55 protein-coding genes and 3 pseudogenes (2 of these 58 running past the window's edge) are annotated in these 55,624 nt (G+C 69.9%); 38 read left to right on the top strand and 20 right to left on the bottom strand.

The window, feature by feature from the left end; all coding sequences use genetic code 11:
- The 4 genes from ACZ6MZ_RS12230 to ACZ6MZ_RS12215 all read left to right on the top strand — a co-directional run.
- Positions 1-762, top strand: partial view of an AEC family transporter gene (locus ACZ6MZ_RS12230; protein ID WP_389788135.1) — the 3' portion only. The gene continues 171 nt to the left of window position 1, outside the view; the window shows 762 of its 933 coding nt (coding positions 172-933); its start codon lies beyond the left edge, outside the window; its stop codon occupies positions 760-762.
- Positions 763-830: 68 nt separating this feature from the next.
- A complete protein-coding gene (locus tag ACZ6MZ_RS12225) occupies positions 831-1,799 on the top strand; it encodes a TauD/TfdA dioxygenase family protein (protein ID WP_469351418.1) in 969 nt (322 codons plus the stop codon).
- Between the two features lie 470 nt (positions 1,800-2,269).
- Positions 2,270-3,334 (top strand): right-handed parallel beta-helix repeat-containing protein, encoded by a 1,065-nt coding sequence (locus ACZ6MZ_RS12220; protein ID WP_469351417.1) that lies wholly within the window; start codon positions 2,270-2,272, stop codon positions 3,332-3,334.
- 35 nt (positions 3,335-3,369) lie between these two features.
- Positions 3,370-4,479 carry a methyltransferase gene (locus ACZ6MZ_RS12215; RefSeq protein WP_469351415.1) on the top strand — a complete coding sequence of 370 codons (1,110 nt, stop codon included), beginning with the start codon at positions 3,370-3,372 and terminating at the stop codon, positions 4,477-4,479.
- 63 nt (positions 4,480-4,542) lie between these two features.
- Here ACZ6MZ_RS12215 and ACZ6MZ_RS12210 read toward each other — a convergent pair whose 3' ends face one another.
- The 7 genes from ACZ6MZ_RS12210 to ACZ6MZ_RS12180 all read right to left on the bottom strand — a co-directional run bounded on the left by ACZ6MZ_RS12210 (position 4,543) and on the right by ACZ6MZ_RS12180 (position 9,802).
- A complete protein-coding gene (locus tag ACZ6MZ_RS12210) occupies positions 4,543-4,875 on the bottom strand; it encodes a TcmI family type II polyketide cyclase (RefSeq protein ID WP_384185722.1) in 333 nt (110 codons plus the stop codon).
- A 38-nt stretch (positions 4,876-4,913) separates the two neighbouring features.
- A complete protein-coding gene (locus ACZ6MZ_RS12205) occupies positions 4,914-5,393 on the bottom strand; it encodes an SRPBCC family protein (RefSeq protein ID WP_384185725.1) in 480 nt (159 codons plus the stop codon).
- 1 nt (position 5,394) lies between these two features.
- A complete protein-coding gene (locus ACZ6MZ_RS12200; protein ID WP_384185728.1) occupies positions 5,395-5,652 on the bottom strand; it encodes an acyl carrier protein in 258 nt (85 codons plus the stop codon).
- 16 nt (positions 5,653-5,668) lie between these two features.
- Positions 5,669-6,919: a ketosynthase chain-length factor gene (locus ACZ6MZ_RS12195; RefSeq protein ID WP_469351414.1), complete on the bottom strand. Its 1,251-nt coding sequence runs from the start codon at positions 6,917-6,919 to the stop codon at positions 5,669-5,671.
- Positions 6,916-8,184: a beta-ketoacyl-[acyl-carrier-protein] synthase family protein gene (locus ACZ6MZ_RS12190; protein ID WP_384185734.1), complete on the bottom strand. Its 1,269-nt coding sequence runs from the start codon at positions 8,182-8,184 to the stop codon at positions 6,916-6,918. Before ACZ6MZ_RS12190 ends, ACZ6MZ_RS12195 begins: the two co-directional genes overlap by 4 nt.
- A complete protein-coding gene (locus ACZ6MZ_RS12185) occupies positions 8,181-8,615 on the bottom strand; it encodes a cupin domain-containing protein (protein WP_469351411.1) in 435 nt (144 codons plus the stop codon). Before ACZ6MZ_RS12185 ends, ACZ6MZ_RS12190 begins: the two co-directional genes overlap by 4 nt.
- Before the next feature lie 68 nt (positions 8,616-8,683).
- Positions 8,684-9,802: a SchA/CurD-like domain-containing protein gene (locus ACZ6MZ_RS12180; protein ID WP_384334678.1), complete on the bottom strand. Its 1,119-nt coding sequence runs from the start codon at positions 9,800-9,802 to the stop codon at positions 8,684-8,686.
- 193 nt (positions 9,803-9,995) lie between these two features.
- On the opposite strand from ACZ6MZ_RS12180, the gene ACZ6MZ_RS12175 reads away from it, so the two are divergent.
- The 5 genes from ACZ6MZ_RS12175 (at position 9,996) to dhaK (ending at position 15,241) form a co-directional block, all read left to right on the top strand.
- The gene (locus tag ACZ6MZ_RS12175) at positions 9,996-11,708 is read left to right on the top strand and encodes an FAD-dependent oxidoreductase (protein WP_389788123.1); all 1,713 of its coding nucleotides are present in this window, start codon (positions 9,996-9,998) and stop codon (positions 11,706-11,708) included.
- 91 nt (positions 11,709-11,799) lie between these two features.
- On the top strand, positions 11,800-12,660 hold the full coding sequence (locus ACZ6MZ_RS12170; protein ID WP_389788122.1) for a class II fructose-bisphosphate aldolase: 861 nt from the start codon (positions 11,800-11,802) through the stop codon (positions 12,658-12,660).
- A gap of 4 nt (positions 12,661-12,664) precedes the next feature.
- Positions 12,665-13,456, top strand: coding sequence for an HAD-IA family hydrolase (locus ACZ6MZ_RS12165; RefSeq protein ID WP_469351409.1), 792 nt, complete (start codon positions 12,665-12,667; stop codon positions 13,454-13,456).
- A 36-nt stretch (positions 13,457-13,492) separates the two neighbouring features.
- Positions 13,493-14,149 carry a dihydroxyacetone kinase subunit DhaL gene (gene dhaL / locus ACZ6MZ_RS12160; protein WP_469351408.1) on the top strand — a complete coding sequence of 219 codons (657 nt, stop codon included), beginning with the start codon at positions 13,493-13,495 and terminating at the stop codon, positions 14,147-14,149.
- Positions 14,150-14,245: 96 nt separating this feature from the next.
- Positions 14,246-15,241 (top strand): dihydroxyacetone kinase subunit DhaK, encoded by a 996-nt coding sequence (gene dhaK / locus ACZ6MZ_RS12155; RefSeq protein WP_469351406.1) that lies wholly within the window; start codon positions 14,246-14,248, stop codon positions 15,239-15,241.
- 50 nt (positions 15,242-15,291) lie between these two features.
- Here dhaK and ACZ6MZ_RS12150 read toward each other — a convergent pair whose 3' ends face one another.
- The gene (locus ACZ6MZ_RS12150) at positions 15,292-16,137 is read right to left on the bottom strand and encodes a response regulator (RefSeq protein ID WP_469351404.1); all 846 of its coding nucleotides are present in this window, start codon (positions 16,135-16,137) and stop codon (positions 15,292-15,294) included.
- Positions 16,138-16,243: 106 nt separating this feature from the next.
- Between ACZ6MZ_RS12150 and ACZ6MZ_RS12145 the strand changes: the two genes are divergently transcribed.
- On the top strand, positions 16,244-17,896 hold the full coding sequence (locus tag ACZ6MZ_RS12145) for a sensor histidine kinase (protein ID WP_469351402.1): 1,653 nt from the start codon (positions 16,244-16,246) through the stop codon (positions 17,894-17,896).
- 16 nt (positions 17,897-17,912) lie between these two features.
- Here the strand turns inward: ACZ6MZ_RS12145 and ACZ6MZ_RS12140 are convergent, their stop codons facing one another.
- Together ACZ6MZ_RS12140 and ACZ6MZ_RS12135 are read right to left on the bottom strand one after the other, a co-directional pair.
- The gene (locus tag ACZ6MZ_RS12140; protein WP_389788108.1) at positions 17,913-18,974 is read right to left on the bottom strand and encodes a FecCD family ABC transporter permease; all 1,062 of its coding nucleotides are present in this window, start codon (positions 18,972-18,974) and stop codon (positions 17,913-17,915) included.
- Positions 18,971-20,086, bottom strand: a complete 1,116-nt coding sequence (locus ACZ6MZ_RS12135) for a FecCD family ABC transporter permease (protein WP_389788105.1) — start codon at positions 20,084-20,086, stop codon at positions 18,971-18,973. The genes ACZ6MZ_RS12140 and ACZ6MZ_RS12135 overlap by 4 nt, the downstream gene beginning before the upstream one ends.
- Before the next feature lie 25 nt (positions 20,087-20,111).
- Between ACZ6MZ_RS12135 and ACZ6MZ_RS12130 the strand changes: the two genes are divergently transcribed.
- Complete coding sequence (locus tag ACZ6MZ_RS12130; RefSeq protein ID WP_469351401.1) at positions 20,112-21,164, top strand: ABC transporter substrate-binding protein; 1,053 nt, start codon at positions 20,112-20,114, stop codon at positions 21,162-21,164.
- A gap of 57 nt (positions 21,165-21,221) precedes the next feature.
- Here ACZ6MZ_RS12130 and ACZ6MZ_RS12125 read toward each other — a convergent pair whose 3' ends face one another.
- Positions 21,222-21,806 (bottom strand): TMEM165/GDT1 family protein, encoded by a 585-nt coding sequence (locus ACZ6MZ_RS12125; protein ID WP_384185764.1) that lies wholly within the window; start codon positions 21,804-21,806, stop codon positions 21,222-21,224.
- Between the two features lie 390 nt (positions 21,807-22,196).
- On the opposite strand from ACZ6MZ_RS12125, the gene ACZ6MZ_RS12120 reads away from it, so the two are divergent.
- From ACZ6MZ_RS12120 to ACZ6MZ_RS12105, 4 genes and pseudogenes are all read left to right on the top strand, one after another.
- Complete coding sequence (locus ACZ6MZ_RS12120; protein WP_469351400.1) at positions 22,197-22,823, top strand: COG4315 family predicted lipoprotein; 627 nt, start codon at positions 22,197-22,199, stop codon at positions 22,821-22,823.
- Between the two features lie 38 nt (positions 22,824-22,861).
- The gene (locus tag ACZ6MZ_RS12115) at positions 22,862-23,248 is read left to right on the top strand and encodes a cupredoxin domain-containing protein (protein ID WP_389788103.1); all 387 of its coding nucleotides are present in this window, start codon (positions 22,862-22,864) and stop codon (positions 23,246-23,248) included.
- Positions 23,249-23,422: 174 nt separating this feature from the next.
- Positions 23,423-23,563: a nitric oxide synthase oxygenase gene (locus ACZ6MZ_RS12110; protein ID WP_469351398.1), complete on the top strand. Its 141-nt coding sequence runs from the start codon at positions 23,423-23,425 to the stop codon at positions 23,561-23,563.
- Positions 23,517-23,621, top strand: a pseudogene (locus ACZ6MZ_RS12105) (nitric oxide synthase oxygenase); the annotation flags it as partial. The gene ACZ6MZ_RS12110 and the pseudogene ACZ6MZ_RS12105, both read left to right, overlap by 47 nt.
- Positions 23,622-23,803: 182 nt before the next feature.
- Here the strand turns inward: ACZ6MZ_RS12105 and ACZ6MZ_RS12100 are convergent.
- Together ACZ6MZ_RS12100 and ACZ6MZ_RS12095 are read right to left on the bottom strand one after the other, a co-directional pair.
- Positions 23,804-24,121, bottom strand: a complete 318-nt coding sequence (locus tag ACZ6MZ_RS12100) for a hypothetical protein (RefSeq protein ID WP_386878127.1) — start codon at positions 24,119-24,121, stop codon at positions 23,804-23,806.
- 118 nt (positions 24,122-24,239) lie between these two features.
- Positions 24,240-25,232, bottom strand: a complete 993-nt coding sequence (locus tag ACZ6MZ_RS12095) for a DUF2382 domain-containing protein (RefSeq protein WP_469351396.1) — start codon at positions 25,230-25,232, stop codon at positions 24,240-24,242.
- Positions 25,233-25,593: 361 nt separating this feature from the next.
- On the opposite strand from ACZ6MZ_RS12095, the gene ACZ6MZ_RS12090 reads away from it, so the two are divergent.
- The 4 genes from ACZ6MZ_RS12090 to ACZ6MZ_RS12075 all read left to right on the top strand — a co-directional run bounded on the left by ACZ6MZ_RS12090 (position 25,594) and on the right by ACZ6MZ_RS12075 (position 28,717).
- Complete coding sequence (locus tag ACZ6MZ_RS12090; RefSeq protein WP_389788097.1) at positions 25,594-26,664, top strand: NAD(+)/NADH kinase; 1,071 nt, start codon at positions 25,594-25,596, stop codon at positions 26,662-26,664.
- 141 nt (positions 26,665-26,805) lie between these two features.
- A complete protein-coding gene (locus tag ACZ6MZ_RS12085; RefSeq protein ID WP_384334788.1) occupies positions 26,806-27,033 on the top strand; it encodes a DUF5133 domain-containing protein in 228 nt (75 codons plus the stop codon).
- A gap of 237 nt (positions 27,034-27,270) precedes the next feature.
- Positions 27,271-28,086, top strand: a complete 816-nt coding sequence (locus tag ACZ6MZ_RS12080; protein WP_469351393.1) for an alpha/beta fold hydrolase — start codon at positions 27,271-27,273, stop codon at positions 28,084-28,086.
- On the top strand, positions 28,079-28,717 hold the full coding sequence (locus ACZ6MZ_RS12075; RefSeq protein ID WP_469351392.1) for a hypothetical protein: 639 nt from the start codon (positions 28,079-28,081) through the stop codon (positions 28,715-28,717). Before ACZ6MZ_RS12080 ends, ACZ6MZ_RS12075 begins: the two co-directional genes overlap by 8 nt.
- Positions 28,718-29,112: 395 nt before the next feature.
- Here ACZ6MZ_RS12075 and ACZ6MZ_RS12070 read toward each other — a convergent pair whose 3' ends face one another.
- The gene (locus ACZ6MZ_RS12070) at positions 29,113-29,808 is read right to left on the bottom strand and encodes a type 1 glutamine amidotransferase domain-containing protein (RefSeq protein ID WP_469351390.1); all 696 of its coding nucleotides are present in this window, start codon (positions 29,806-29,808) and stop codon (positions 29,113-29,115) included.
- Positions 29,809-30,271: 463 nt separating this feature from the next.
- Here ACZ6MZ_RS12070 and ACZ6MZ_RS12065 point away from each other — a divergent pair.
- The 6 genes and pseudogenes from ACZ6MZ_RS12065 to ACZ6MZ_RS12040 all read left to right on the top strand — a co-directional run bounded on the left by ACZ6MZ_RS12065 (position 30,272) and on the right by ACZ6MZ_RS12040 (position 35,499).
- A pseudogene (locus tag ACZ6MZ_RS12065) lies at positions 30,272-31,329 on the top strand (NAD(P)H-dependent glycerol-3-phosphate dehydrogenase).
- Between the two features lie 262 nt (positions 31,330-31,591).
- Positions 31,592-32,143, top strand: a complete 552-nt coding sequence (locus ACZ6MZ_RS12060) for a hypothetical protein (RefSeq protein WP_469351387.1) — start codon at positions 31,592-31,594, stop codon at positions 32,141-32,143.
- Positions 32,053-32,292: pseudogene (locus ACZ6MZ_RS12055) on the top strand (ComEC/Rec2 family competence protein); the annotation flags it as partial. The gene ACZ6MZ_RS12060 and the pseudogene ACZ6MZ_RS12055, both read left to right, overlap by 91 nt.
- Before the next feature lie 175 nt (positions 32,293-32,467).
- Positions 32,468-33,313 carry a transposase family protein gene (locus ACZ6MZ_RS12050; RefSeq protein ID WP_469351385.1) on the top strand — a complete coding sequence of 282 codons (846 nt, stop codon included), beginning with the start codon at positions 32,468-32,470 and terminating at the stop codon, positions 33,311-33,313.
- Complete coding sequence (locus ACZ6MZ_RS12045; RefSeq protein WP_469351384.1) at positions 33,295-34,386, top strand: hypothetical protein; 1,092 nt, start codon at positions 33,295-33,297, stop codon at positions 34,384-34,386. The genes ACZ6MZ_RS12050 and ACZ6MZ_RS12045 overlap by 19 nt, the downstream gene beginning before the upstream one ends.
- 309 nt (positions 34,387-34,695) lie before the next feature.
- Positions 34,696-35,499, top strand: a complete 804-nt coding sequence (locus ACZ6MZ_RS12040) for an arylamine N-acetyltransferase family protein (RefSeq protein WP_389788084.1) — start codon at positions 34,696-34,698, stop codon at positions 35,497-35,499.
- Positions 35,500-35,663: 164 nt separating this feature from the next.
- On the opposite strand, the gene ACZ6MZ_RS12035 is transcribed toward ACZ6MZ_RS12040, so the two are convergent.
- Complete coding sequence (locus tag ACZ6MZ_RS12035) at positions 35,664-36,098, bottom strand: hypothetical protein (protein WP_469351383.1); 435 nt, start codon at positions 36,096-36,098, stop codon at positions 35,664-35,666.
- Between the two features lie 294 nt (positions 36,099-36,392).
- On the opposite strand from ACZ6MZ_RS12035, the gene ACZ6MZ_RS12030 reads away from it, so the two are divergent.
- From ACZ6MZ_RS12030 to ACZ6MZ_RS12015, 4 genes are all read left to right on the top strand, one after another.
- Positions 36,393-37,220, top strand: a complete 828-nt coding sequence (locus tag ACZ6MZ_RS12030) for an SDR family oxidoreductase (protein ID WP_389788079.1) — start codon at positions 36,393-36,395, stop codon at positions 37,218-37,220.
- A 233-nt stretch (positions 37,221-37,453) separates the two neighbouring features.
- Positions 37,454-38,110, top strand: coding sequence for an ArsR/SmtB family transcription factor (locus ACZ6MZ_RS12025; protein WP_384334633.1), 657 nt, complete (start codon positions 37,454-37,456; stop codon positions 38,108-38,110).
- A gap of 82 nt (positions 38,111-38,192) precedes the next feature.
- Positions 38,193-38,921 carry an SRPBCC family protein gene (locus ACZ6MZ_RS12020; RefSeq protein WP_469351380.1) on the top strand — a complete coding sequence of 243 codons (729 nt, stop codon included), beginning with the start codon at positions 38,193-38,195 and terminating at the stop codon, positions 38,919-38,921.
- A gap of 133 nt (positions 38,922-39,054) precedes the next feature.
- Positions 39,055-39,729 (top strand): HAD family hydrolase, encoded by a 675-nt coding sequence (locus ACZ6MZ_RS12015; RefSeq protein ID WP_384193796.1) that lies wholly within the window; start codon positions 39,055-39,057, stop codon positions 39,727-39,729.
- 69 nt (positions 39,730-39,798) lie between these two features.
- Here the strand turns inward: ACZ6MZ_RS12015 and ACZ6MZ_RS12010 are convergent, their stop codons facing one another.
- On the bottom strand, positions 39,799-40,869 hold the full coding sequence (locus tag ACZ6MZ_RS12010; RefSeq protein WP_469351378.1) for a PHP domain-containing protein: 1,071 nt from the start codon (positions 40,867-40,869) through the stop codon (positions 39,799-39,801).
- A 136-nt stretch (positions 40,870-41,005) separates the two neighbouring features.
- Between ACZ6MZ_RS12010 and ACZ6MZ_RS12005 the strand changes: the two genes are divergently transcribed.
- On the top strand, positions 41,006-41,530 hold the full coding sequence (locus tag ACZ6MZ_RS12005; protein WP_469351376.1) for a DUF6328 family protein: 525 nt from the start codon (positions 41,006-41,008) through the stop codon (positions 41,528-41,530).
- A 363-nt stretch (positions 41,531-41,893) separates the two neighbouring features.
- Here the strand turns inward: ACZ6MZ_RS12005 and ACZ6MZ_RS12000 are convergent, their stop codons facing one another.
- Positions 41,894-42,523, bottom strand: coding sequence for an LAETG motif-containing sortase-dependent surface protein (locus tag ACZ6MZ_RS12000; RefSeq protein WP_384193802.1), 630 nt, complete (start codon positions 42,521-42,523; stop codon positions 41,894-41,896).
- 416 nt (positions 42,524-42,939) lie between these two features.
- A complete protein-coding gene (locus ACZ6MZ_RS11995; protein WP_389788071.1) occupies positions 42,940-44,175 on the bottom strand; it encodes an FUSC family protein in 1,236 nt (411 codons plus the stop codon).
- Positions 44,176-44,401: 226 nt separating this feature from the next.
- On the opposite strand from ACZ6MZ_RS11995, the gene ACZ6MZ_RS11990 reads away from it, so the two are divergent.
- Positions 44,402-45,157 carry a uracil-DNA glycosylase gene (locus tag ACZ6MZ_RS11990; RefSeq protein WP_389788068.1) on the top strand — a complete coding sequence of 252 codons (756 nt, stop codon included), beginning with the start codon at positions 44,402-44,404 and terminating at the stop codon, positions 45,155-45,157.
- A gap of 192 nt (positions 45,158-45,349) precedes the next feature.
- On the opposite strand, the gene ACZ6MZ_RS11985 is transcribed toward ACZ6MZ_RS11990, so the two are convergent.
- A complete protein-coding gene (locus tag ACZ6MZ_RS11985; RefSeq protein ID WP_389675905.1) occupies positions 45,350-46,315 on the bottom strand; it encodes an LLM class F420-dependent oxidoreductase in 966 nt (321 codons plus the stop codon).
- Positions 46,316-46,473: 158 nt separating this feature from the next.
- Here ACZ6MZ_RS11985 and fdh point away from each other — a divergent pair, with 158 nt between their 5' ends.
- The 3 genes from fdh to nrfD are packed head-to-tail and all read left to right on the top strand — an operon-like array spanning position 46,474 to position 51,655.
- A complete protein-coding gene (gene fdh / locus ACZ6MZ_RS11980; RefSeq protein WP_469351372.1) occupies positions 46,474-49,746 on the top strand; it encodes a formate dehydrogenase in 3,273 nt (1,090 codons plus the stop codon).
- Positions 49,743-50,687, top strand: a complete 945-nt coding sequence (locus ACZ6MZ_RS11975; RefSeq protein WP_469351370.1) for a 4Fe-4S dicluster domain-containing protein — start codon at positions 49,743-49,745, stop codon at positions 50,685-50,687. The genes fdh and ACZ6MZ_RS11975 overlap by 4 nt, the downstream gene beginning before the upstream one ends.
- 56 nt (positions 50,688-50,743) lie before the next feature.
- Entirely contained in the window at positions 50,744-51,655 is a 912-nt protein-coding gene (nrfD, locus tag ACZ6MZ_RS11970; RefSeq protein ID WP_469351785.1) for an NrfD/PsrC family molybdoenzyme membrane anchor subunit, read from the top strand.
- A gap of 9 nt (positions 51,656-51,664) precedes the next feature.
- Here the strand turns inward: nrfD and ACZ6MZ_RS11965 are convergent, their stop codons facing one another.
- Positions 51,665-52,048 carry a DUF6479 family protein gene (locus tag ACZ6MZ_RS11965; RefSeq protein ID WP_469351368.1) on the bottom strand — a complete coding sequence of 128 codons (384 nt, stop codon included), beginning with the start codon at positions 52,046-52,048 and terminating at the stop codon, positions 51,665-51,667.
- A 297-nt stretch (positions 52,049-52,345) separates the two neighbouring features.
- Between ACZ6MZ_RS11965 and ACZ6MZ_RS11960 the strand changes: the two genes are divergently transcribed.
- From ACZ6MZ_RS11960 to ppk2, 4 genes are all read left to right on the top strand, one after another.
- Positions 52,346-53,221, top strand: a complete 876-nt coding sequence (locus ACZ6MZ_RS11960; protein ID WP_469351783.1) for a cation diffusion facilitator family transporter — start codon at positions 52,346-52,348, stop codon at positions 53,219-53,221.
- A 133-nt stretch (positions 53,222-53,354) separates the two neighbouring features.
- Positions 53,355-54,263 (top strand): SigB/SigF/SigG family RNA polymerase sigma factor, encoded by a 909-nt coding sequence (locus ACZ6MZ_RS11955; RefSeq protein WP_389788058.1) that lies wholly within the window; start codon positions 53,355-53,357, stop codon positions 54,261-54,263.
- A gap of 224 nt (positions 54,264-54,487) precedes the next feature.
- On the top strand, positions 54,488-54,676 hold the full coding sequence (locus tag ACZ6MZ_RS11950; RefSeq protein ID WP_384193590.1) for a hypothetical protein: 189 nt from the start codon (positions 54,488-54,490) through the stop codon (positions 54,674-54,676).
- Positions 54,677-54,687: 11 nt separating this feature from the next.
- Positions 54,688-55,624, top strand: the 5' portion of a protein-coding gene (gene ppk2, locus ACZ6MZ_RS11945) for a polyphosphate kinase 2 (RefSeq protein ID WP_384193592.1). Its footprint extends 20 nt past the window's final position; only the first 937 of its 957 coding nucleotides appear in the window; its start codon is at positions 54,688-54,690; the stop codon falls past the right edge of the window.

The raw sequence follows: 55,624 nt of genomic DNA, 5'->3' as shown, positions 1-55,624 counted from the left end.
GACTGGCGGGCGATTCTCGGCTACGCGGCGACAGCGGGCGTCGCGGTGCTCGTGGTCGGCGTGATCTCGGCCCTGTCCGGTGTGCGTGAGCCACGCGGCGTGGCGCTGCGCATCATGGCGGGCGTCCAGGTGAACACGGCGTACTTCGCCGTACCCGTGTTCATCACGCTCTTCGGAAACGCGGCGCCGATCTTCCCGGTGCTGCTCTTCCAGGTCTGCGTCCTCTCGCTGATCATCATCACGATCATGGAGCTGGGACGCCCCGACACCACCGGAAGCCCCAGGACCCGGCTCCTCCGGGCCGTCGGAGCCTCGCTCGTCACGCCGGTCGTGCTCGCCTGCAACGCCGGCATCCTGCTCAACCTGCTGTCGTTCCAGGTGCCGGAGCCGTTGCTGGACGGCTTCGCGTTCGTGGGGGACAGCGCCTCCCCGGTCGCGCTGTTCGCCCTCGGACTGCACCTCGGCGGCATCAGCTTCACCCTCAGGAGCACGACGCCGGAGGAGATCTGGCTGATCGCCTTCAAGTGCGTGATCTTCCCCCTGATGGCCCTGGCGATCTGCGGCACGGTCTTCGGTGTCGAGGGCGACTGGCTGAAGTACCTCGTGCTGATCGCCGCCATGCCCGCGCCGCAGAACCTGTTCATCTTCGCCCAGCGCTACGACGTCGGCGTCGACATGTCGGCCGCGCTGGTCGTCAAGAGTTCGGTCGCCGCCCTGTTTCTCCTCCCTCTGTGGATGCAGTGGGCGGCCCACTCCGCCTGAGCCCGGCCGACCGGCCAGTCAACCGGTCGGCCGAATGGATATCCCCCATCAGTGATTCGTCGAGAGGCATGACTTTGACCCTGACAACGCACTCCACCGCGATAGACGTCCGCCAGGTCGCAGGGCACATCGGTGCCGAGATCTCCGGGGTGGACCTGCGCGAGGAGCTGGACGACGCGACGGTGGCCGAGATCTGGCAAGCCGTGCTCACCCACCGCGTGGTCTTCTTCCGTGACCAGCACATCGGCCACGCTCAGCACATCGCTTTCGGGCGGCGCTTCGGCGCTCTCACACGGCGCCCCGGAAAGAAACACGGAGTCGCGCCGGAGGGATTTCCAGAAATTCTCACGGTGGACCCGAAAGCCGATGTCGAGCGGTACGGCAAGGGATTCGAGGAGCATTACCGGCGCAAGTGGGTATCCGGAATAGCCGGCTGGCACAGCGACCTCACCCAGGCCGTCAATCCCCCGAACGCGTCCATTCTCCGCGCGGAAAAGACACCTCTCTTCGGCGGCGACACCCAGTGGACGAACACCGTGGCCGCCTACGCGGGCCTCGCGCAGCCACTGCGTGACCTGGTGGACTCCCTCCAGGCCGAGCACGCGTTCTTCACCGGTGTCCACCTGAGGCACTCGGACGAGCGCGACCGGGAGATCCTCAAGATCTACTGCGGGGATCCGCAGGTGGCCGTGCACCCGGTGGTCCGCGTCCACCCCGAGACGGGGGAGAAGGCGCTGTTCGTCAGCCCCGGCTCCACCACCCGGATCATGGGCTTCACCGAGGTGGAGAGCCGGCACATTCTCGACCTGCTGTTCCAGCATCTGACCAGCGCCGAATACACCGTCCGGTTCCGCTGGGAGCCGGGCAGCATCGCCTTCTGGGACAACCGCAGCACCTGCCACTTCGCCCCGACCGACTTCGGGCACCTCGAGGTCGACCGCGTCATGCACCGGGTGACCCTGCTGGGCGAGCCTGCGGTCGGTCCCGACGGTTCGCGCTCAGAGCTCGTCGAGGGCGAACCGTTGAACGCCTGGTGATGGCCGCATTTCCGGCGGATTCGTCCTGACGGCGCCGTACGGCACACATGGATGGGGGATGCCACAGCGGCATCCCCCATTTCTGTGCGACTCGCACCGGTCTTGACCGGACACTCTCGACCGGACAGAACCTAGACGAGAAGGGAATTTACCAGGTTCGCAATGATCGCGAGAATATCAGGAATCATGGTCGACACCCTTTCCTCATGGGAAACCCTCCGAGCTGGGCTTCTGACTATTCGAGAATACCCGTTCTGGCAATAAGAAACTCGCCCTCGTCGATATGGCCCCGAATAGCGCAACACCATTCCACGGGATGCGGTCCATCGGCCGGCCGGGTCTCCGGGGGCCCTGCGCCGTACCCGGCGTGCCGCCGCCCGGGTGTATCTCCGCGCGCGATCGGATCACGGGGTGTATCCGTACGCTCACGCCGTGTGGCAGAAGGCGATGTTCGCCCATAGCGTCGGTTCATGACCAAACGACACGTCAAGCGCCTCGCATGCATCGCGGTCGTGGCGGCCACGGGACTGGGTGCGGCCGCCCCGTCCACCGCCGCGGGCAGCCACACGGTGCGTCCGGGTGAATCGATCCAGAAAGCGGTGGACGCCGCGCGGCCGGGAGACACGATCGTCATCTCTCCGGGCACCTACCGGGAGAGTGTCCTGGTCACGAAGCCGGGCCTCATCCTCAAAGGCGCGGGGACGAAGACCGTGATCGTGCCGGCGGCGGCGTCCGCGCGCGCCGCGAACGCCTGCGCGAAGGCCGGCAACGGAATCTGTGTCCTCGGTAAGGGGGCCAAGACCGTCGACCGCGTACGCATCAGCTCGCTGACCGTCTCGGGGTTCAAGAAGAACGGCATCTGGGCCTCCCGGACCGACCGGCTCAGTGTCCGGCAGGTGATCTCCGAGAAGAACGGCGTGTGGGGCATCGCCCAGGAGAGGTCCACCCGGGGTGTGTTCCGCGACAACACCGCCCGGGACAACGGCGATTCAGGCATCGTCATCGCGAACGTGGTCGACAGCGAGGGCGGAGCCACCGACACCAGGGGTGCGGTGATCCGCGACAACCAGCTGACGGGGAACCGGATCGGCGTCACCGTACGGCGCGTCAGGCACCTCTCCGTCCAGGGCAACAACTTCACCGGGAACTGCGGCGGCCTGTTCGTCGTGGGCGACGAGTCGAAGCCCAAGGCCGGGGCGATGACCATTCAGGGCAACCAGATCCGCAAGAACAACAAGCTGTGCCCCCGCAGCAGCCGGCTCCCGGTCATCCAGGGAGCGGGCATCGTCCTCACCGGTTCCGAGGCCACGGTCGTGCGGTCGAACGTGATCCGGGACAACGTGGGCTCTTCGCCGTTCTCGGGCGGCATCGTGCTCTTCAAGAGCGTCGTGGGCGCCCCCAACACCGGGAACGTCATCCAGGACAACGTCGTACTGGGCAACAAGACGGCCGACCTGGCCAACAGGGACACCGGCAAGGGCAACACGTTCGTCCGCAATGTGTGCCGCGCTTCCGAACCCACGGGAATGTGCTGAGCGGTGTTCCCCCCTACGAGGAGAATCGAGGCGGTATGACCACGGTGAGTCCCACCACCACCCCCACCAGCATCACCCCCACATCCACCCTCACCTCTCTGTCCACCCCCACCCTCGCCTCCGCACCCACCCCGCAGCCGGGCATGCGGCTGCGGGAGCTCGCGTTCGGGGCGGCGTGCGCCGCGGCCGTACGCGCGGCGGCCCGGCTGGGCGTCGCGGACGCGCTCAGGCAGTCGCCCGCCACCGCGGAACAGCTCGCGGCGGTGGTGAACACCGAGCCGGCGCCGCTACGGCGACTGCTCCGCGCCCTGTCCTGCTACGGGATCTTCGCCGAGACCGAGGACGGGACGTTCGTCCACACCGACATGTCCCTGCTGCTGCGCGAAGACGATCCGCACAGCCTGCGGTCCATCTGCCTGTGGTGCACGGAGCCCTGGACCTGGGAGGTCTGGCCGCGGCTCGACGACGCGGTGCGGACCGGCGCGAGTGTCTTCCAGGACCGGTTCGGCAAGGGATTCTTCGACTATCTGCACCAGGACGCGCCGGAGTCGGCCCAGGTGTTCAACAAGGCCATGACGACGTCCAGCACCCAGTCCGCGCTGGACGTCGCGGAACTCCTCGACCTCACCGGGGTCTTGTCGGTCGCGGACATCGGCGGCGGTCAGGGCCATGTCCTCGCGAGTCTGCTGGAGAAGAACCCGGGGGTACGGGGCACCCTGCTGGATCTGCCCGGTGTGGTGGCGAAGGCGGATCCCCGGCTGCGTGACGGCGGGGCCCTCACGGAGCGGGTCCGTATCGTCGCGGGGGACTGCCGCCAGGGCGTCCCGGTCGAGGCTGATCTGTACATCATCAAGAACATCCTGGAATGGGACGACGACAGCACCAGCAGGACCCTGCGGAACATCGTCACGGCAGCCCGCCCCGGAGCCAGGGTCGTCATCATCGAGAATCTCGTCGACGACACTCCCTCGATGCGGTTCACGACGGCGATGGACCTGCTTCTGCTGCTCAACGTGGGCGGAGCGAAGCACACCAAGCAGAGCCTGGTCGACCGGATGGCGCGAGCCGGCCTGGTCGTCGGCGAGATCCGGCCGGTCAACGCGTACCTGCACGCGTTCGAATGCACTGTTCCGGACGAGACGTAGGCAGGGCCGCACCACAACGCCCCGAGCCCGGCGCGCAGCCGGACTCGGGGCGTTGTGCGGTCCTCACGCGGGGCTGTCCCGCTCCCACCGGTAGAACTCGTGGGCCATGGCGTCCTTCGGCCCCCGCCACGTCTCGGGGTCGTACGGACTGACGAAGGCGGAGAGCTGGTCGCTGATGTTCCGGAAGGCCGGAGTCCGCATCACCTTGGCGATCTCGGGGCCGGGGGGCCGGTCGGACTCGATCAGGTGCAGATACACCTCACCGAACTGGAAGAGGCTGCGCCTGGTGACCCCGACCAGGTGCGGCAGTTCGCCGGTGTCGGAGGCCGCGAACACCTTGGCGATGTCCTGGGCCGATTCCGGCGCCATGCGGGCGACGATCAGAGCGTGGTGCATGGGGAAGTTCCCTTCGCAGGGCCTGGGCGGACGGGGCGTCAGTGGGGTGCGACCGAGGCGGGCCGGCCCGCGTGGTCACGCTGCTCGATCTTGTCCCGGATGAGCCCCATCTGGACGCGGGAGTTGCGGTTGATGTTCTCGGTCATCCAGTCGTCGTCGACCGGGGCGTCCGGCTTCATCGCGAAGTCCTGCGTCCAGTGCATACGGGTACCGCCGGGGACCTCCCTGTACTGCCATCGGATGTCCATGTGCTGGAACGGGCCCGTCTCGACCCGGCGGGCCCTGACCGTCCGCGCCGCGCGGTCGGTGGTCCGCTCCGAGACCCAGCTCCAGACCTTGCCGTTCTCGTCGGGGTGCATGGTCAGGCGGAAGGTCGTCGTGTCACCCTCCCGGGTGAGGATCTCGACCTCCGCGTACTCGCTGAACAGCTGCGTCCAGTTCTCCAGATCGTTGGTCATGTCCCAGACGAGGTCCAGGGGGGCAGCGACGGTGATCTCGTTCTCGGTGTGTCCGGACATGTCAGGCTCCAGTCAAGAGGGTGTTGTTGACGAGGTCGAGGAACTCATGGGGTGACTTGCACTGGTCCGCGTCGGGTGGCAGCGGCAGGCCGTGCCGGTTCTCCAGCTCGCCCACGATGCCGAGGAGACCCAGGGAGTCGAGACCGAAGTCGTCGAACCGGGCTTCGGGCCGGCGCTCCATCTCGTTCGGATCGACGGTGAGACCGGCGCTCTTCTTCATCAGCGTGGCCAGTTCTTCGAAGGTCAGTTGAACGGTCATGAGGGAGTTCTCCTTCTCACGAGGGGGTGTTGGTGGCGAGGCGCAGCACCAGCGCGGAGTTCGAGCCCATGAGCCCGCGGCTCAGCACGAGCGCCGTCCGCAGCTCCGCGGGGCGAGCGCGGCCGGTGACCACATCGAGGTCGTGGCACACATCGAAGACATTCGGAGTGGGGGGTACGAGGCCGTGTTCCATGGCCAGTACCGCGGCGGCCGTGTCCAGCACCGGCGCCCCGCAGTACGCCCGTCCGGTGCCGGTCTTGGGCGCCGTCACGGGTATGCGCCGGCCGTGCGCGCCCAGGGCGTCGGAGATCGCCAGCGCTTCCGCGGCGTCGGCCGCCGGTACGCCGAGCGCGTCCGCGAAGACGACGTCTATCTCCTCCGGCGCGCACCGGGCGTCCCGCAGCGCGCCGCTGATCGCACGGGCCAGTCCCTCCCGGGACTCCACCCACCGGGATGCCCCGGTGAAGGTCGTGGCGTGCCCGGCCACCTCGGCACGGACCGGGGCCCCGCGACGCCGGGCCGCCGCCTCCTCCTCGACCACGAGCATCGCGCCGCCCTCGGCGGGCACGAAGCCGCAGGCGTCGGAGGTGAAGGGGCGGTACGCGCGCGTCGGATCGTCACAGGTGCTGAGGTCCTCGTAGCCGAGCTGGCAGACGACCGAGTAGGGCGCCAGGGGGGCTTCGGCCGCGCCGACGACCACCGCGTCCGCGCCGCGGCTGATGGACCTGGCGGCGTGCGCGAGTGCGTCCAGACCGCCCGCCTCGTCGCTGGCCACCACCCCGCACGGCCCCTTGAAGCCGCCACGGATGGATATCTGACCGGTGCTGGCGGCGTAGAACCAGGCGATGGACTGGTACGGGCCGACGTAGCGGGATCCCTGTCCCCACAGCCGCTGCAGTTCGCGCTGGCCGAACTCGCCGCCGCCCGATCCGGCGGCGGTCACCACTCCCACGGCGAACGGTGAACCGTCGTAGTCGGCGCGGCCGAGCCGGGCGTCGTCCAGGGCGAGGTCGGCCGCGGCCATCGCGAAATGCGTGAACCGGTCCGTCTGCACCACATAGCGCTCTTCGATCACCGATACGGGGTCGAAGCCGCGGACCTCGCCCGCCACCCGCAGCGGCAGATGCTCGCACCCCTCGCGGGAGACCCGGTCGAGGACGCTGATGCCTTCCTGCGTCCGCTTCCAGAAGGCTTCGGTGCCGATCCCGTTGGGGGCGACGACACCGATGCCGGTAACGACTGTTCGACGGTCCTGTCGAGGGCTCATCGCGTCCTCCCACTGGGTCGGGTCATGACCACCGCGGACTGGAAACCGCCGAACCCGCTGCCGACCGAGAGCACGCTGCGCAGCTTCAGGGCGCGCGCGGTGCGCGGCACGTAGTCGAGGTCGCACTCGGGGTCAGGGGTCTCGTAGTTCGCCGTCGGGGGCACCACTTGATGGGCCAGGGCGAGCACGCACGCCACGATCTCGATCGCTCCGATGGCGCCGAGCGAGTGCCCGACCATGGACTTGATCGAGCTCATGGGCACCTTGTAGGCGTGCGGGCCGAGCGACCGTTTCACCGCGGCCGTCTCGTGCCGGTCGTTCTGCGTGGTGCCCGAGCCGTGCGCGTTGACGTAGTCGACCTGTGAGCTGTCGAGACGGGCATGGCCGAGCGCGGTGTTGATGGCCTCGGCCATCTCCAGGCCCTCCGGCGTCAGACCGGTCATGTGGTAGGCGTTGCCGAAGGTGGCGTACCCCTTGATCTCGCAGTACACGGTCGCGCCCCGGGCGCGGGCGTGCTCCAGCTCCTCCAGGACGAGTACGGCTCCGCCCTCGCCCATGACGAAGCCGTCCCGGCGGGCGTCGAACGGCCGGGAGGCGTGCTCCGGGTCGTCGTTGTTCGCCGAGGTCGCCTTGATCGCGTCGAAGCACGCCACGGTGATGGGGGAGATCGGCGAGTCCGACGCGCCGGCGACGCACACGTCGACCCGGCCCTCCTCGATGGAGTGGAAGGCGTACCCGATCGCGTCGAGGCCCGACGTGCAGCCCGTCGAGACTGTCTGCACCGGCCCGTGGGCGCCGACCTGTTCGGCCACCGCGGAGGCGAGGGAACTGGGCGAGAAGGCCCGCTGCAGATGGCGGCCCGCCGGGCGGTGGTCGACGTCCCAGCGTGCGCCGGAGCCGCTGACCGCCACGTAGTCGTTCTCCAGACGTGTGGTGCCGCCGACCGCGGTCCCCAGAGACACCCCGATCCGCCAGGGGTCCTCCTTCTCGGTGTCCAGACCCGCGTCCCGTACGGCTTCCTGGGCGGCCACCATCGCGAACTGGATGTACCGGTCCGAGCGTTCCACCTGGTCCTGGTCGAGCCCGTGCGCCGTGGGGTCGAAGTCGCACTCGGCGGCGATGCGCGAGCGGAACCCTGCCGGGTCGAAGAGCGTGATGCCCCGGGTCGCCGTACGGCCGTTCGCGAGGAGGTCCCAGAACGCGGCTGCGCCCGTACCGCCCGGGGCGACGACGCCGACTCCGGTGACCGCCACGCGCCGGGTCATGAGACCGCCTCCGTTCGCCCGGGCGGCCGGCCGAGTTCGGCCTTCTCCGTGTGCTCGGTGTCGACGTGCCCCAGCTCCGGGCGGGGGGCGAGCGGGCCGAGGTGGAAGACCATGCGCGCCTCCACGTCCCCCACGTTGCGGAAGCGGTGGCGCACATGCGGGGGGATCAGAACGCCCTGGTCGGGCCGCATCGCGTGCGGTTCATCGTCCAGGTCCACCTCGAGGAGACCGCTCACGACGTACACGAATTCCTCGGAGTACGGGTGGTAGTGCTCGCCGATGCGCTCCCCGGGCTGAACGATGGCCAGGCCCATGAAGCCACTCGTGGCGCCCACCGCGGTCGGCGTGAGCATGGCGCGCAGGTCGCCTCCGCGCCTGCGGTTGGGCTGAGTCTCGCTGAGGTCCACGATGCGTGGCCGGTGCAGGGTCATGACTGCTTCCTCCAGATGCGGTGTGCGAAGGACGTGGTGCGCGAGCCCCCGTGGTGGAGACGCGGAGGTCAGGACTCCTGTGCCTGCCGGTCGGTGATCAGGCTCATCTCGGAGCGCACGAGGAACCGGGCGATCTCCTCGTCGCTCGCCGGCAGGCCGTCCGCGTCGCTGTCGAGCAGCCGCGACAGCACGGTTGCCTTGCGGGGGCCGTCGACGCCGAGGGTCAGAGCGGGCCGCGCGTCGACCGGGCCGGTCATCTCGATGAGCCGGACGACGATGTCGTCCCGCTGGAAGATGGTGCTGCTGTCGATGGGGCTCGTGGGGTCGTCGGCCGCTGTCTCGTCCTGATCGGCGAGCAGCCGGGCCAGCGCCATTCCGCAGCCCTGCTTGGCCGGGTAGAACAGCGCGTGCCGCTGGACTCCCGCAGGGGTGTGCCCGCCCGCCGCCACGTGGTGCACCATCGGCAGAGCGGCCCGGGTGAAGAACATCCGGGCGGAGTCGGGGTCGGAGAGGTCCCGGTCCTGCTCCAGATACGGGTTGATGGACTCCTCCACGGCCCTGACCTCGGGCTGCCTGGCCACATGGCGCAGCGCCGCCAGGAGGTCACCCTCGACCTCGACCGCCCGTACGACGCGGTTTCCGTGCATGAAGAGCGAGGTGCGGCGCAGCCGGGTGTTCTCGTCGACCTGCGCGTTGGGGGAGCTGTACCCGGCGAGGATTTTCGCGACGACGTCCTCGCTGCCCGGTTTGACGGTGAAAGTGAGGGCGTGCCGGACCACCCCATCCCCCAGACGGGGAGAGGCCTGAAGGCGGCCCTTGACCGACTCGGAGGCGCTGGCGCTGACGTTTCCGGTCTCCCGCAGAACGCTGTAGCGCAGCGACCGGGTGTCCCGTACGCAGGCGTGCAGCGGCTGGACCATCTGCACGTGTTCCTCGCTGTTGACCCAGGCGAGGAAGGGCGGTGCGCTCTCCCATTCGCTGGTGATGAGCCACTGCGAGGGGTTTTCGATCGACTGGCACAGCTGGTCGCTGAGGTGTCCGGGGACGGAGGCCACCTGCTTGCGCAGGTGCTCGTACGCCTCGAGGAACTGCTTCTGGGCACCGTCGTACAGGTCCAGGAGCAGTACCACCCGAAGCCTGGAGCCGTCGAAGGCAGACTGCGAGATCCGTTCCGACAATGCTGTCATTTTCCACACTCCTTCGAGGCGGCGCGGCGGCCACGTCCGGTGGGCTGCCGTCAGCCGTCAGTCGTCACTGCGATCGGAGCGGGTCGCACACCCCGTGGATATGCGTGGCTTGCCCCCCAGTTGCGCGGGTGTCGCTCCTGGAATCGATCGTGGGCTGCTGGTAGGGGTGGCGCGAGATGTGGGAACCAAGCGGGTGAATGGGCGTCCGAAGCGGTCCTGCCGGGGGCATGGAAACCTCATCCCCGCAGGACGCCGAGCTCGGGAGCACCTCATGAACACACACGTCGACCACCGCGTACCGGTCCTCATCGTGGGCGGCTCCCTGGTGGGCCTGTCCGCCTCCCTGTTCCTGGGCCGGCTCGGCATCAGGCACCTGCTGGTCGAGAAACACGCGGCCACCTCGACACACCCACGCGGCCGCGGGAACAACGTGCGCACGATGGAGCTGTTCCGCACGGCGGGCGTGGAGCCGCTGATCCGGGAGGCCGCGTCGGTCCTCGCCGACAACCACGGCATCCTGCAGGCGGGTTCGCTGACCGGCGACGACCAGGAATGGCTGTTCAAGGAGATCGACCCCGGTGGCGCGCTCGCGCGCTTCAGCCCGAGCGGCTGGTGCCTGTGCAGTCAGAACGATCTGGAGCCCGTGCTGCTGGCCCAGGCCCGCAAGCACGTGGGCGACCTGCGGTTCGCCACCGAAATGCTCTCCTTCGAGCAGGACGCGACGGGCGTGCGCGCGGTCGTGAAGAACCGGGAGACGGGGGAGGACACCACCGTGCTCGCGGACTATCTCATCGCGGCCGACGGGCCCCGCAGTCCCGTCAGGGAACAGCTCCGTATCGGCCAGACGGGCTCCGGCGACCTGTTCCACAACGTGAGCGTCACCTTCCGTTCCGAGGGGCTCGCGCAGGTGCTGGGCGACCGTCGCTTCATCGTGTGCTACCTGACCAACCCCGAAGCGGACGGCGCTCTGCTGCCGGTCGACAACCGGGAGAAGTGGGTGTTCCACCTGCCGTGGCAGCCCGACCGGGGCGAGACCCTGGAGGACTTCACCGACGAGCGGTGCGCGGAGCACATCCGCAGGGCGACCGGCGTACCCGGCCTCGATGTCGAGATCACCGGCAAGGCGCCGTGGCACGCGGCCGAACGGGTCGCGGAGCGCTACTCGACCGGCCGGGTCTTCCTCGCGGGGGACTCCGCCCACGAGATGTCACCCACCGGCGCGTTCGGCTCCAACACCGGCATCCAGGACGCGCACAACCTCGCCTGGAAGCTCGCCGCCGTGCTGGGCGGTTCGGCCGGCCCCGGCCTGCTGGAGACGTACGACGCGGAGCGCCGGCCGGTGGCCCGGGCGACGAGCGAGCGCGCCTCGGCACGCTCCGGGGAACACAGCCACCCGGGGTACGCCGCCGCGCCCGGCGTGGGCGGGGGGAAGCAGGGCGGGATGCTCTCGGTGGCCATGGGCTACCGCTACGCCCGTGGCGCGGTGGTGGGGGTCGACCCCGCACTGCCCGTCGTGCCCGAGCGGATGCGGCTGACGGGCGACCCCGGCACCCGGGCACCGCACCTGTGGGTCCGTGAACGCGACGTGCGCAAGTCCACCCTGGATCTCTACGAGCGGTCCTTCGTCCTGCTCAGCGGCGCCGAGGGCGCGCCCTGGCGCTCGGCGGCGAAGCGCGTCGCGGACCGGCTCTCCCTCCGCCTCGATGTCTACGGCGTCGGCGCGGGACCGGACGCCGATCTGGTGACCGAGGACGGCGCCGACTGGGCCGAGGCCCACGGCACGACCGCCGAAGGCGCCGTACTGGTGCGTCCCGACGGCTTCGTGGCCTGGCGGTCGGCGGGGGCCGTGCCCGACCCGGAAGTGGCCCTCCACGACGTCATGACCTCGGTGCTGTGCCGGGCCTGAGGGCCGCCGCCCGACCGGCGCTTTCCCGACCGGCGCCGCATGGTTGCCTGAGCCCGATCCGATTCGGGCGAGTCCGATCCCAGGAGTCCCCGTGCCTGTCGTGCCGCTGACCGACATCCTGTCCGACGCTTTCGAAAAGCGTTACGGCGTGCCGGCCATCAATGTGTTCAACGACCTCACCATGGAGGCGGTTCTCGCGGCCGCCGTGGAGAAATCCTCGCCACTGATCGTGCAGACGTCCGTCAAGACGGTCAGATCGATCGGCAGCGACGTGCTCCATACGATGTGGACGTCGATGACGGCCGGTATCGAGGTGCCCGTCTCCCTGCATCTGGACCACTGTCCCGAGCGCGCGGTCATCACCGAGTGCCTGGACCGGGGCTGGAACTCCGTGCTGTTCGACGCCTCGCGGCTGCCGGTGGAGGAGAACATGCGGCAGACCGTCGAGGTCGTCGCCGAGGCCCGCCGGTACGGCGCCCACGTGGAGGGCGAGATCGAGTCCATCACGGGGGTCGAGGACGACATCGGCAGCGACAGCGCGGCCGCCCAGAAGGACCTGGACGTGGCTCTGGAGTTCCTCAGGACGACCCACGTCGACGTCTTCGCGCCCGCCATCGGAAACGCTCACGGAACCTACAAGCGAACGCCGGTACTCGATTTCGACCGGGTTTCCGACATCGTGGCGGCGTACCCCCTGCCGATCGCCCTCCATGGCGGCAGCGGTCTGTCCGACGAGCAGTTCCGCGATCTCATCTCCCGGGGGTGCGCGAAGGTCAATATCTCGACCGCGCTCAAGGAGAAGTTCATGAAGTCGAACCTGGCTTTCCTGGAATCGGCCGCGGAGAGACAGAAATGGGATCCGCCCTCCCTGTTCCGGTCCGTCCGCCAGGATGTCATCGACATGACCGGCTCGCTCATGACGACCTTCGGCAGCGCCGGCCGGGCCGGGTGAGACCGTGCCCGCTCTCGTCTTCGACTGCGACGGCGTCCTCGCCGACACCGAGCGCTACGGGCATCTGCCCGCGTTCAACCGGACCTTCGAGGAATTCGGCCTGCCCGTGCGGTGGAGCGACAGCGACTATGCCGAGAAGCTGAAGGTCGGTGGCGGCAAGGAGCGGATGAAGACGCTTCTCACCCCGGAGTTCATCGCCGAAGCGGGGTTGCCCACCGAGCCCGGCGCGCTCGACGAGCAGGTCGCCCGGTGGCACCGGCGCAAGACCGAGATCTATCAGGCGATCATCGCGGGCGGCGCCATTCCGCCCCGGCCCGGTGTACGGCGAGTCGCCGCGGAGGCCGACGCCGCCGGGTGGACCCTGGCCGTCGCCTCGACCTCGGCCGAGCCGTCCGTACGCAGTGTGCTCGAACTCGCCGCGGGCCCGGAACTCGCCGCGCGTTTCAGTGTGTTCGCCGGCGACATCGTCCCGCGCAAGAAGCCGGCGCCGGACATCTACGAGTACGCCGTGGACCACCTCGGGCTCGACCCCGCGGCCGTGGTCGTGATCGAGGACAGCCGGAACGGGCTGCGTGCGGCGCTGGACGCGGGCCTGGGATGCGCCGTCACGACCAGTGCGTACACCCGGCAGGAGGACTTCACCGGCGCGCTGCTGGTCGTGTCGTCGCTGGGCGACCCAGGACCGGAGGAGACCACCACGGAGGTGCTGAGCGACCCGCTCGGCGCCGACCCGCGTCCCTTCGTCCGGCTCGCCGACCTCGCGTTCCTGCTCACCGGCGCACCCCGCCCGCACTGACGTCACGCCGGTCAGGAGAGTCCAGTCAGGAGAGACATGCCATCGACACCAGCCAGTGATCTCGAGTTCGTCGTCAGAACCATCGCCCAGACCTCGGTCGACAACGAGCGCGCGTTCTCCGACCTCGACGCCGTCGTGGGCGACGGGGACTTCGGATACTCGCTCGCGCGGGGCTTCGAGATCGTTCTCGCGGACTGGAACTCGTTCGACCGCAGCTCCCCGTCGGCGTTCCTGAAGCAGGTGGCCCTGGTCATCTCCAAGCGGGTGGGCGGGACCTCGGGGCCGCTGTGGGGCACCGCGTTCCTCCGGGCGGCCGGAGCCGTCAGCGACCGGGCCGAACTGAACGCCGGGGACGCGGTCGCCATGCTGCGCGCCGCCGCCGAGGGCATCAAGAAGCGAGGCAGGTCCGATCTCGGCGACAAGACGCTGCTGGACGCGCTGATCCCGATGACCGACGCGCTGGAGAAAGAGGCGCACACCGGCGCCGGCGACCCGGCGAATCGCTCCGCCGGCCTGGCCAGGGTCGCGGCGTCGGCCGCCCGCACCGCCGCCGACGCGACCACCCCGATGCGGGCCATGCGCGGCAGGCCGAGCTACACCGGCGAGCGCAGCATCGGCTCCCCGGACGCCGGAGCCGTGGCGGTCGCGGTCATGGCGGAACGCGTCGCCGACGCATGGGCCGCACGCAGCTGACCCGCCCCACCGACCGAGCCAGGACCGAGTCCGTCGCCACGCCGCAACGCCGAGAACCATCCCCGCGCCGCAACGCCGAGAACCAGGAGCGACCGTATGAAGAAGTTCGTCAACGACCCGAAGAACTTCGTCCCGGAGATGCTGCAGGGGCTGGCCCTGGCCAACCCCGACACCCTCCGGTACGTCCCCGAGTACAACCTGATCATGCGCGCCGACGCCCCACGCCCGGACAAGGTCTCCCTCGTCCAGGGATCGGGATCAGGGCACGAGCCGGCCCATGTCATGTCCGTCGGCAAGGGAATGATCGACGCCGCCTGCCCGGGTGACATCTTCTCCGCGCCGCCCACCGACTACGTCTACGAGACCGTCAAGCTGGTCGCGTCCCCCAAGGGCGTCCTGCTGCTGGTCAACAACTACACGGGCGACCGCATGGCCTTCGAGATGGCCGAGGAGCTCTCGGAGGCCGACGGTCTCACCGTCCGTACGCTCTTCATCGACGACGACGTGTCCGTACAGGACTCCACCTACACGGTCGGCCGGCGCGGGGTGGCCGGCAACTTCTTCGTGATGAAGGCCGCCGGCGCCGCCGCGGAACGCGGCGCCGACCTCGACGAGGTGTACCGGATCGGCGAGAAGGTCAACTCCGTCACCCGCACCATGGGCATGGCGCTCACGGCGTGCACTCCGCCGGCCAAGGGATCCCCGCTGTTCGACCTGCCCGACGACGAGATCGAGATGGGCGTGGGCATCCATGGCGAGCCGGGCCGGCGCCGCGAGAAGCTCCAGCCCGCGGAGGGGATCGTGCGGGAACTCGTCACCGCCGTCGTCGACGACCTGCCGTTCACCTCGGGCGACGGCGTCGCCCTCATGGTCAACGGCCTCGGCGGCACCCCGATCGGTGAGCTCTACCTGGTGTACGGGCTGGCCCACAAGCAGCTCGCCGACCGCGGCATCGAGGTACGCCGCAGCTACGTCGGCGAATACTGCACCTCGCTCGACATGGCCGGCGCCTCCATCACCCTGGTCCGGCTGGACGACGAGATCTCGGACCTGCTCGCGGACCCCGCCGAGACCCCGATCCGCGTCTTCTGACCGGGTGGGAACCGGGGCCCGCGCCGCCCGGCCCGCACCGCCGGGCGGTGTCAGCGCCTCGGCGGCTTGACCGCCGTTTCGAGGAAGAACGCGTCGATGCTCCGTACGGCCTGGATGAAATCGTCCAGATTGAGCGGCTTGATGACATAGGCGTTCGCGTGCTGGTGATACGCGGAGCGCACGTCGTCCGGGGCGCCCGAGGTGGTCAGGACCACGACCGGGATGGTCAGCAGCTGCGGATCGTCCTTGAGCACGGTCAGCAGTTCCCGGCCGTTCATGCGCGGCATGTTCAGGTCGAGCACGATCAGGTCCGGGCGGGGCTTCTCGGCGTCCCGCAGGTACTCCAGCGCCGCCACACCGTCCTCGGCCTGGTTGATGGAGCGGGCCATCCCGTGTTCCTGCAGGGCTTCCTCGATGAGCAGGGCGTCGGCTGGGTCGTCTTCCACCAGCAGGACGTCATAGGAGTGGCTGAGGCTGTTCATGGGGGAGTTCCTGCTCTCTTGCGGGGGTATGGGGCGCGCGGGGGGTGTGGCGGTGAAGACGAGCCCCGGCCATCGCCGCCGGGCTCCTTGGCGGGTGATGTGCCAGGCGTCGCCGAGCTGCGGATAGCCGGCTCCCGCCCGTGCGGCCTGTTCGGCTTCGGTCCGTGCCTGGCGCTCCACGGCACGATTGAGGTGCATGAGGATGCGCAAGCGGGCGAGAGAGCCGGCCACGGCCTCGCCCGGATCACCGGCCCCATCGCCGCCCGCGGGCTTCGGTGACCCGTCCCGTGGGCCCGGGACGGGCACGTCGAAGACCTGGTCGGCGAGCCGGTGGGTAAGGTCGTCGACCGCGAGGACCGTCATCCGGTCGATGTCTTCCTCGCTGAACTGGGAGGACAAGTCGTTCCGGCGCATGGCCACAATGTAGACGCATCCCCCTCGACAACAACAGTTGTCGAAGAGAGTACGCTGACGCCGTCGTGGTCAGGCCGGTGGTGGCCTCCGACTCCAGGAGCGAACAGTGAGCGTCCCCGCACCCGCACACCGTCCGACCCCGGATGCGGCGCCCGCCCGCCGCCCGGACGAGGACACGACCGCTCCGGCTCAGGCGCCCACGCGTGGCACCAGCCGGTGGACGGGCCGGTGGACGACGCGGCGGTGGCTCACGACGGGAGTCTGTGTCTCTCTCCTCCTGCTCACCGTGCTCTCCGCCCTCGGCGCCTGGGTCCTGACGCACTCCACGCAGATCAACACCCGCCTGGTGGACCACAGCTCGCCCGCGCTCATCGCGTCCGTACGACTGGAATCGGCGCTGGTCAACCAGGAGACCGGGGTCCGGGGCTACGAACTCACCGGGGACAGCGCGTTTCTGGAGCCCTACCGCTCCGGGCTGCGTGACCAGACCAGAGCCGGCGCCACCCTCCGGCAGGCGCTCGGGGACGACCGCCGCTCGGCCGCCGACCTCGACCTGGTCCTGGCACGGGCCGACTCCTGGCGCGCGCAGTACGTCCGCCCCATCGTCACCGCCCCGGCCGGCCGCCCCGTACCGGCGGATCCCGCCCGAGCGCTCGCGAGCAAGGCATCCTTCGACTCGCTGCGCACCGCGCTCGTCACACAGCAGCGGCACCTGGAGACGGAGCGCGCCACGGCCCGTGCCGATCTCCAAGGGGTCAGGACCCTGCGCAACTGGGTGTTCTCCACCATTGCCGTGCTCATCCTCGCCCTGCCAGGGATGATCTTCATCGGCTTGCGGCGCGGCATCACCACCCCGCTGGAACAGCTCTCCCGTGACGCGCGGCTGGTCGCGCACGGCGACTTCACCAGGCCCGTCACCAGCGAGGGCCCGGCCGATGTGCGGAAACTCGCGGACGATGTCGACGCCATGCGCCGGCGGCTCGTGGACGAGCTCTCCTTCACCGAGGATGCCCGTACGCGCCTCGACGAGCAGGCCGCCGACCTGCGCCGCTCGAACGCCGAACTGGAGCAGTTCGCCTACGTCGCCTCCCACGATCTCCAGGAACCCCTGCGGAAGGTCGCGAGCTTCTGTCAGCTCCTCCAGCGGCGCTACGCGGAACAGCTCGACGAGCGAGCCGGCCAGTACATCCACTTCGCGGTGGACGGCGCCACACGGATGCAGACCCTCATCAATGACCTTCTGGACTTCTCCCGTGTCGGCCGGATGCACAACCAGACCGCCACCGTCGACCTTCAGGAGACCTTCGACCGGACGGTCGACTCGCTCAGCATCGCCATCGAGGACGCGGACGCCCGGATCTCCCACGACGCCCTGCCGGTCCTCACGGGCGATGCCACCCAGCTGAGCATGCTGGTGCAGAACCTGCTGGGCAACGCCGTCAAGTTCCGTGACCCCGAGCGCCCCCTGCGGATCCACCTCGGGGCCGAACGCCGGGGCGACACCTGGCACTTCTCCGTCACCGACAGCGGCATAGGAATCGAGCCCGAGCACGCGGAGCGGGTCTTCATCATCTTCCAGCGGCTGCACACCCGTGAGACGTACGGCGGGAACGGTATCGGCCTGGCCGTGTGCAAGAAGATCGTGGAGTTCCACGGCGGAACGATCGCCGTGGACCCGCACCACGCCCCCGGCGCCCGGATCACCTTCACCCTCCCCGCGCTCGACATCCCCGCTCAGGCGCCGGCCCCTCAGGCCTGACGCGGGATCACCGGCGTCAGGCCGGGGCGCTCCGCCTCTCCCTCGACAGCAGCCACAGCAGGTAGACGCCGCCGAGGGCTCCGGTCACCAGTCCCACGGGGATCTGGAAGGGGGCCAGGAGGCGCTGGGCGAGCAGGTCGGCCGTGGCGAGGAGGAGTGCGCCCGTGACCATGGCCGATCCGACCGGAGCGCCGGGGGAGCGGGCGATCCTGCGCGCGAGCTGAGGGGCCGCCAGGGCGAGGAAGCCGATGGGCCCCGCGACGGCGATGGCCGCGCCGGCCAGGGCGACGCCGAGCAGCAGCGTGAGGGCGCGGATCCGCGGGACGTTCACCCCGAGGGCGCCCGCGGTGTCGTCCCCCATCTCCATCAGTCTCAGCGGTCTGCCCACAGCCAGCGCCGCCGCGGCGAGGACGGGCAGGGCGATCACCAGGGGGGTGATCTGGGGCCAGGAGATGGCGTTGAGGCTGCCGAAGGTCCAGGCCTTGGCGCTTTCCGCGGACTCCAGATCGGCCCGGGTGATGAGGTAGTCGTTGACCGAGGCGAGCATGGCACCGATGGCGATGCCGGCGAGGACCAGCCGGCTGCCGGAGACACCGCGCGGTGCGGTGAATCCGTACACGGCCGCCGCGGTGACCAGGCCGCCGAGGACCGAGCCCGCGCCGACGCCCAGTCCGGCCGTGCCGCCGCCGGCCAGGATGACGACGAGCGCGCCGCTGGTGGAGCCGGTGGTGAACCCGATGACGTCCGGGCTGCCGAGCGGGTTGCGCGACAGGCTCTGGAACAGCGCGCCCGACAGACCGAGGGCCGCTCCGACCAGGAGCGCCGCGCAGACGCGCGGCAGCCGCTGGCCGACGACGATGAAGCGGTCGGTGCCTGACCCGCCCCCGGTGAGCACGTCGACGATCTGCGCCGCACCGATCCGGTACGTACCGGTGAACATGGTGAGCACCCAGACCGCCGCGCAGCCCAGCAACAGGACCGCCACGACGACGGCGGCCCGCCCCGAGCAGCGCAGCGTGATCCCTCCCGGCAGCCGCAGCACCCGGGCCGGGGCGGCGGAACGACGCGGTGTGTTCACGTCTGGACCCGCCCGCGCCTGACGACCAGCCACAGCAGCGCCGGGGCCCCGATGAAGGCGGTGACGATACCGACCTCGATCTCACCGGGGCGGGCGATCACCCGGCCCGCGATGTCGCTGACGAGCAGCAGGATCGCGCCGCCCGGCAGGGAGAACGCCAGCAGCCAGCGGAGGTCGGGGCCGAGCATCAGCCGCAGGACGTGCGGGACGACCAGTCCGACGAACGCGATCGGCCCGGCGGCGGCGGTCGAGGCGCCGCACAGCAGCATGATCGAGAGGAAGCCCGCCGCACGTACCCAGGGCACTCTGAGCCCGAGCGCCGTGCCGACGTCGTCGCCCAGCGCCAGGGCGTTCAGGGACGGGCCGAGCACGAGCGCGATCACCGCTCCGGCGACAACGAAGGGGACGATGGCGGTGAGGGCTTCCGTACCCCGGTTCTCCAGCGCTCCCACCACCCAGAAGCGATAGGAGTCGAAGGCCGCGGTGTTGAACATGGTGAGGATGCCGGTACCGGCCCCGAGACTCGCCGACAGCGCCGCACCCGCCAGCACGAGCCGGGTGTGGTGGTGGGACCTCGTGGCGCCCGAAGTGAGCGCGAAGACGAGCAGGGCGGCCAGGACGGCTCCGGCGAACGCGAACCAGATGTAGCCGGACACGCCGGTGACGCCGAATCCGGCGATGGCGATCACCACCGCGAAGGACGCGCCGGAGTTGACGCCCACGATGCCCGGCTCGGCGAGGGGGTTACGGGTGAGGGCCTGCATGACCACACCGGCCACGGCCAGCGCCGCCCCGACGAGGACGGCCAGGGCGGTACGGGGCATCCGCAACTGCCGGACGATGATGGCCTCCGCGCTCCCGTCGTCCTGGAACAGGACGCGCCATACGGTCCCCAGCGGCACGCTCCGGGCGCCGACGCCCAGGCTGACCAGGACGAGCAGTACGACGATGCCGAGGCAGACCACCAGGACCGCGAGCCGGTTCCCGCCCCGGAGCCGGCCGGTCCGCGGCGTGCCGGGCCGCCGGCCGCCGGGGGACGGCGGCGGATGCGCGGAATCCCCGCCTCCGGATATGTGATCTATCGCATGACTGTCATACCTACTCGTCGACACTTAGGGAAGCCTAAGCTAATCGACCGTGAACCGCTTCCGTGATCTCCATCTCACCCGTCTCATCAGCGGCGTTGTCGTAGCCAGCGCCCTGTCGCTCAGCGGCTGCTCCGCGAACTCGACCGCCTCCTCGGGCGGCGGTCCGGCCGAAGCCCCCTCGGCCGCGTCGACCCACACCGCGCCCCGCTCCGTGCCCAAGGGCATGGGAAGCGGCAAACCGGACGGTGAATTCCCGCGCACCGTCAGCCACTTCGAGGGCAGGACCACCATCAAGGCCGAACCCAGGAAGGTGGTGGTGATCTCCACCGGCCAGGCCGACGCGCTGCTCACGCTCGGTACGGTTCCGGCCGGCTCGACCCGGGGCGACGGCGCCGATCTCGTACCCCAATACCTCTTGGACGACTTTCCCGAGGACGCCGCTCAGCTGGCGAAGGTCGCCGACGTGGGCTCCCGTGTCGACCCCGACCTGGAGACCATCGCGAACATCGAGCCGGATCTGATCCTGATGAACACCGCCGGCAAGAACGCCAAGAGCCTCTACACCGCCCTGAGCGCCCTGGCGCCCACCGTCGCCACGCAGGGCACCGGGCTGTACTGGAAGCAGGACTTCCTGCTCGTCGCCGACGGGCTCGGCAAGACCGGGCAAGCGCAGAAGTTCCTCGACGGCTTCCACGCCGACGCCGCGCGCCTGGGCCCGTCGCTCGACAAGCCGGTGACCGTGTCCTTCCTGCGGCTGAACGGCGACCGCCTGCGGGTCTTCGGCGTGCCCTCGTTCACCGGCAGCATCGCCGAGGACGCCGGGCTCGGGCGGCCCGAGAGCCAGCGGTTCGACAAGACCTCGCAGGACATCAGCAACGAACAGCTGGACCGTGCCGACGCCGACTGGCTCTTCTACGGAGTCCAGGGCAGCGCGGCCAAGGCGTCCGCCCTGACCGGGGCGCCGCTCTGGCCGACGCTGTCCGCGGTCGCGGGCAAGACCGCGATACCGGTCGACGACGACGTCTTCTACCTCAACACCGGCCCCACGGCGGCCCGCGACGTCCTGGCCGTACTCAAGAAGGACCTCACGACGACACGATGAGGCGGACACCCGCGCAGAACCGGGCCCCGCTCCTCCCGGAGCGGGGCCCGGTGGCCGTCAGCCTATGAAGATCTCGGTGACGGACCAGATGGCGAGGCCGAGCATGCACAGGCCGCCGATGCGCTGGACGGTCTTGAGCGGGACGCGGGTGGCGATGAAGCGGCCGGCGAGCAGCGCCAGCGCGGAGACGGACATCAGGGCGGCGGCCGAACCGATGGCGGTCGACCAGGTGCCGTTGCTGGCGGCGAGGTTGGCGGTGGTGATCTGGGTCAGATCGCCCCACTCACTGATGAAGACGGCCATGAAAGCGGTGGAGTAGACGGGCCAGAAGCCGGTGACGGTCTTGCTCTCCGTGTCCTCGTCATCGTTGTCGCCTCCGCTGCGCAGCAGCATGAAGGCGCCGAAGGCGAAGAGGACGGCGGAGACGAGCTTGACGATCCAGTCGGGCAGCAGGCCGATCAGGCTGCCCGCCCCGACGGCGATGGCGACATGCACGATGAACGCCGTCGACGTACCGAACCAGACGTAGAGGGGGCGCATGCGCGTACCCATGGCCAGGGACGCGAACATGGTCTTGTCGGGGAGCTCCGCAAGGAAGATCAGCCCGAAGGCGGTGAGGATCGCCAGGGGGTCGAGATGCATTCCGGGTGGCTTTCTCTGAGGGCCGGACCCGGATCTTCGCGAAGCACCGTCAGGAGCCAGGAGGACCACTCGGCCCGGCATGACGGTGGTGCCCGCGGGACGCGGACACGTCAATGCCTGACCGAAGGTCTCGCCCGCCCGCCGGATCGGCGGGCCCGGCCACCGGGAACCCGAGGGCTCCAGTGTGTCGACGACCGGTTCGCGGGGCTACTCCCCTTCGCAGCCGCTCACAATACCCCATTCGATGAGGCCGCTGTCATCGGTGGGGGGTACGTCGGACGGCTCTGCCAGGTGGCCCGGTGCCGGGCGGTGCCGTGTAGTGGGGGGTGCGGCCGTGATCAGGCGGCCGGAGTGCTGCCCCCCGGGGTGGCCGGATCAGAGGAGTCATTGATGAGGAGCAATACCAGGACAGCCACCGCCGTGGCCACGGCCCTACTGTGCGCCGCGGCGCTCGCCGGATGTTCCGACAGCGGGAGCGGATCGTCCGTGAACGAGCAACCGGCGGACTTCGCGACAGCCTCCGGGAGCGCGTCGACCTCCCCCTCGATGAGCTCGTCCGCGCCGTCCCCGGATGCCGGGAAGGTGTCCGCCAAGACCGGGCCGCTCGGGAAGGTCCTGGTCGACTACAAGGGCCGCACCCTCTACATCTTCGAAGCGGACAAGACCACCAAGTCCACCTGCGACGGGGACTGCGCCATGGACTGGCCGCCGCTGGTCATCACCGGCAAGCCGCAGGCCGACAAGGGCGGCGTCAAGCAAAGCCTGCTGTCCACCAGCACCCGCAGCGACGGCAAGAAGCAGGTCACGTACGACGGCCACCCCCTGTACCGGTTCGAGCCCGACAAGAAGGCCGACGAGTTCAACGGCCAGGGCCTGACCGCCTTCGGCGCCAAGTGGTACGTCATCGGCACCGACGGCAAGAAGATCACCACCCCGCTCCCGAGCTCCAGCGGTTCGGCCAGCCCCAGCACCACCTCGGCGAGCCCCAGCGGCTCGGCGAGCTCCAGCAGCTACTGACCCTGAGCAGGGCCGGGGCCCGACAGCCCGGAGGGACCATGCCGCTCCCGCACCGCGCCGGACGCACACGCCTCGCGGCCGCCCTCGCCGCTGTCTGCGTCACCACCCTCGCAGGCTGTTCCGGCGGCAGCAGCTCGCCCGCGTCCACCACGCCCGCCCCCTCCGCCGGCGGGAAGGTGGAGATCACCATCGACAACTTCACGTTCATGCCCGCCGCACTGACCGTGGCCCCGGGCACGAAGGTCACGGTGACCAACAAGGACAGCGTCACGCACACGTTGACCGCCGTCACCGGCAGAGCCTTCAACACCGGCGACATCGCCGCTGGGAAGACGGCCACCTTCACCGCGCCCGCCAGAGCCGGCACCTACAGCTACATGTGCACCATCCACCCCTTCATGAAGGGCACCCTCACCGTCCGTTGACCCCTCGGAGCCGACCTGACCGAGGTGCGGCCCGGTCGAAAGCGGTCGCCATGTGACTCGTATATGCCAGTGGCCCGTGCAGAGGCGAGCATCGCCCGCAATCGGTGATCATTGAACGGCACGGGCGTTCCGCGGTGAGCGGGCGGCAAGCATTCCTGAGCAGGGCTGATCGCGGTGTTCGCCCCGGACACCGCGGAGCGTCCGGGACCGCGTATCTGGAACGAGCAGCTGATCCGGTACGCCGGCCACCGCGCCGCCGACGGAGTCGGTGCGCTTTCTGCGCCATGTGGAGGGCGAGGCACGCAAGGGCCGTGACGTACACGCCGATTGGGCCTGGATCGTGCCGCCGATGTCGGGGGCGACGACCCCCGTCTTCCACCGTACGTACGACGCGACCGAGCTTCGCCCCGGTTTCGTACATCATCCCGAGGCACTGGACCGCGCGCGGCGAATCGTTTGGCCCCGGGTCATGAGCGGGACAGGCGCAGACGGTCGGCCGCCCCGGACATACGCGGCGGGCCGGGCGGCCCGGCAGGTCCGGGGCGAGCGGTTCGGTTACTCGGCGTCGATACCGGTGATGACTGGCTCTCCGAGAGGCGCGGTCCGGATGGTGAACCCCGCTTTGTCGAGCGCGTCGCTCGCGATCCGCCGGGCCTCCTCGCCCGCCGCGTTCGAATCGTCGGCCTCGACTTCGAGCCGGACGGTGAACGTGGACTGTTCACTGTCGACGGACAGCAGGTCCAGGTCTTCGGCCGCTCCGAAGTCGGTGCCCTTCGGATCCGCGGGCCGGAGGGCACCGACCAGAATTGACCGGGCCTCGTCGGTCAGCGCCTCTTTCAGCGTGCCGGGGATCGTCACTACGTAGGTGGTCATACTCAACATTTGTCCAGCACCGCGCCCGACACACCCGTCCGCGCCCGACACACCACGGGTGCGCTCACGCCGCCGGCCACGCGTGCGTGGCCGGCGGGGCGTGGTGCCGGGGGCAGGGTCAGTGGCTGGGGCGGCCCCGCTTGTCGCCGAGGTCCTGGTCGGTGCGGCCCGGGTCGTACTCGATCTGTTCCTTGCGGACCTCGGAGGCGACATCCGTCTCCTCGGTCACCTTCTCCGTCTCCATGCGCACGCGCTCGACGGCAACGGTCTCCTTCCGGATGACCGGCTGGTCCGCGTGCAGGGTCATTTCGGTCTGGGCCTCTCCGATGATCGAGCGGCCGGCGCCGCCGGGCTCGCCGGGGGCGATCGGTTCGTGGATGACGCGGACTTCCTCGTGGCTGAGGGGTACGGACGTGGTGACGTTCTCGGTCACGACGATCTTGCGCAGCCGGGCCCGGCCGACCTCATGCTCCTCGGTGGTGATGTGCAGCTGCTCCTCCGACCGTATGAGCTCTTCGCTCTGGTGACGGGAGGCGTCCTCCTGGCTGCCACGGGCGGCGGTGCCCCTCATCCCGGCCCCCGCCCCGGCTCCGGCCATTCCCGGGGTTCCAGCGGGTGTGGTGGCGGGGTCGGGCGGCATCCCTGTGCCGGACGTCATTCCCGAGCTCGCGCCGGAGCCCTTGCCCGTCGCCGCACCCATGCCGGCGGCCGTACCGGTCCCGATGCCGGCGCTCGTCCCCATGCCGCCGCTGGTGCCGGTCTCCGTACGCGTGCCCATGCCGCCCCCCGTGCCGGTGATGCCGTAGTGCTGGTAGAGCTGCTGCTCCTGGCTGGGGTCCAGATGCTCGTCGGCGTCCAGGCGCGGTGCGTCCTTGACGGTCTCCTTGGGGTACGGGACGTGGAGGTTCTCGCCGTCGCGCCGGGCGCCGGCCAGGGGGACGAGACTCTCCTTCATACCGAAGAGACCGGTTTTCACGGTCACCCACTCCGGGCGGCTCGTGCGGTCGTCGACGTACACATGGCCGACGTTGCCGATCTTGTCGCCGTCCTGGTCGTACGCGGTCAGGCCGTTCAGCTCGTTGGGGTTGTTGAAGACGCCGTCCGCTGACATCAGCGATCACTCCTCGCGTGGGGGAAGCACGGCTGCGGGGCCGGACACTCGCGGCCAGGTCCCTCACGGTCAGTCGCGCACCCGTCCATCGCGCCTCCGTGCGGGGCTCACGGCAACCGGGGGAGAGCCCGGTCACGGCCGCGGTTCGCCGTCCGGGCAGCGCTCACCCGCATGCAGCGCACCGTCGGCACTATCCGCCATTCGGGTGAATGCCCGATCGGACGGGACCTGGGGAATCCGGCGCGCCGGGACGCCGTGGACCGCCCGCGTTCCCCGTTCTCCGGTCATCCTTGAATGAGGGAGCAGACGGAGACTGGGGGAGCAGACGGATTCCCGGAGCGGGACCGGACCGACGGAGAGCGTGGGCAAGCCTGTGGAACGTATCGGGGTCGTGGTCCACCAGGGCCGCGCGGCAGCCGTCGAGGCGGCCCGCACCGTCCACGCCTGGTGCGAGGCGCGGGGTATCCCGTGCAAGGAGATCGATGTGTGGAGGGAGCACGAACCGCGGCACGGCGGCCAGGAAGAGGCCTCCTCGGCGGGCAACCCCGACCTCGTCGTGACGCTCGGCGGGGACGGCACCTTCCTGCGCGGGGCACGGATCGCCGCCAAGAACGACGCCGCTGTGCTCGGCGTCGACCTGGGCCGGGTGGGCTTCCTTACCGAGGTGCCCGCCGAGGGGGTCACGAAGGCCCTGGACGCGGTCAACGAGGGCCGCGCGACGGTCGAGGAGCGGATGACCCTCACCATGCGCGCCTCACGCGTACTGGAGATCCCGTCGGGCATGGAGGCGCTGCTGCACTACGGCCGCGGGCCGACGCTGCCACCGCCGCACGTCCGGCCCGACACCACCGAGGGCGAGGGCTGGGGCGTGGCGCTCGATGTCACCGCCATCAACGACATCGTTCTGGAGAAGCTCGCCCGGGACCGTCAAGCGAGCCTGGGGGTCTATATCGCGGGCCGGCTCCTCGCGTCGTACTCGGCGGACGCCGTCATCGTCGCCACCCCGACCGGCTCGACCGCCTACAGCTTCGCCGCCGGAGGCCCGGTGCTCTCCCCGCACATGGACGCCGTGATCTTCACCCCGGTGGCGGCGCACATGACCTTCAACCGCACGGTGGTGGCCGCTCCCGACGAGCCGGTGGCGCTGCGGGTACTGCACCACTCCGGGCAGGTGGCGGTCAGTATCGACGGCCAGCTGCGGGGGGTGCTGGATCCGGGGGACTGGGTCGGGGTGTACGGGGCCAGGCACCGGCTGCGTCTGGTGCGGCTGGGCCCCACCGACTTCTACACCAGACTGCGCGAGCGCTTCCGGCTCACCGACGCTCCCGCCACGGCGGCCGACGGCGAGTCCTCCCCGCTCTTCCGCCCCGACAGCCCGGTGCCGTACGACCTGGCCCATCTGCGCCTGCCCCCGCCGCCGTCCCGCCGCTGACGACTCCGCCGACGGGCGTGGCCGGTTGGCGCCACGGTGATCCGTGGGGCGGACAACTCCCCTACCGTTGAAAGGGCATCAGATGACGGTCGCGGGGCATCTGATGATCGACTCTGCTCCTGCTCACCCGTGGAGACCGACGTGCTGCTGGCTCACCCCGTCATCCTGCGCAACCTGGTGAAGCGTTACGAAGCCCTGGCCGTACAGCATGCCGAAAGGGGAAGCGCCACCGCAGGCCAGGAGTTCAGGGATGTCGCCTACATGCTCTGCGTCGCCACCGGCACCAGTGATACCGACGCGGCGCTGGTCGCCGCCAGGTACCAGCTGCCCGGCGCGCGGGTGGCGGACGACTCGTCGCTGAGCGGCTGAACGCAGCCCCGTACCGCTGCCGTTCTCAGTCTCAGTCGGTCCAGTGCCGGCGGCGGAGGCTGATCAGCCGCAACTGGCGCCGCGCGACCGACGCCACACGCTCTTCCACGCCTGCCCCCTCCTCCGAACGCGGCGTCCTCGTCGAACGCCCTGAGGCTCGCGCAGCTTGAGCCGCTTCAACCGACGTGACAGTTGATCAACGGAGCCACCGCTGATCATCACGTTAGGGTGTCCGGCATGAGCCGCATAGTGTTGAACGATGCCACGATGCACTACGACGACCAGGGGCCGTCGGACGGGCTGCCGGTCGTTCTCGTTCATGGTCATCCGTTCAACCGCACGCTGTGGGCGCCGTCGGCCAAGGCACTGGAGACGGCTGGATACCGCGTGATCGCCCCGGATCTGCGCGGCTACGGCGACAGCAGCGTCACCCCCGGCAAAGTCTTCCTCTCCGATTTCGCAGACGACATCGCCGCCCTCCTCGACCACCTGGGCGTGGAGCGTGCGGTCATCGGTGGGGTATCCATGGGCGGCCAGATCACCATGGAGTTCCAGCGCCGCTACCCGCAGCGGGTGCGGGCCCTCGTGCTGTCCGACACATCCGCGCCCGCCGAGACCGAGGAGGGCAAGGAGTTCCGCAACCGCCTGGCCGATCGGTTGCTGGCTGAGGGCATGGACGGGTACGCGGGCGAGGTGATCGACAAGATGCTCGCCGCGTACAACGTCGCCGCCCTGCCGGACGTGGCGGCACACGTCCTGGGCATGATGCGCGCCACCGACCCGCAGGGCGCCGCTGCCGCCCTGCGGGGCCGAGCCGAACGCCCCGACTACCGCGACACCCTCACCGCCGTCGAGGCACCGGTCCTGATCGTGGTCGGCGTGGACGACGTCTACACCCCGATCAGCAACGCCGAGGACATCCACCACCTCATCCCGCACGCCACGCTGACCGTCATCGACTGGGCCGGTCACCTGCCCAGTGTCGAGCAGCCCGAGCAGTTCAACGCGGCGCTACTGGACTTCCTCAACACGCAGGTAGCCGACCGTGCGTGAAGCGCACCCGCTCCTCACCTTCTTCATAGACGCCGCCGACGGCCGCTTCCCGCCGGTCGACGGCCGGGTGACGGTGCTGCCGCCCCTGCCCGGGGGTCTCGAATGCTCGGTCGCCTTTACCGGTCACGCCATCATCGCCACCGCCATGACCAGCCAGGCCGTATACGCCCAGGACCCCGACGGTTTCGGCGCGTCTCTCTCCCCGGACTTCCTGCGCCACCTCGCCGGTCCCAAGGGCTGGATCGGCGTTACCGACGCCACACTCACCGCCCGCGGGACCGGCGGCACCCCACGCCTGGCGGAGCTGACCGACGCGGATGACCATTCACGTGTCCGCCACGCCCGGCAACTGCGGACCAACGTCCAGGTCTACGGTGACGACCGTGGCCTCATCACCCTGGCCGACGGCCTCGCCGGGCGACGGGAGTTGAGCATCGAACTCCACCGCACTCAGGACAGCAGCCCAGGGCACGGGCGGTCGCTCCTCGCCGATGCCCTCTCGCTGGTCCCGGAAGGCAAACCGGTCTTCGCCGCCGTTTCGCCAGGCAACGCCCGCTCCCTGCGTGCCTTCCTCGCCTGCGGTTTCACTCCCATCGGCAGCGAGATTCTGCTGCGTCCCGCGCGGGGATAACCCGCCTCGGCCGCCGAAGTCGGTCGTCTGCCGGACGACAATTACTTCGGTGCGCGGTGGTCCCTCCGAGTGCTGGACCGCACCCTCGGCGTCAGCAGGTACTTTTCGATGAAAGCGTCATAGCCGGCGTCGCGTACGCGCCGATCCTGACCCCCAAGAGCCCGCCCCGATTGCCGTGCCCGGGAGGTTCGCCTGTAACCGACTATCACCCGTGGCCACTGACAGCGCTCGATGACGAAGCTGCGGCGGAAGTACTCGCTGGGGTTGAGGTCCAGCTTGGGCATTTCCGTGGCAGCGGCCTTGGTGCGGGTGGTGAAGGCGTGTCGATTGTCGATGCGCTTGGGTACCGGTCCAAGGTGCCGCTGAGGATGAGGCGCACTCCGAAATGCCGTCCGTCAGGCGAGGACCTTCAGCAGCCGCTCACCCAGAATCGCGGCAGAGTGGGGATTCTGCCCGGTGACCAGGTTGCGGTCCTCCACCATGTACGGCTCCCAGATCGGGCCGCGGCTGTACTCGACGCCGATCTTCTCCTTCAGGTCGGTCTCCAGCAGCCACGGCGCCCTGGAGGCGATGCCGACGGCTTCTTCCTCCTCGTTGGTGAAGCAGGAAACCTTGTACCCCTTGAAGGGCGATTCGCCGTGGATCCTGGTGGCCAGCATGGCGGACGGACCATGGCACACGATGAAGAGCGGATTGCCCGAGGCGAGCTGCGCCGTCAGCAGCCTGCCCACGTCCGCGTCCCAGGCGAGGTCGGACATCGGGCCGTGGCCTCCCGGAAGGTAGACCGCGTCGTAGTCCTCAAGGCGGACGTCCGACACCTTGAGCGGCCGTCGCATCACCTCCGCGTCGCGGATGATCGCCTCCAGGTCGAGCGCCCCTTGCTCCCCGCCGGTCATCGAAGGGCGCAAGCTCATCATGTCGACGTTCGGGATCGTGCCGCCCGGCGTCGCGACAACCACCTCGTGACCGGAGTCCGTGAGCAGCTTGTACGGGTTCGCGAACTCCTCGGCCCAGTATCCGGTCGCGTACCTGGTGCCGTCCTTGAGCACCCAGTACGTCGCACCGCTCACTATGAAAAGGATCTTCGCCATCGCTCATCCGCCTCCACTCGAACAATTTGCTCCTTTTAGCCTAATCACGCACTCGATCGGGCGCATGCCCTTACGGATCCTGCTGCTGTCGATGACGCAGTTGCCCGATACGCACAGCGGTACGGGCGCATGCCGGCCCCGGACCCTGAGCGCGTCGTGATCGAGATACGTGATCGGGATATCGGTAGAACGAGCTATGGGGCAGACGGCGCTTTCCCGGCCGAAGGCCGCAGAAGCTACCGCCTAACACGCTCGCGTGCGGCAGTACGCTCCGTGACGGTCGGCAGCCATTCGACGGTCGGCTCCCCGTGACGTCCTTGAGGTCAGCGCGTAGCTGGAGGACGCTGCGGTGGGTGCGCAGGTCGCGGCGCTGAGGGTCTGCTCGACGTCATCTCGGCGCGCGGTCCTGCTGACCCTGCGCCACTCGGCGACAGCACCGGTGGCCCCCGGGGTGGCCGATAGCATGACCGGGCCACGACGGCCCCGCGTCCAGCGAGAGGACCTCACAGTGAGCCAACACCGCCCCGCCCGCGCGGCGGTGTTCTCGGCCGGGTCCTGGGGTACCGCCGTCGCCAAGGTCTTGGCCGACGCCGGCACCGACGTCACCGTGCACGCCCGCCGGGACGACATCGCCGACGCGATCAACGGCAGCCACCGGAACCCGGGCTACTTCCCGGACATCGAGCTGCCTACATCCCTGGTGGCCATGACCGATCCGGCCGCCGCACTGGACGGCGCGGACTACCTCGTGCTTTCCATCCCCGCGCAGTCCCTAAGGGCCAGCCTCGCGGCATGGGTACCGCACATCGGTCCGGACACCGCGATCGTGTCGCTGATAAAGGGCATCGAGCTTGGCACCGCGAAGCGGGCAAGCGAGGCCATCGCCGAGGTGACCGGCGTACCCGCGAACCGGATCGCGGTGATGTCGGGGCCGAACCTCGCCCGGGAGATCGTCGGCGGCCGGCCCGCCGCCGCCACCGTCGCCTGTGCGGACGAGGCTGTAGCCCGCGCCTTCCAGGCGGCCTGCCAGACCTCGTACTTCCGGCCCTACACCAGCACCGACGTGATCGGCTGCGAGCTCGGGGGCGCGGTGAAGAACGTGATCGCGCTCGCGGTCGGCATCGCCACCGGCATGCGGCTGGGCCACAACGCGGCGGCCATGCTCATCACCCGGGGCCTGGCGGAGACCACCCGGCTGGCCACGGTCCTGGGCGCCGATCCGGCCACCCTCGCCGGGCTGACCGGCATGGGCGACCTGACGGCCACCTGTCTGTTCCCGCTCTCGCGCAACCGCACCTTCGGTACCCACCTCGGCCGCGGGCTGACCGTCGCTCAGGCCGCGGCCGCCACGCGGCAGACCACCGAAGGTGTCAAGAGCGCGGAGGCGATTCTCGACCTCGCCCGCGCCCACGAGATCGATATGCCGATCACGGAGATCATCTCCGCACTGCTGCACGAGAAGATCACCTCGACGAGGCCGCCGCCGCGCTGATGCGGCGGCCCCCGAAACCCGAGCGCTGACCCCGGCGCCCCACCATGGGGCGCGCTCCCGCACCTTCACCCTCCCGTACCGGAGGCTCAGTCATGCAGGCGCCGACTGTGCTGTCCGCTGTCCAGCCCGTCGTGACCCTCGCCCTGGTGATGTGGATGGTCACCGGTTCGGACACGGTCGCATCCTGTCCGTACGGGGGGAGCAGTCCATCGTGGCTTCGTTGATCGCCAGGAACAGCGTTAGCCGACCGGTTCCGAAGACAGTTGGTGATCACCTGACTCGTGGATGTCGATGAGAAATGACGGCACTACCGGATCGCGAACGCGCGACGGCGAGCCGCCCGTCAGGGCGACTGGCCGTCCCACCCGCAGCTATGCCGTCTCCGACACCGAGTGGGCCAAATACCTCGAAGACGCCCTCGACAACGTCAAGTTCCGCAAGATCAAAGACCTTCACGAGCGCCACTCCTCAGGCGAGGAGATCGGATTCGGGCCTGGCGCTGAACGCGTCAAGGACGCCTTCGACCAGATCGGCGCCACGGTCAAGGCCCGCAACGGCGACGCCCGCACCGCCGACACGCTCTTGCGCACCACGCGGATCCACATCCGCTTCGGCATGCTCAACAACTGCACTGCCGACCAGACAAACCCTGTCGGCGCCGTCTGCCTCGAGAACGTGATCATCCCCGAAGGACACATCGGTCCTCTCGACGAACGATGCCGGCCCGACCGATGCGCGAACAGCATGATCCGCCCCCGGTCGACGTGCTCGAGGTCGCGCACCACGGCTCGCGCTTCCAGCATTCGGGGCTGCTCCACGGCGTCCGTCCCCGGCTCGCCCTGATCTCCGCGGGGCGGGGCAACCCGTACGGCCACCCCGCGCCCCGGACCGTCGACGCACTGCGCGACGGGGGAGCGAGGGTGCTGCGTACGGACACGGACGGGGCAATCGCGGTGACGGGCATGGGCGCCGGAGGGCGAGTGGTGGTGCGAGGGGCTCTGGCACAGATCTTGGGCGGTCGCGGAGCGTCACTGCGGTGTTCGATTGCAATGACCCAGATGCGCGTGAGACCGCGTACGCCTTCCCGCCTCACGGCCGGGAATGACGCTCCGTCAGCTCTGTGTTTGCCTCCTCCGGTGACCGCGGCGGCCGGTGACGGTGCTGGTCATGCAGGCAGACGCAACGTTCTGGGACTCGCTGGTGTTCGATGGCCTCGACGTGGACGTCGAGGTGGTGACCGCCGCTTTCGGCGCGGTCGATGTCATGGCCAGAGGCCGGGGAGCCAGCGCAGCATGTCCGGACTGCGGCCACCCCTCGAACCGCGTGCATGACTCCTACCAGCGCGGACTGAAGGATCTGCCGCTCGCTGGGCAGAGCGTTGTGATCCATCTGACGGTCCGGCGTTTCATCTGTGGCACGGACAACTGCCCGCGGCGCACCTTCGCCGAGCCGTTCGCGCAGTTGACCGCCCCGTACGCACGCTTCACTACGCGGCTCGGCCACGTCTTGGAGCGTGTCGGGCTGGCCCTTGCCGGACGGGCAGGTGCTCGGCTGACCGCCCAACTGGGTTTTCAGGTGGGACGGATGACCCTGCTGCGCAGGGTCATGGCGCTGCCCGACCCGCAGCCCAGCACGCCGCGCGTGCTGGGGGTGGATGACTTCGCCACCCGCCGTGGGCAGACCTATTCCACAGTGTTGACCTGCGGAGAGACTCATCGCGTGGTGGACGTGCTCCCGACGCGCGACTCGGGACCGTTGGCCGCGTGGCTGGCCGCTCACCCGGGCGTGGCGATCATCTGCCGGGACCGGGGGCGCCTATGCCGAGGGTGCGCGGCTCGGCGCTCCCACCGCGATCCAGGTCGCCGATCGGTTCCATCTGTGGCAGGGCATCGGCCGAGCGGTGGATACCTGCGTCGCCGCCCATCGCGCATGCCTGAATGGGCCAACACCACCAACGAGGGCGGACGTTGGAGCATCGGCCAACGATTCGGCGCGTGGCGGACCGGACCTTGATGGTCGTCGGGCCCAGCGCAAGAAGGCCGCGCACGCCCTGGTCCACGAACTGCTCGCTCAGGGGCACTCGCGCCGGGCGAATCGCCCGGCATCTGGACTGGGGACTGAACACCGTGCTGCGATATGCACGTGCGGCCACCTGGCAGGACACCCTCTGGGAGAACCGTCGCCGGCTCAGTCGTCTGGACCTCTACAAGCCCTATCTGGAGCGGCGGTTCGCCGAGGGATGCACGAACGTCACTCGCCTGCATGGCGAACTGATCGCCGACAACGCCCCCGTCACCTACCAGATGGTCCGCGCCTACATCGCCGCCCTGCGCGCCACGCCGCCGCAGGCGGCATCTCCTCCGCCAACGGTGCGGCGGGTCACCGGCTGGCTCACCCGCCACCCCGCAACGCTGAGCGAGGACGAGCGCGCCGCGCTCAAGGACGTCCTGGCACGCTGTCCCGAACTAGATGCCGCGGCCGAGCACGTCCGGGGTTTCGGCGAGATTCTCACCCACCGCCTCGGGTCCACGCTTACCGCACGGATCGACGCCGTCGACGCCAGCCAACTGCCGGGCCTCACCAACTTTGCCCTCTACCTGCTCCGAGACCTCGACGCGGTGACCGCCGGCCTCACCCTGCACTGGAGTTCTGGCGGCACAGAAGGTGGTTCTTCCACGACACGGACGACGAACTCGACCGCTGGGCCAACGGCCTTGGCCACCAGGAAATCCGGACGATCATCCGCAACTTCCATCCCACGGAAATCAGGGTCTACCAAGAACGGGTGTGATCACAGCAGCGAAGCGACTGGCCTGGTGACCCTCCGCGACCGCTCGCAAAGATCTGTGCCAGAGCCCAGTTCACACGTACAAAGCCAGTCTGTACCCTTCGTCCATGAGATGTCGCGTCCGCGCCCCCTCCTGGAGGGTGCTGCTATGCCTCGCGGCCGTTGTCCTTGCGATGCCGGGCTGGTACGCGACCCGCACCGTGCGGCCACACTGCGCGATCACCGTCAGCGCCCCTCCAACCGACAGCCGCGGGAACCCGCTGCTGACCACCGTGAACTGGAAGCGACGGACTGCTGAGCAACGCACCGATGCGGCCTACTGGTTCGCGGTTGGCACGGGCCGCTGCAAGTCGCCTGAACCTCGCTGGCGTCAGTGGATCGGCTGAGTCTGTCAGACGGCGGGGCGTACGCGGTCTCACGAACGAGCAGCCAACCCACAATCAAACACCGCGGTGACGCTCCGCGACCGCTCCCCAAGATCTGTGCCAGAGCCGGTGCGAGGGGAGCGTGAGTGCTTGTAGGCCGGGACCGGGACGGGGCCTCGGTCCGGGGACCTAGGACCAGCGACGTGTAGCTCGGCGGTGTGCGGGCGGGTGAGACTGGGCGCATGGATTCATCGCAGCTCACCGCCGCCTATCTGCGCCGGATCGGCGCCACCCGCCCCGCGCGCCCCGATGGCGCCGCCCTGCGGGAGCTGCAGCTCCGGCATTTGCGCTCCGTGCCGTTCGAGAACCTCTCCATTCATCTCGGCGAGGACATCGTGCTCGAAGAGGAGGCACTCGTACGCAAGGTTGTGGAGCGGCACCGGGGCGGCTTCTGCTACGAACTCAACGGGGCGTTCGCCGCGCTCCTGCGCGACCTCGGCTTCCGGGTCACGCTCCTCCAGGCCCGGGTCCTGGGCCCGGAGGGCCGGACCGGCATTCCGTACGACCACCTCGCGCTGCTCGTGGAGACTGTGGCGGACAACGCGCCCGGCGGCGCACGCCGTTGGCTCGCCGACGTCGGTTTCGGCGACCACAGCCACCGCCCCCTCGACCTTGACGAGCGCGGGGATCAGCAGGACCCGGGCGGCACATTCCGTATCGTCCCGGCGCCCGACGGCGATCTGGACGTTCTCAGGGACGGCGTGGCGCAGTACCGCCTCGAAGCGCGGCCGCGCGTCCTCGCCGACTTCGAGGCCGGAGCCTGGTACCACAGCACCTCACCGGCCTCGCACTTCACCACCTCGCTCGTCTGCTCCCTGCTCACCGACGACGGGCGCCTGACCCTCAGCGGCGACCGGCTCGTCATCACCGCGCACGGTGACCGCCAGGAGCGGCCGCTGTCCGGGGAGGACGAGATCCTGGCCGCCTACCGGGATCATTTCGGGCTGCGGCTCGACCGGGTGCCCGTGCTCCGACGGCCGGACTGAGTGGCTGGACGGTCCAAAGCCCGCCATCTCCTTTTCCTCGTGAGGGGCGATCAGAGGCGCGACCTCGTCGGCCCGGCCCGGCACCCCGTTCCGGGACACGCCCGACACACCCAAGCCGGGGATGGGCGGTGGAGATCAAGACGGGGGTTGACGGGCGGTCGTCGTCACCCGTTGCGAGGTGTCGAGGAGAAGTAACGGTTCGCGGCCGGCAGGAACATCAGCAGGACCGCACCGGCCGCCGGCAGATTCGGGCTGACGCCGCCGAACAGGTTGTACAGCGCCCCGGCCACCGATCCCGGCCGGAGTCCGTTCATGCTCGTGCTGTCGAGGAGGGACAACAGCAGAAGAACGCCGACACCGACCACGGCGATCCGCGCCCACCTGCGTCCCTCGCGCATCTTGAACGCCACCAACAGAAACAGCGCATTGGTGACCACCATGAAGCCGACAGCCATGGCGGCCTGCCTGCTCGCGCCGTTCGCCCCCATCACCTCACGCATCTCGTCGAGTCCCGTGGGTGCGATGACGAACGTTCCGAGCACCCACATCACCGTGTCCACGGCAATCGCCACGAGCAGGAGGACGAAGGCCGCCTCCACTTCCCTGGGGCGCCTCTTCCCCTTCGCCGCCACACTCATCGTCCGCCTCTGCTTTCCGTCAGATAGGGGCCTGTGCGCCCGGAGAGACGGCTGAGACGGCCCCGACGGTTCCTCCCGCGGGAGCGCGACGTGCCAGGGCGTAGATGCCGCCCGTCACGCCGGATCGCCGCGTGCAGCTCGACCTTCGACATCTGCGGCATGAACAGCACCTTTCACCAAGACCACCCCGATGCTGCACCAGCAAGAGCCTCCGTGCCTCCCAAACTCGGCACGGCCGGTCTAGGGTGTCGCGTCGTGACAGTCCTGATCGTTGGTGGTTCCGGGTTCTTGGGTGCCGAGCTGGTCCGGCAAGCGGCAGTGGCCGGGCACACGACGGCCGCGACCTACGCGACCAGGCCCGGGAGCGCTCAAGGGGTCGCGTGGCACGCCCTCGACCTTCGGGATCCCGGAAGTGTGGAAGCGGTCGTGGCCGAGGTCAACCCTCGTGTCGTCGTCAACGCATCGAGCGGCAAGGCGGACTGGGCGGTCACAGCCGAGGGTCCTGTCCGTCTGGCGATGGCTGCGGCGAAGTCCGGCAGCCGTCTGATCCATGTCTCCAGTGACGCCGTGTTCTCCGGCGCCCGCGTCCACTACGACGAATCCTGCCTGCCCGATCCCGTCACCCCGTACGGGGCGGCGAAGGCCGCGGCGGAGACAGGGGTTCTTCTCGTGCATCCGGACGCCGTGGTCGCCCGCACCTCGCTGATCATCGGCGACGGGCAGTCCGTACACGAACGTGCTGTGCACGCACTTGCCGCCGAGCCCCGTGCCGGCGTCCTGTTCACAGACGACATCCGTTGCCCGGTGCATGTGGCCGACTTGGCCGCGGCTCTCATGGAACTCGCGTCGGGAGATGCGAGCGGCATCCGCCATCTCGGTGGAAAAGAGGCCCTGAGCCGTCACGAACTCGGCATCCTCATAGCCAGGCGCGACGGACTCGACGACTCCCGACTGCCCACGGGTCTGCGGGCAGACAGCACGCTTCCCGGGGCGCTCGACGTACGCCTCGACAGCCGCGCGACCCAGCACATGCTGCGGACCACGCTGCGCGGCGGCCGCCAGTTCCTCACCCCGGCGGCTTGAACGCCCGGAGCCCGGCGGCCCGCTTTTGCAGATCAGGCACGGGGCGGCACAGCGTGAGGCTCACCGCTCCCGCCCGCAGGCGGACCGATCCGCGTGACGCCGATGGCATGGCCGTCGCTTCGTCGGGGCTCGTCGGCGCGGACAGCGCCGTGTCCTGGAGCTTCTGACCAGGCCGGACGACCGACAAGTAATTCCTCCTGGACAAAAAAAGTGTTCGGTGGGATGGTTGTCCCATGTTGGACGTGACCGTGATCGAGGACGCGGCGGCAGCCGCCGTCTCCCTGGACCCCATGAGGGCTCAGCTGCTCGCCGAGCTGGCCGTCGGGCCCGCGTCGGCGACGATGCTCGCCGGGCGGGTCGGGTTGCCCCGGCAGAAGGTGAACTACCACCTCAAGGCGCTGGAGCGGCACGGCCTGGTCGAGCTGGCGGGCGAGCGCAGGAAGGGCAATGTCACCGAGCGGCTGATGCGGGCCACGGCGGCTTCGTACGTCATCTCACCGCTCGCCCTGGCCGCGGTGCAGCCCGACCCCGACCGTTTCCGTGACCAGCTGTCCGCGCGGTGGCTCCTCGCGGTCGCCGCGCGGCTCGTACGGGACGTCGGCAGCCTGATCACCGGCGCGACGAAGGCCCGCAAGCGGCTTGCGACCTACGCGCTCGACGGCGAGGTGCGCTTCGGCTCCGCGGCCGACCGGGCGGCGTTCGTCGAGGAGCTGACCCGGGGTGTCGGCGCGCTGATCGCCAAGTATCACGACGAGCATGCCGAGGGTGGCCGTGACCACCGGATCGTCGTCGCGCTCCACCCCACCGTCAAGCCCGGCACCGTCGAGCCGGGCGGCACCGGGCCGGCCATTTCCGCCGCCGCCCCCACGCCGGTCGAGGAGTCCTCATGAGGAAGCTCGACGAGATGACGTCCGGTTCGGGCGTCCAGCATCCCGTCCACGCGCCCGAGCGCGCTTAAGGAGTCAGATCACCATGTCCAAGGAATTCGAGATCGTCCGCGAGTTCGAGGTCGACGCGAGCCCGGAGCAGGTCTGGGAAGCGATCACCACCGGTACCGGCGGCTGGCTGTGGCCCATGGAGTACGAACCCCGCACGGGCGGCGCGGCTCCGTTCGGCGGCACAGTCGCCGCGTGGGATCCGCCGAGGCGGCTGACCGGCCGTGTCGAGAGCCCCGAGGGTGCGCCCCGGCAGACCCTGAACCAGCTCGACCATGTCATCGAGCCGCGCGAAGGCGGCGGTTCCTGGGTCCGCTACGTGCACAGCGGCATCTTCGTCGACGACTGGGACAACCAGTACGACGGCGCGAGCAAGCACACCGACTTCTACCTGCACACCCTGCGGCAGTATCTCCAGCACTTCGCCGGCCGGTCGTCCGTGTTCGCCTCCGCCGACGGCCCCGCGGCCTCCCACGCGGCGGACGCGCTGGAGGTGGCGAGCCGCGGGCTCGGGCTGCCGGACGAGGCGGCGGAGGGTGCCACCGTACGGTTCGACGTGCCCGGTGGGGTGCCGGTGGACGCCGTGGTCGACTACCGCAACGCCTACTTCATCGGGCTGCGCACCGATACGGCGATGTACCGGCTGTTCGGCAGGAACCACTTCGGCGGGCCGGTCGGGATCAGCGTGCACGACTTCGCGCCCGGCGCCGACGCCAAGCTGACCGAGGGCGCCTGGCAGAACCGGCTCAACAGCCTGTTCTCGTAAAGTCCATGGCTGTTCCCCTGAGCGGAGTGGACCCCGGCCGGCCTCACCCGTACGGCTCCGCCCGGTCAGCTGTTCCGAGCCGGAGGCGGCATGATCAGGACATAGCCCCGACCGGAACGGGAACGGGATCCATATGGCGACGCGCGCGGCACTGTTCGACGTCGACGGGACTCTCGTCGACACCAATCACCTCCATGTGACCACCTGGTGGGAGGCGTTCCGGCAGGCTGGGCACACGGTGCCGATGCCCGCGATCCACCGGGCGGTCGGCCTTCCTTCCGGCGACCTCATCGCGCATCTGCTCGGTGACGACCGGGACCACGATCAGGACGCGGAGATCAGCGCCGCGCACACCACGCTGTACGGGACCTACTTCGACCGGCTGCCCGCGCTCGAAGCGGCGGGTGATCTCCTGCGGTCGCTCGCCGACACCGGCTGGCGGATCGTTCTCGCCACCTCGGCGGGAGGGGCCGAACTCGCCGCGCTGCGCCGCGCGATCGACGCCGACGAGGTCATCAGGGGGACGGCGAGCGGCGACGACGTGGACGCGGGCAAACCCGCTCCTGACCCGGTGCACCTGGCGCTGGAGCTGGCCGGGGTGCCGGCGGAGCGGGCGGTGTTCGTCGGCGACACCGTCTGGGACATGGAGGCGGCGTCGCGAGCCGGCGTCCGTGGTATCGGTCTGCTGTCGGGCGGAATTCCGCGCGCCGCCCTGGAGGCAGCCGGAGCGGGAGAGGTCTACGAGGACCCGACCGACCTGCTGGCGCACCTCGAGACCAGTCCGTTCGCGGAGCTCGAAGGGCGCTGAACCGGCGCGGCACGCCAGCCCGTTCCTTGTGCCCTACCCCCCGGCCCGTGTTCGCCCGGCGGCGGCCGCTCACCCCGGCGACGGGGCCTGCCGCGAGCGCGTCCACTCCTTCAGCTGCCCGGCCGTCCAGGTGTTGATGACACGGTCGGCCGGTACGCCACACTCCTCCGCCCGCGCGCAGCCGAGAAGCTGCCAGTCGAGCTGACCGGGCGCGTGGGCGTCCGTGTCGATGGCGAAGAACACCCCGGCCGCGACCGCCTCGCGCAGCAGCCGGCGGGGCGGGTCCAGCCGCTCGGGCCTGCTGTTGATCTCCACGGCCGTACCTGATTCGGCGCAGGCGGCGAACACGGCCTCCGCGTCGAACCGCGACTCCGGACGCCCGCTGTCCTGCCCGCCCCGGCCCGTTCCCCGGCCCGTTCCCCGGCGCGCCGTCACCAGGCGTCCGGTGCAGTGCCCGAGCACATCGCTCAGCGGATCGCGTACGGCGGCGATCATGCGCCTCGTCATCGGAGCGGCGTCCATGCGCAGCTTCGAGTGGACGGACACCACCACCAGGTCCAGCCGGTCGAGCAGCTCAGGCTCCTGGTCCAGCGATCCGTCCGGCAGGATGTCGCACTCGATACCGGTGAGCAGCCGGAAGGGCGCCCACCGGTCATTCAGTTCCGCGATCACGTCGAGCTGTTCGCGCAGCCGCTCGGCCGACAGCCCCCGGGCCACGGTGAGCCGGGGGGAGTGGTCCGTGAGCACGGCCCATTCGTGTCCGATCGCCGCGGCCGTCCGTCCCATCGCCTCGATGGGACTGCCGCCGTCCGACCAGTCCGAGTGCAGATGGCAGTCCCCGCGCAGCGCGGCGCGCAGCGCGTGCCCGCCGTCGGCGAGCGGCGTGCCGGCTTCCCGCTCCAGCCGCTCCAGGTAGCCGGGGACCGTGCCCCGCACCGCGGCCTCCACGACCTCTGAGGTCTTGGGGCCGATCCCCTGCACCCGGCTGAGGGTGCCGGCCGTGGCGCGGCGCGTGACCTCGTCGGCGGGCATGCCCGCCACGATCGCGGAGGCGTTACGGAACGCCCTGACCCGGTATGTCTCGGCCCGCGCGCGCTCCAGCAGAAAGGCGATCCTGTCGAGAGCCTCCACCGGATCCATGGGCGCCCCCAGCGTGTCGGTCGCTTTCCCGCTCATTGTCCGTGCGCCGGCCAGGACGTGCATCTCGCCCGGTCTGCCGCGTCGTCCCGGGGGTATTCGAGGTTCATCACGGAGCCGTTGACCAGGGAGGGGCGTCATGTCTTCGACGACGCAGCAGAGTGAGACGCAGCAGAGTGATGAGAGCGTGGACGGCCGCAAGGAGACGGAGAACGAGCGCGCGGACCGTCAGTGGTCGGAACTGATCCAGGAGGTGCGTGTCGCGCAGACCGGTGTGCAGATCATGTTCGGCTTTCTTCTCACCGTGGCCTTCACGCCCCGCTTCATCACGCTCGCGGAAACCGACAAGACGATCTACCTGATCACCGTCGTTCTGGGCGCGGCCGCCACCGGGGCGCTGATAGGCCCGGTCGCCTTCCACCGGGTCGTCTCCGGCCGCCGTATGAAGTCCCGGGCGGTGACCTGGGCGTCCAGACTCACCGTCACCGGCCTGTTCCTGCTGCTCGCCACCCTGGTCTCCGCGCTTCTGCTGATCATGCGGGTGGCCACGCACAACCACATCGTGCCGTGGATCGTCGCCGGGATAGTCGCGTGGTACGTGCTCTGCTGGTTCGTCCTGCCCCTGTGGGCGAGCCACCGGCACACGGCATCGGACCGGACATGATGAGGCCCCGCGGACGGGGGACGTCGCGGGGCCTCACACTGGTCGAAGAGTACGCAGGGATGTCTTTCCGTTGGGTAGGACCGCCCGTTCGTACGTTCCTCGGGCCTGCCTCGGCCGGATCTCGCCGATCACGGTCCGCCGGCGCGATGACGCGCACGACCCCTGTCGTATGGAGCCGGAACGACGCGCCCCGTGGGGCGAGCTGTCATTCGGTCCATGCCTCTCGGCCGGGTGATCGCCGGCCAGGCCGCCGAGTGTTGGCGGTGGAAGTTCTGGACGGCGTCCGACATGGCGACAAGGGCAGGGCGAGCCGGGTCACGGCCGGTCCGGTCGTGGCGGCAGGGTGGTGCGTGGAGCGGTCGTTCAGTTCTGTACGGAGCGACGCTTACGGGCGGCCCACATGATGCCCGCACCCGCCACCAGTACGACAGCGGCCGCACCGGCGATCATCGGCGTGGCGCTGGAGGAACCGGTCTCGGCGAGGTCGTCCCCGGCAGGGCTCGGCTTCGACGAGGGAACCACGGGCGCCGAGCTGGTGGGCTCGGTCGTGGGCGTGGGAGTCGCGGTGGTGGGCGTGTCCGACGGCGTGTCCGACGGCGTCGGGGTCGGGGTCTCCGAGGCCGGCGGGGTGGGCTCGTCGCAGACCGGAGCGGTCTTGGTCTCGTCCTTCGAGTACTGGTCGCCGTCGGCGGCCTTCACGACGAGCCGGACGGACAGCTCGCTCTTGTGCTCGGGAAGGTCGAGCTTCTTGTGGAATTCGTTCTTGAACTTCTCCGTGGGCAGCAGGTCCTTGCCGTCCACGGTGATGTTCACCGTGTTCTGGTCGCTGTTGCCGTAGGCGGTCAGGTCGACGCTCACCTCGGAGCAGCTCACCGTCCATACCGGGGTGTGCGCGACCGCCGGAACGGCCGACAGGCCGACACCGAGCGCACCTGCCGTCGCGACCGTTATGAGGGCGCCTCTGCGCCGCCACGATCCGCTGAATAGAGTCACAGAATCCTCCGCGATAACCGCGCCGCCGACGATGACGGCGCGCGCGCACAGTACCGCCATCGGCGCTGACCTCATCAACCGCCCCACCCAACTCACCCTCTGCGCGCACCTCATATCCCTGGTGAGAGGGCAGATAGCGGTCCGTGCACGGTGCGCGGAGGGCAGCAGCGGAGGCCGTGCCGGCAGCAGGTCCGGGGGCTGGAATCGAACGGTCATCGCTGATGACGCCCATGACCGCAGGGCTGTGAGCGGGCCGGCGCGCGCGTCCCTGCCCAAATACACGCCTGATCATTGCGCATTGGGCAAAAACTCCGTCAATAATTCGGCATCGGTTTCCCGTTGCTCGGAAAACGATCGATTCGCGCCGGTCCAGTGGCCGGTAAAAGCCCCGGCCCGTATTGTCCGCAGCCCGCGTTTTATGACGTACGGCGGCGGCGCGACAACGTCCGTCGTACCCATTGCCGGACCGCGGCCACCCGGGGGTGACGCTCCCGCTGTTCGCGCGACGCGCGGTCCAGTTCCTCCAGCAGCCGCTTGGAGCGATTCTCCATGTCCAGCTCGTCCAGGATCCGGTCGATCTCCGCCAGCAGCGCGCCGTGGAGCTGCCACTGACGGGGATGCCGCTGGACGCCCTCCAGCAGGAGCTGGGCCAGCCTCTCCCGGCTCGTGACCGCCGCGGCGAGGTCTTCGGCGAGCCGCGACTCCGCCGTCTCGGCGCTCTCGCTCACCTGCGTGGTGACCAGCACGGCGAAGCTCACCACCGCGTCGGCGACATGGGCGAGCAGGTCTTCCAGCTCGCCTCCCACATCCGGCGGGAACAGCGGCTCCTCCGTGCGCTCCTTGGCGAGGTCGGTGAGCGTCCTGGCCAGTACGCGCAGGACCACCGTGCAGATCTCCAGCGTGTCGAGACCGGTGCGCAGCACCACGCGGTGGAGCAGCCCTTCCTTGACGCGGGGGTTGAGCCGGAGACTGTCCTCCGCCTGGCGCAGGGCGGCGTCCACCTCGCTGATGTCGTGGTCGAGCCGGCGTGCCTCATGGAGGCGTGCCGCGGCGCGTTCGACCGGAGTGGGTCCGGTCAGCCCTTCTCCGATACGCAGCAGCAGCTGCCGCATCCGGCGGGAGAGGCCGTCGATGGACTCGCCCGCGGTGTTCACCCACACCGGGGGCACGAAGAGGAAGTTGAACAGAAGTCCCACCACGGCGCCGATCAGCGTCTCCAGGACCCGGTCCCAGGCCTCGGACGTCACCCGGCTCACTCCGAGGATGAGCATGGCGCTGATCGCGACCTCGGGCACGAACTCGCTCACCCGGACGATCCGCCCGACGACGAGCGACGCCAGGATGATCAGGCCCAGGCTCCACCAGGACAGCCCGACCAGCGCGCTGAAGCCGATGGCGACCAGCACCCCGGCCACGACGGAGTTCACCCTGCGGACTCCGGTGGTGATGGTGGAGTAGAGGGTGACCTGCACGACGAGCAGCGCGGTGAGGGGAGCGGTGAGCGGCGCCGGCTCGTTGCTCAGCTGGAGGGCGACCACATAGGCGATGGTCGCCGCGGCCGCGGATCGCAGCGTCTGCACGACGGCCGGATCCCGGCGCCGCTTCACGAACTCGGCGGCGGACGCGCTCACTCTCTTCTGGACATCACGCACGACCAGTCTCTTCCCGCGCTTGAGCCGGCCGGACCGGAACAGTGCACCGATGGTCCTATCCGTCCCGGCGCGGCCGGACGTACGGCTCCGTCGCTGCTTCACTCCGTGCGGGGTGTTCCCGGTGCCTGACAGGATGGCCTCCCTCGTGTGTCCGCCGGTCGAATCCCGTCGACTACCCCGCGTCCCGGCCGCCATCCCGGGTCACCGCGATCATGTGAGAGGTGTCATGTCCGAGCAGTTCCCGGAACGCGAGGCGCCACGCGCCCGCGACCTCGCCGCTCTGGACGAGCGCCTGACGCACTGCCGGGCCTGCCCCCGCCTGGTGGCCTGGCGCGAACAGATCGGCAGGGAGGGCAGGAAGGCGTACGCGGACTGGGACTACTGGGCGCGTCCGGTGCCCGGCTTCGGCCCCGCGGACGCCGCGATGCTGGTGGTCGGCCTCGCACCGGCGGCGCACGGCGGCAACCGCACCGGGCGCATGTTCACCGGCGACCGGTCGGGCGATGTGCTGTTCACCGCGCTCCACGCCATCGGCCTGGCCAGCCTGCCGCTCCCGACGGGCCCGGACGACGGCATGCGGCTGCGGGGCGTACGGCTGACCGCGCCGGTGCACTGCGCCCCGCCCGCCAACAAGCCGACGCCCTGGGAGCGCGACACCTGCCGGACCTGGCTCGTGCGGGAGCTCACCCTGCTGCGCCCCACCGTACGGTCGCTCGTGGTGCTGGGCGCCTTCGGCTGGCAGGCCGTGTTCCCGGCGCTGGCCGCGGCCGGCTGGTCGGTGCCACGGCCCCGCCCGGTCTTCGGACACGGCGCCCGCGTCACCCTGACAGCCACCGACGGCGGCCAGGACCTCCAGGTGTTCGGCTGCTACCACGTCAGCCAGCGCAACACCTTCACCGGACTGCTCACCCCCGCCATGCTGCGCGAGGTGCTCGCCGCGGCGGCCCGGGCGGCGGGACTCCGGGCATCCGGCCGGCTCTGACCGCCCCTAGACGAGTTATTCCGAAGTCCCGTCTGCCCGGCGGCGCCCAGCACGCACGCTCGCGGCGTTGCCGAAATGCCCTAGTAGCTCCGCTACGAGGGCACCTCGGCGCCTTGTGATCGCACGCACCGGACACCGCCGGGCCCGCCCTCCGGGCGGACGACGCTACTTCGGAATAACTCGTCTAGGCCCTCAGAGCCGCCGCAGCGCAGGCAGCAGCGTCTTCTCCGACCAGTCGAGGAACGGCAGCTGGTGGTCGCCCCCGATCTGGACCAGGGCGACTTCCGTGAACCCCGCCTCGGCGTACGGCCGCACCGCCTCGACGAACGCGTCCACGTCGTCACCGCACGGGATCGTCTCCGCGACATCCTCCGGCCGTACGAACTGGGTCGCCCCGGCGAACGCGGCGGTGCCCGGCAGCTCGGAGTTCACCGGCCAGGGGCCGACAGACCAGCGGAACTGCTCGTGCGCCCGTGCCACGGCCGCGTCCCGGTCCGTGTCGTAACACACCGGCAGCTGGCCGATCTTCGGCTTTCCCGTCCCGCCGTGCCGGTCGAAGTCGGCCAGCAGCTCACCCTTGGGTTCGGTGGCGATGACCAGATCGGCCGTCCGTCCTGCGAGCTCGCAGGACCGCTCCCCGGAGACCGCGACCCCGATCGGCGGCAGCCGGTCGGGGAGATCCCAGAGCTTGGCGCTCTCCACATCGAAGTGGGCGCCATGGTGGTTCACATAGCCGCCCGCGAACAGCGCGCGGATGATCTCGACGGCCTCTTCGAGCATCTCCAGCCTGATGTGCGCGGCGGGCCAGCCCGCACCCACCACATGCTCGTTGAGGTTCTCGCCGGAGCCGAGCCCGAGCCGGAATCGCCCCTCCGACAGCAGCTGCATCGTCGCGGCCTTCTGCGCGACGACCGCCGGGTGATAGCGCGTCGTCGGGCAGGTCACGTAGGTCATGAGGGGGATACGGGAGGTGGCCTGGGCCGCCGCGCCCAGCACGCTCCACGCGTAGGGGGCGTGGCCCTGGGAGTCCAGCCACGGGAAGTAGTGGTCCGAGGTCACCGAGAAGTCGAACCCGGCCCGCTCGGCGCCCACCACATGCTCGACCAGCGCCCGCGGCCCCGCCTGCTCCGTCATCATCGTGTATCCGATTTGCACCATGATCAGCGCTTAGCCGATCTCTGACGTCGTGAAACCTGCCGGGTCGCACACCACGGCGCGCCGGGTGAGTCTGGTGGGGCAACGCCTCCCCAGGAGCCAGGAAGCCGGTAGCCACAGAGCCCGGCCCGCCGGGGACCGCAGACGCGCTGGAGGAAGCGATGGGTGTCCGCAGACTGATCGGTGACTGGCCCGCCTACCGGCAGCTCACCGGCTCCGACCGACTCGGGCGCGGCCGCGCCGCCATGTCGCCCCGCACCGAGAACCTCAGGCCCCGTACGGACTCCGCCGACCGGGTCGTGGGGTCCATCTGCCCGTACTGCGCGGTCGGCTGCGGCCAGCAGGTGTACGTCAAGGGCGACCGGGTCGTACAGATCGAGGGAGACCCCGATTCCCCGATCAGCCGGGGCCGGCTCTGCCCCAAGGGCTCGGCGACGCTCCAGCTCACCACCGGCCCGGCCCGCCGCCACCAGGTGCTCTACCGGCGCCCCCACGCCGCCGAGTGGGAGCCGCTCGATCTGGAGACGGCCATGGACATGGTCGCCGACCGGGTCGTGGAGACCCGGCGGCGCACCTGGGAGTGGGAGTACGAAGGGCTGCGCACCGCCCGCACGCTGGGGATCGCCAGCCTCGGCGGAGCCACCCTCGACAACGAGGAGAACTACCTCATCAAGAAGCTGCTGACCGGCCTCGGCGTGGTCCAGGTCGAGAACCAGGCCCGGGTCTGCCACAGCTCCACCGTCGCCGGCCTCGGTACCTCGTTCGGACGCGGCGGGGCGACCACCTTCATGCAGGACCTCCAGCACTCGGACTGCATCGTCATCCAGGGCTCCAACTTCGCCGAAGCGCACCCCGTCGGATTCCAGTGGGTCATGGAGGCGAAGGCGCGCGGGGCGAGCGTCATCCACGTCGACCCGCGCTTCACCCGTACGAGCGCCCTCGCCGACCAGTACGTACCGATCCGCGCGGGCAGCGACATCGCCTTCCTCGGCGCGATCATCCATCACGTACTTACCGAGGAGAAGGACTTCCGGGAGTACGTGCTCGCCTACACCAACGCGGCCACCCTCGTCAGCGAGGACTTCCGCGACACCGAGGATCTCGACGGCGTCTTCTCGGGACTGGACGAGCAACGGCACCACTACGACCCGACGAGCTGGCAGTACGAGGGGTCCGAAGTGCAGTCCCCCGCCGGTGAGGTGGACGAACAGTACGAGGAGCACGAGAGGAGGCTCGACGCGGAGACCCGCATCGGGGAGGCCGGCGGCTCCGAGACCCACGGCTCCGGCGGCGCCAGGACCGGCCCGCGGCCCCCGCGGGACGAGACCCTCCAGCATCCGCGCTGCGTCTACCAGATCCTCAAGCGGCACTACGCCCGCTACACCCCCGAACTGGTCGAGGAGACCTGCGGAGTGCCGCGCGAGGCCTTCCTGAAGGTGTGCGAGGCCCTGACCGCCAACTCGGGCCGCGACCGCACCAGCGCCTTCGTCTACGCGGTGGGCTGGACCCAGCACTCGGTGGGCGCGCAGTACATCCGCGCGGCGAGCGTGCTGCAGCTGCTGCTCGGCAACATCGGGCGTCCCGGCGGCGGCATCCAGGCCCTGCGCGGACACGCCTCGATCCAGGGGTCGAGCGACATCCCCACCCTCTTCAACCTGCTGCCCGGCTATCTGCCGATGCCCCACGCGCACGCCCACGAGAACCTGGACGCGCTCATCGGCTCCAGCCGTACGGAGAAGGGCTTCTGGGGCAATATGCGGGCGTACTTCGTCAGCCTGCTCAAGGCGTACTACGGAGACGCCGCCACCGCCGACAACGACTTCTGCTTCGGCCATCTGCCCCGCCTGACCGGCTCGCACTCCACGTACGAGACGGTCATGGCCCAGCTCGACGGCGTCTGCAAGGGCTACTTCCTGATGGGGGAGAACCCCGCCGTCGGCTCCGCCAACACCCGCCTCCAGCGGCTCGGCATGGCCAATCTGGAGTGGCTGGTCGTACGGGACTTCTCCCTGATCGAGTCCGCGACCTGGTGGCAGGACGGGCCCGAGATCGAGACGGGCGAGCTGCGTACCGAGGACATCGGCACCGAGGTCTTCTTCTTTCCGGCCGCGGCCCACACCGAGAAATCCGGTTCCTTCACCAACACCAACCGCTGGCTCCAGTGGCACCACGCCGCCGTCGAACCCGAGGGCGATGCCCGGAGCGATCTGTGGTTCATGTACCACCTCGGGCGGCGCGTCAAGGAGAAGCTGGCCGCCTCCACCGACCCGATGGACCGGCCGGTACAGGACCTGGCCTGGGACTATCCGGTGGACGGCCCGCTGGATGAGCCGATCGCCGCGGCCGTGCTCGCCGAGATCAACGGGCACGCGGCGGACGGTTCGCCGCTGAGCGCGTACACCGAACTGAAGGACGACGGATCCACCCGGTGCGGCTGCTGGATCTACTGCGGGGTGTACGCGGACGGTGTCAACCAGGCCGCCCGCCGCACGCCGCGGACCGAACAGGACTGGGTGGCCGCCGAATGGGCCTGGGCCTGGCCCGCCAACCGCCGGATCCTCTACAACCGCGCGTCCGCCGCCCCCGACGGCGCCCCGTGGAGCGAACGCAAGGCGTACGTCTGGTGGGACCGGGAGAGCGGGAGGTGGACCGGGTACGACATCCCCGACTTCATCCCCGACCGGGCGCCGGACTACGTACCCCCGGACGACGCGACAGGGCCCGACGCACTGCGCGGCGACGACCCCTTCATCATGCAGGCGGACGGCAAGGGCTGGCTGTACGCGCCCGCCGGCCTGGAGGACGGCCCGCTGCCCACGCACTACGAGCCGCAGGACTCGCCCTTCACCAACGCGCTCCACCCGTCCGTGTCCCGTTCGCCCGTACGGCAGCTGATCCGGCGCGAGGGCAACCGCTACCACCCCAGCGGCGACGATCCCGGCGCGGACGTCTATCCGTACGTGGTCACCACCCACCGGCTCACCGAGCACTTCACCGCGGGCGGGATGAGCCGCTGGTCGCCCTATCTCGCCGAACTCCAGCCGGAGTTCTTCTGCGAGATCTCCCCGATGCTCGCCGCCGAACGCTCTCTGAAGCACGGCGGCTGGGCCACGATCGTGACGGCACGCAACGCCGTCGAGGCCCGGGTGATGGTGACCGAACGGATCAGGCCACTGACCGTGCACGGCCGTACGGTCCACCAGATCGGGCTGCCGTTCCACTGGGGGCCCAACGGGGTGACCACCGGCGACGCGGCCAACGAACTGGTCGCCATGGCGCTCGACCCCAACGCGCACATCCAGGAGGACAAGGCCCTCACGGCGGACATCATCGCCGGCCGCCGCCCCCGCGGGCCCGGGCTGCCGGAACTCGTCGCCGCGTACCGCCGCCGGGCGGGCATCACCGCGGACACAGGAACGGAGACCCGGAAGTGACGTACGGACTGCTCAGCGGCCCCGAGCCGGATCCGGCCCGCGACGCCGGCCACGAGAACCCGCCGCCGCGCGTGGGCTTCTTCACCGACACGTCCGTCTGTATCGGCTGCAAGGCCTGCGAAGTGGCCTGCAAGGAGTGGAACGCGATCCCCGAGGACGGGATGAGGCTGACCGGGATGTCGTACGACAACACGGAGGCGCTCGGGGCCTCCAGCTGGCGGCATGTGGCCTTCATCGAGCAGTCGGTGGCGTCGGCGGTTCCGGTGCCCGAGGGGCGGACGGAACTGCCCCTCGCGGGCGAGGTGACCGCGCCGCGCGTCGGCGGCGGGACCGGCGCCGCGCCGGGCAGTGGCGACCTGCGCTGGCTCATGTCGTCGGACGTCTGCAAACACTGCACGCACGCCGCCTGCCTGGACGTCTGTCCGACCGGCTCACTCTTCCGTACGGAGTTCGGCACGGTCGTCGTCCAGGAGGACATCTGCAACGGCTGCGGTTACTGCGTGCCCGCCTGCCCCTACGGTGTCATCGAGCAACGCCCCTCGGACGGCAGGGCCTTCAAATGCACGATGTGCTACGACCGGCTCGGCGTCGGCCAGGAGCCCGCCTGCGCCAAGGCCTGCCCCACCGAATCCATCCAGTTCGGCCCGCTCGACGAACTGCGCGAACGGGCCGCGCTCAGGGTCGGCCGGCTCCACGAGGCGGGCGTCACCGAGGCCCGGCTGTACGGGCACGAGCCGGACGACGGCGTCGGCGGCGACGGGGCGTTCTTCCTCCTCCTCGACCGACCGGAGGTCTACGGACTGCCCCCGGACCCGGTGGTCACCACCCGCGACCTGCCGGCGATGTGGCGGCACGCGGCCACGGCCGCGCTCTGTCTGGCGGGCGGCTTCGCGCTGTCCTTCACGCTCCCCGCACTCACCGGAAAGAAGGGACGGCGATGACTGCCTCCGACCTGAACCGGGGTGCTCGTCGGCTCAAGCGGCGCGGCGAGGAACTGATGGTGCCCCGCGCCGAGTTCGACTCGTACTACGGACGGCCCGTCATCAAGGCACCATCCTGGTCGGCCCGTGACATCGCCGGCTACTTCTTCCTCGGCGGACTCGCGGGAGCGGGCTCCGTGCTGGCCGCGGGCGCGCACCTGAGCGGCCGTACGGCCACGGCGACCGCGATGAAGATCTCCTCGCTCGCCGCGGTCACGCTCTCCGCCGCCGCGCTCGTGAACGACCTGGGGCGGCCCAGCCGGTTCGTGAACATGCTGCGGGTCTTCAAACCGACCTCGCCGATGAGCGTCGGCTCCTGGCTGCTCTCCGCCTACGGACCCTGCGCCGGGGCGGCCGCGTTCTGCGCGGTCACCGGCAGGCTGCCCCGGGCCGGAGCCGCCGCCACGGGCGCGGCGGCCGTGTTCGGGCCCGCCGTCGCCGCGTACACGGCGGTCCTCGCCGCGGACACCGCCGTCCCCGCCTGGCACGGCGCCCACCGCGAACTCCCTTACGTCTTCTGCGCGTCGGCGGCCGCGGCTGCCTCCGGGATGGCCCTGGTGCTCGCACCGCCGCGGGAGAGCGCGCCGGCCCGGTGCGCCGCCGTGCTGGCCGCGGTGGGGGAGGTGTCGGCCATGACGGCCGCCGAGCGACGGCTCGGCATGGTCGCCGAGACCTACCGCGAGGGCCGCGCGGGGAATCTGCTGCGCGCCGCCCGCGTGCTCACCGTGGCCGGCGCGGCGGGGGCGGCTCTGTCCGCCGGCAGCCGGCGGACGACGGTGGGCAGCGGCGCCCTGCTGCTCGCCGGCTCGGCCTGCACCCGCTTCGGTATCTTCGCGGCGGGCATCGCCTCCGCCGAGGACCCCGCCTATACGGTGCTCCCCCAGCGGGCGAGGAAGGAACGCGCCGCGCACGGGCCGGACGCGGACTGACGCCGGCCGTCAGGCGCGTGGCGAGCCCTCAGGGGTGTCGGGGGTCTCGCCGGGGCCGCTGCCGCGACGGTTCTCGGTGCCATCGGAGGGTCGCAGGACCTCGTTGCCGTGTCCGCCGAGCTGGTGCGGTGTGAGCCGCTGACCGTCGTCCGGGAACTCGTCCGAGGGCGGCACGCTGCCCTCGGCACGGGTGGGCCTGGCCGGCCGGTGCGGCTGCTCGGACGGGCGCGGGGGAGCGGTTTGACGGGCGCGCAGCCGGGCGCCCCACCAGAAGGCGCCGATGAGAACGATCACCACGACCAGCCCCACCACGAACGCGGCAACTCCGATCCCGGCGCCGCCCGCGGCGAGGTCCACGACAGTGCTTCCGTGATGCGTATTCGGTGGGTTCATGGTCGTCCGCGTACCCCAGGACCCGGCCCGCAGTCGTTCACCCGGACGCCGGCCGGGCGGCCGGGAACGCGCGTTTGGCGCGGTAGGTGCCGGGCACACGGGTTTGGTACTTCGGACAGCCGGATCCGGCGGACCGGTGTCCGCGTCCGTGCGCCGTGCCCGGCTCGTTCTTACGCAAGGTGAAACGCAGTGGACCGTATAAAGCCCGACGGCGAAGAGCCCGACGCCAAGACGTCCGACGACAAGAAGCCCAGCGCCAAGAAGTCCGACGACAAGAAGTCCGACGCCAAGACCCGGGTGACCGTCCTGGTCGCGCTGGCGGCGAATCTCGTGATCGCCGCGGCCAAAGCCGTCGGCGGTCTGCTCACGGGCTCCCCGGCGCTCCTCTCCGAAGCCGCGCACTCGGTCGCCGACAGCGTGAACGAGGTGTTCCTGCTCGCCTCCCTGCACCGCAGCCGCCGCCCCGCCGACGAGCGGCATCCCTTCGGTTACGGCAAGGAGCGCTACTTCTGGGCCCTGCTCGCGGCCGTCGGAATCTTTGTCATGGGAGGCTGCTTCTCCTTCTTCCAGGGCTTCGAGGCGCTGGGCTCGGACGAGCAGGAGCCTCCCAGCGGGTACGCGATCGGACTGACCGTTCTCGGTGTCGCGCTGCTCGCCGAGGGCAGCTCGCTGGTCCGCGCCCTGCTCCAGGTGCGCGGTGAGAAGGAGGGGGTCCGCGATCCCGCCCTCCGTACCGTCATCGCGGAGGACTCGACCGCCGTGTTCGGCGTGCTCCTCGCCATGGCCGGCATGGCGCTCCACCTGATCACCGGAAACATCGTCTGGGAGGCCGGCGCGTCCTTCGCGATCGGGCTCCTCCTTGTCTACATCGCCTACCGTCTCGGCGCCGAGGCCCGTGGCCAGCTGGTCGGCGAGGCGATCGACCCCGAACTGCGCGGCCGTCTCCGCGCGCTGCTGGACGCCCAGCCCGAGATCGACAATGTGGCCACGCTGCTGACGATGAAGCTCGGCCTCGACTCGACGCTGGTGGCGGCCCGTATCGATCTGGTGCCCGGACTCGACAGCGAGACCGTCGAGTTGGTCTGCGTACGGATCAAGAAGTCCGTGACAGGCATCTGGCCGGAGGCCGACCATGTCTTTCTCGACATCACGGAAGCACCCGCCGACGACTGATCATGGCGCCCAGAACCGGGCCGGCCGCCGGTCCCGACGGAATTCTCAAAAGTCGTCCGAACCCGGGTGCATACATCCGCGCGGCGGGGGCAGGCGAGCCGCCAGCAGACCCGACCCAGAAGGTGATGACGTGATGATCTCTACGCGGCCCGCCGGAACGTCCGTACAGCCGACGACCGGAGAAGACCCGGCGCGGTTGGTCCAGGGCGACACGTTCGTGGGTGAGCTGCCGTGGATCGAGGACGCGGGGAAGGTCGCCCCGAAGGACGCGCGTGCGCTGTCGAAGGTGTTCTTCGACCAGCTCCAGGTCCTGGAAGAGGGCACGCACGAGTACCAGTACGCGCGCAACACGCTCATCGAGATGAACCAGTCGCTGGTCCGCTTCGCGGCGAGCCGCTTCCGCAACCGCGGCGCCGACGAGATGGAGGACATCCTCCAGGTCGGCACGATCGGCCTGATCAAGGCGATCGACCGGTTCGATCTGTCCCGTGAGGTCGAGTTCACCTCCTTCGCGGTCCCCTACATCGTGGGCGAGATCAAGCGCTTCTTCCGTGACACCACTTGGGCCGTCCATGTTCCGCGCCGTCTCCAGGAGCTGCGCGTCGAGCTGGCCAAGGCCAAGGAACAGCTCGCCCTCCTGCTCGACCGCGAGCCCACCGTGGCGGAGCTCGCCGGGCACCTGGAGCTGAGCGAGGAGGAGATCATCGAAGGGCTCGTCGCCGCCAACGGCTACAGCGCCGGTTCCCTCGACGCGCCCAGCGACAGCAGCGACGAGGGCCAGGCCGGCAAGAGCGGCCGCACCTACGCCGATACGCTCGGCGGCTGCGACCCCGCCATGGAACTGGTCGAGGACTTCCGGACCCTCGCCCCGCTCCTGGGCCAACTCGACGACCGCGAGCGCAGCATCATCGAAATGCGCTTCGGCCAGGAGCTGACCCAGTCCGAGATCGGCGAGCGGCTCGGCGTCTCCCAGATGCATGTCTCCCGGCTGCTCTCGCGTACGCTGACCCGGCTCCGTACCGGCATGCTCACCGATCGGTGAGCCGGCCGCGGCCGGCCCCGCCCACCCCGTCGGACCGCTGAAAAGAGGCCCGCTGAAGGGGCGGCCGGGACCGGCCGCGCCGCGCTCCGGCTACCCGTGGTTGTGCATGACGGGGAATGATGAGGTAGACACCTTTCCAGCGGGTCGATCGGCATTCAGGCCGCGCGGCCGCTCGACTCTCCGAACGGTTGTGCATGCCTTCCTCACCGTCCCGCCAGGATCCGATGCAGGGACCGAACGCCGGCGCCGCGCCGAACGCGCGTCCGCAGCACCGTGACATCTTCCTGGAGCCGCGCTACACCGTCGAACTGCCGCCCCTGCAGGACGGCGAGGGCGACGACGACGTCTCCATGGACAGCGTTTTCGACCGGGCCCCGACGCGCCGCCGCACGCCCACGCCGCGCCGAGGGTAGGAGCGTTCACCATGGCCGGTGAGGAGACGGACCGCCCTCTGCTGGAGGGGCTCACGGTGGACGACCGGCGCCCCGAGCAGCCGGTTCTGCTCGACCAGGAGGGGCGGCCCATCCGGACATGGCGCGAGAACTACCCGTACGACCGCAAGGTCCGGCGGCGGGAGTACGAACGGCGCAAGCGGGTTCTGCAGATCGAACTCCTCAAGCTCCAGCGCTGGGTCAAGCACACCGGGCAGCGGCTGGTCGTGGTGTGCGAAGGGCGTGACGCGGCGGGCAAGGGCGGCACGATCCAGCGGTTCACCGAGCGGCTCAATCCGCGTGGTGCCCGGGTGGTCGCCCTGGAGAAGCCGACGGAACGAGAAGCCGGTCAGTGGTACTTCCAGCGGTACGTCGCCCACCTCCCGTCCGCCGGGGAGATCGTCTTCTTCGACCGCTCCTGGTACAACCGGGCCGGTGTGGAGCGGGTGATGGGGTTCTGCACGCCGGACCAGTACCAGCACTTTCTCCACCAGGCCCCGCTGTTCGAGCAGATGCTCACCGAGGACGGCCTCCTGCTGGTGAAGTTCTGGTTCTCCGTCTCCCGCGCCGAGCAGCGCACCCGGTTCGCGATCCGGCAGATCGATCCGGTGCGGCAGTGGAAGCTCTCACCGACCGATCTGGCCTCGCTGGATCTGTGGGACGCGTACACCGCCGCCAAGATCGATATGTTCCGGGCCACGGACACCTCGGCCGCGCCCTGGACCGTCGTCAAGACCAATGACAAGAGGCGGGGCCGGCTGGAGGCGATGCGCAGCCTGCTGTGGCGCTTCGACTACGACAACAAGGACGACATGGTCATCGGCGAGCCCGATCCGCTGATCGTGGGTCCGGCGGACACCCTCCTGGAACCGGGGGAGGAGAGCGCGGACCTCTCTCCCACGCCGCTCGCGGACCGGCGTGAGGGCCCGG

The sequence above is a fragment of the Streptomyces sp. NPDC042201 genome (genome assembly GCF_055582185.1).
The sequence above is the reverse complement of the archived record's forward strand: the minus strand, read 5'-3'. Positions and strand labels throughout refer to the sequence as shown.

Excerpts from the sequence above, each read along its gene's own strand:
- ACZ6MZ_RS12040 (WP_389788084.1), top strand. The coding sequence starts at position 34,696 with ATGGATTCATCGCAGCTCACCGCCGCCTATCTGCGCCGGATCGGCGCC.
- ACZ6MZ_RS12220 (WP_469351417.1), top strand. The coding sequence starts at position 2,270 with ATGACCAAACGACACGTCAAGCGCCTCGCATGCATCGCGGTCGTGGCG.
- ACZ6MZ_RS11990 (WP_389788068.1), top strand. The coding sequence starts at position 44,402 with ATGTCCGAGCAGTTCCCGGAACGCGAGGCGCCACGCGCCCGCGACCTC.
- ACZ6MZ_RS12120 (WP_469351400.1), top strand. The coding sequence starts at position 22,197 with ATGAGGAGCAATACCAGGACAGCCACCGCCGTGGCCACGGCCCTACTG.
- ACZ6MZ_RS11965 (WP_469351368.1), bottom strand. The coding sequence starts at position 52,048 with ATGAACCCACCGAATACGCATCACGGAAGCACTGTCGTGGACCTCGCC.
- ACZ6MZ_RS12100 (WP_386878127.1), bottom strand. The coding sequence starts at position 24,121 with ATGACCACCTACGTAGTGACGATCCCCGGCACGCTGAAAGAGGCGCTG.
- dhaK (WP_469351406.1), top strand. The coding sequence starts at position 14,246 with ATGAAGAAGTTCGTCAACGACCCGAAGAACTTCGTCCCGGAGATGCTG.
- ACZ6MZ_RS12020 (WP_469351380.1), top strand. The coding sequence starts at position 38,193 with ATGTCCAAGGAATTCGAGATCGTCCGCGAGTTCGAGGTCGACGCGAGC.
- ACZ6MZ_RS12185 (WP_469351411.1), bottom strand. The coding sequence starts at position 8,615 with ATGACCCTGCACCGGCCACGCATCGTGGACCTCAGCGAGACTCAGCCC.
- ACZ6MZ_RS12205 (WP_384185725.1), bottom strand. The coding sequence starts at position 5,393 with ATGTCCGGACACACCGAGAACGAGATCACCGTCGCTGCCCCCCTGGAC.
- ACZ6MZ_RS12190 (WP_384185734.1), bottom strand. The coding sequence starts at position 8,184 with ATGACCCGGCGCGTGGCGGTCACCGGAGTCGGCGTCGTCGCCCCGGGC.
- ACZ6MZ_RS12015 (WP_384193796.1), top strand. The coding sequence starts at position 39,055 with ATGGCGACGCGCGCGGCACTGTTCGACGTCGACGGGACTCTCGTCGAC.
- ACZ6MZ_RS12095 (WP_469351396.1), bottom strand. The coding sequence starts at position 25,232 with ATGTCAGCGGACGGCGTCTTCAACAACCCCAACGAGCTGAACGGCCTG.
- ACZ6MZ_RS12225 (WP_469351418.1), top strand. The coding sequence starts at position 831 with ATGACTTTGACCCTGACAACGCACTCCACCGCGATAGACGTCCGCCAG.
- ACZ6MZ_RS12195 (WP_469351414.1), bottom strand. The coding sequence starts at position 6,919 with ATGAGCCCTCGACAGGACCGTCGAACAGTCGTTACCGGCATCGGTGTC.
- ACZ6MZ_RS12180 (WP_384334678.1), bottom strand. The coding sequence starts at position 9,802 with ATGACAGCATTGTCGGAACGGATCTCGCAGTCTGCCTTCGACGGCTCC.
- ACZ6MZ_RS12050 (WP_469351385.1), top strand. The coding sequence starts at position 32,468 with ATGCAGGCAGACGCAACGTTCTGGGACTCGCTGGTGTTCGATGGCCTC.
- dhaL (WP_469351408.1), top strand. The coding sequence starts at position 13,493 with ATGCCATCGACACCAGCCAGTGATCTCGAGTTCGTCGTCAGAACCATC.
- fdh (WP_469351372.1), top strand. The coding sequence starts at position 46,474 with ATGGGTGTCCGCAGACTGATCGGTGACTGGCCCGCCTACCGGCAGCTC.
- ACZ6MZ_RS12200 (WP_384185728.1), bottom strand. The coding sequence starts at position 5,652 with ATGACCGTTCAACTGACCTTCGAAGAACTGGCCACGCTGATGAAGAAG.
- ACZ6MZ_RS12210 (WP_384185722.1), bottom strand. The coding sequence starts at position 4,875 with ATGCACCACGCTCTGATCGTCGCCCGCATGGCGCCGGAATCGGCCCAG.
- ACZ6MZ_RS11955 (WP_389788058.1), top strand. The coding sequence starts at position 53,355 with ATGATCTCTACGCGGCCCGCCGGAACGTCCGTACAGCCGACGACCGGA.
- ACZ6MZ_RS12025 (WP_384334633.1), top strand. The coding sequence starts at position 37,454 with ATGTTGGACGTGACCGTGATCGAGGACGCGGCGGCAGCCGCCGTCTCC.
- ACZ6MZ_RS12215 (WP_469351415.1), top strand. The coding sequence starts at position 3,370 with ATGACCACGGTGAGTCCCACCACCACCCCCACCAGCATCACCCCCACA.
- ACZ6MZ_RS12115 (WP_389788103.1), top strand. The coding sequence starts at position 22,862 with ATGCCGCTCCCGCACCGCGCCGGACGCACACGCCTCGCGGCCGCCCTC.
- ACZ6MZ_RS11985 (WP_389675905.1), bottom strand. The coding sequence starts at position 46,315 with ATGGTGCAAATCGGATACACGATGATGACGGAGCAGGCGGGGCCGCGG.
- ACZ6MZ_RS12080 (WP_469351393.1), top strand. The coding sequence starts at position 27,271 with ATGAGCCGCATAGTGTTGAACGATGCCACGATGCACTACGACGACCAG.
- ACZ6MZ_RS12125 (WP_384185764.1), bottom strand. The coding sequence starts at position 21,806 with ATGCATCTCGACCCCCTGGCGATCCTCACCGCCTTCGGGCTGATCTTC.
- ACZ6MZ_RS12060 (WP_469351387.1), top strand. The coding sequence starts at position 31,592 with ATGAGAAATGACGGCACTACCGGATCGCGAACGCGCGACGGCGAGCCG.
- nrfD (WP_469351785.1), top strand. The coding sequence starts at position 50,744 with ATGGTGCCCCGCGCCGAGTTCGACTCGTACTACGGACGGCCCGTCATC.
- ACZ6MZ_RS11950 (WP_384193590.1), top strand. The coding sequence starts at position 54,488 with ATGCAGGGACCGAACGCCGGCGCCGCGCCGAACGCGCGTCCGCAGCAC.
- ACZ6MZ_RS12070 (WP_469351390.1), bottom strand. The coding sequence starts at position 29,808 with ATGGCGAAGATCCTTTTCATAGTGAGCGGTGCGACGTACTGGGTGCTC.
- ACZ6MZ_RS12010 (WP_469351378.1), bottom strand. The coding sequence starts at position 40,869 with ATGGATCCGGTGGAGGCTCTCGACAGGATCGCCTTTCTGCTGGAGCGC.
- ACZ6MZ_RS12005 (WP_469351376.1), top strand. The coding sequence starts at position 41,006 with ATGTCTTCGACGACGCAGCAGAGTGAGACGCAGCAGAGTGATGAGAGC.
- ACZ6MZ_RS12150 (WP_469351404.1), bottom strand. The coding sequence starts at position 16,137 with ATGCGCCGGAACGACTTGTCCTCCCAGTTCAGCGAGGAAGACATCGAC.